The organism is Kribbella flavida DSM 17836, assembly GCF_000024345.1.
In the GTDB taxonomy this organism is placed as follows: Bacteria; Actinomycetota; Actinomycetes; order Propionibacteriales; family Kribbellaceae; genus Kribbella; species Kribbella flavida.
Genome location: NC_013729.1, coordinates 2,470,515 through 2,528,043, shown reverse-complemented (window position 1 = coordinate 2,528,043; position 57,529 = coordinate 2,470,515). Strand labels below are relative to the sequence as shown.

At 70.6% G+C, this 57,529-nt stretch carries 48 protein-coding genes (2 of these 48 only partly in view); 16 read left to right on the top strand and 32 right to left on the bottom strand.

Features of this window, described 5'->3' with window-relative positions:
• From KFLA_RS11955 to KFLA_RS11935, 5 genes are all read right to left on the bottom strand, one after another.
• Positions 1–656 carry the 5' portion of a 16S rRNA (uracil(1498)-N(3))-methyltransferase gene (locus KFLA_RS11955; RefSeq protein WP_012920046.1) on the bottom strand. The gene continues 82 nt to the left of window position 1, outside the view, so 656 of the gene's 738 nt are visible here — the first part of the coding sequence; it begins with the start codon at positions 654–656; the stop codon falls past the left edge of the window.
• Positions 657–670: 14 nt separating this feature from the next.
• A complete protein-coding gene (dnaJ, locus tag KFLA_RS11950; protein ID WP_012920045.1) occupies positions 671–1,807 on the bottom strand; it encodes a molecular chaperone DnaJ in 1,137 nt (378 codons plus the stop codon).
• A 28-nt stretch (positions 1,808–1,835) separates the two neighbouring features.
• Positions 1,836–2,855: a heat-inducible transcriptional repressor HrcA gene (hrcA, locus tag KFLA_RS11945; protein ID WP_012920044.1), complete on the bottom strand. Its 1,020-nt coding sequence runs from the start codon at positions 2,853–2,855 to the stop codon at positions 1,836–1,838.
• Between the two features lie 96 nt (positions 2,856–2,951).
• Positions 2,952–4,067, bottom strand: a complete 1,116-nt coding sequence (locus KFLA_RS11940; RefSeq protein ID WP_237706781.1) for a Gfo/Idh/MocA family protein — start codon at positions 4,065–4,067, stop codon at positions 2,952–2,954.
• A complete protein-coding gene (locus tag KFLA_RS11935; RefSeq protein ID WP_237706780.1) occupies positions 4,052–4,693 on the bottom strand; it encodes a ThuA domain-containing protein in 642 nt (213 codons plus the stop codon). The genes KFLA_RS11940 and KFLA_RS11935 overlap by 16 nt, the downstream gene beginning before the upstream one ends.
• A 222-nt stretch (positions 4,694–4,915) precedes the next feature.
• Here KFLA_RS11935 and KFLA_RS11930 point away from each other — a divergent pair, with 222 nt between their 5' ends.
• The 4 genes from KFLA_RS11930 (at position 4,916) to KFLA_RS11915 (ending at position 8,717) form a co-directional block, all read left to right on the top strand.
• The gene (locus tag KFLA_RS11930; protein ID WP_012920041.1) at positions 4,916–5,806 is read left to right on the top strand and encodes an MBL fold metallo-hydrolase; all 891 of its coding nucleotides are present in this window, start codon (positions 4,916–4,918) and stop codon (positions 5,804–5,806) included.
• Positions 5,807–5,882: 76 nt separating this feature from the next.
• A complete protein-coding gene (locus KFLA_RS11925; protein ID WP_012920040.1) occupies positions 5,883–7,406 on the top strand; it encodes an NCS1 family nucleobase:cation symporter-1 in 1,524 nt (507 codons plus the stop codon).
• Positions 7,407–7,442: 36 nt separating this feature from the next.
• Positions 7,443–7,838 carry a type II toxin-antitoxin system VapC family toxin gene (locus tag KFLA_RS11920; RefSeq protein ID WP_012920039.1) on the top strand — a complete coding sequence of 132 codons (396 nt, stop codon included), beginning with the start codon at positions 7,443–7,445 and terminating at the stop codon, positions 7,836–7,838.
• Between the two features lie 54 nt (positions 7,839–7,892).
• Positions 7,893–8,717, top strand: a complete 825-nt coding sequence (locus KFLA_RS11915) for a DUF3097 domain-containing protein (protein ID WP_012920038.1) — start codon at positions 7,893–7,895, stop codon at positions 8,715–8,717.
• A 16-nt stretch (positions 8,718–8,733) separates the two neighbouring features.
• Here KFLA_RS11915 and KFLA_RS11910 read toward each other — a convergent pair whose 3' ends face one another.
• Positions 8,734–11,304, bottom strand: coding sequence for a DUF3376 domain-containing protein (locus KFLA_RS11910; protein ID WP_012920037.1), 2,571 nt, complete (start codon positions 11,302–11,304; stop codon positions 8,734–8,736).
• Between the two features lie 129 nt (positions 11,305–11,433).
• Between KFLA_RS11910 and KFLA_RS11905 the strand changes: the two genes are divergently transcribed.
• Together KFLA_RS11905 and KFLA_RS11900 are read left to right on the top strand one after the other, a co-directional pair.
• Entirely contained in the window at positions 11,434–12,117 is a 684-nt protein-coding gene (locus KFLA_RS11905; RefSeq protein WP_012920036.1) for a hypothetical protein, read from the top strand.
• A complete protein-coding gene (locus KFLA_RS11900) occupies positions 12,110–12,943 on the top strand; it encodes a hypothetical protein (RefSeq protein WP_012920035.1) in 834 nt (277 codons plus the stop codon). Before KFLA_RS11905 ends, KFLA_RS11900 begins: the two co-directional genes overlap by 8 nt.
• 107 nt (positions 12,944–13,050) lie before the next feature.
• Here the strand turns inward: KFLA_RS11900 and KFLA_RS11895 are convergent, their stop codons facing one another.
• The 10 genes from KFLA_RS11895 to KFLA_RS11850 form a co-directional block, all read right to left on the bottom strand.
• Entirely contained in the window at positions 13,051–14,070 is a 1,020-nt protein-coding gene (locus KFLA_RS11895; RefSeq protein WP_012920034.1) for a LacI family DNA-binding transcriptional regulator, read from the bottom strand.
• Between the two features lie 140 nt (positions 14,071–14,210).
• Complete coding sequence (locus KFLA_RS11890; protein WP_237706779.1) at positions 14,211–15,527, bottom strand: ABC transporter substrate-binding protein; 1,317 nt, start codon at positions 15,525–15,527, stop codon at positions 14,211–14,213.
• A 242-nt stretch (positions 15,528–15,769) separates the two neighbouring features.
• The gene (gene hemW, locus KFLA_RS11885; RefSeq protein WP_012920032.1) at positions 15,770–16,975 is read right to left on the bottom strand and encodes a radical SAM family heme chaperone HemW; all 1,206 of its coding nucleotides are present in this window, start codon (positions 16,973–16,975) and stop codon (positions 15,770–15,772) included.
• Positions 16,976–17,249: 274 nt separating this feature from the next.
• Positions 17,250–19,295: a transglycosylase domain-containing protein gene (locus KFLA_RS11880; protein WP_237706778.1), complete on the bottom strand. Its 2,046-nt coding sequence runs from the start codon at positions 19,293–19,295 to the stop codon at positions 17,250–17,252.
• A gap of 218 nt (positions 19,296–19,513) precedes the next feature.
• On the bottom strand, positions 19,514–21,349 hold the full coding sequence (locus KFLA_RS11875) for an AMP-dependent synthetase/ligase (RefSeq protein WP_012920030.1): 1,836 nt from the start codon (positions 21,347–21,349) through the stop codon (positions 19,514–19,516).
• Between the two features lie 201 nt (positions 21,350–21,550).
• Positions 21,551–22,576 carry an aspartate-semialdehyde dehydrogenase gene (locus KFLA_RS11870; protein WP_012920029.1) on the bottom strand — a complete coding sequence of 342 codons (1,026 nt, stop codon included), beginning with the start codon at positions 22,574–22,576 and terminating at the stop codon, positions 21,551–21,553.
• Between the two features lie 103 nt (positions 22,577–22,679).
• Complete coding sequence (locus tag KFLA_RS11865) at positions 22,680–23,774, bottom strand: mandelate racemase/muconate lactonizing enzyme family protein (protein ID WP_012920028.1); 1,095 nt, start codon at positions 23,772–23,774, stop codon at positions 22,680–22,682.
• Between the two features lie 56 nt (positions 23,775–23,830).
• A complete protein-coding gene (locus tag KFLA_RS11860) occupies positions 23,831–24,691 on the bottom strand; it encodes a carbohydrate ABC transporter permease (protein WP_012920027.1) in 861 nt (286 codons plus the stop codon).
• Between the two features lie 2 nt (positions 24,692–24,693).
• Entirely contained in the window at positions 24,694–25,653 is a 960-nt protein-coding gene (locus tag KFLA_RS11855; protein WP_012920026.1) for a carbohydrate ABC transporter permease, read from the bottom strand.
• The gene (locus KFLA_RS11850; protein ID WP_012920025.1) at positions 25,653–27,014 is read right to left on the bottom strand and encodes an ABC transporter substrate-binding protein; all 1,362 of its coding nucleotides are present in this window, start codon (positions 27,012–27,014) and stop codon (positions 25,653–25,655) included. The genes KFLA_RS11855 and KFLA_RS11850 overlap by 1 nt, the downstream gene beginning before the upstream one ends.
• A gap of 264 nt (positions 27,015–27,278) precedes the next feature.
• Here KFLA_RS11850 and kduI point away from each other — a divergent pair, with 264 nt between their 5' ends.
• The 3 genes from kduI to KFLA_RS11835 all read left to right on the top strand — a co-directional run bounded on the left by kduI (position 27,279) and on the right by KFLA_RS11835 (position 29,746).
• Positions 27,279–28,118 (top strand): 5-dehydro-4-deoxy-D-glucuronate isomerase, encoded by an 840-nt coding sequence (gene kduI / locus KFLA_RS11845; RefSeq protein WP_012920024.1) that lies wholly within the window; start codon positions 27,279–27,281, stop codon positions 28,116–28,118.
• Entirely contained in the window at positions 28,115–28,897 is a 783-nt protein-coding gene (locus tag KFLA_RS11840) for an SDR family oxidoreductase (protein ID WP_012920023.1), read from the top strand. The genes kduI and KFLA_RS11840 overlap by 4 nt, the downstream gene beginning before the upstream one ends.
• Positions 28,898–28,990: 93 nt before the next feature.
• Positions 28,991–29,746, top strand: a complete 756-nt coding sequence (locus KFLA_RS11835; protein ID WP_012920022.1) for an IclR family transcriptional regulator — start codon at positions 28,991–28,993, stop codon at positions 29,744–29,746.
• Between the two features lie 19 nt (positions 29,747–29,765).
• Here KFLA_RS11835 and KFLA_RS11830 read toward each other — a convergent pair whose 3' ends face one another.
• Genes KFLA_RS11830 through lepA form a run of 4 tightly spaced genes read right to left on the bottom strand, consistent with a single transcriptional unit; the run spans position 29,766 to position 34,524 of the window.
• Positions 29,766–30,995, bottom strand: coding sequence for an MFS transporter (locus tag KFLA_RS11830; RefSeq protein WP_012920021.1), 1,230 nt, complete (start codon positions 30,993–30,995; stop codon positions 29,766–29,768).
• On the bottom strand, positions 30,992–31,675 hold the full coding sequence (locus KFLA_RS11825; RefSeq protein WP_012920020.1) for an MOSC domain-containing protein: 684 nt from the start codon (positions 31,673–31,675) through the stop codon (positions 30,992–30,994). Before KFLA_RS11825 ends, KFLA_RS11830 begins: the two co-directional genes overlap by 4 nt.
• A gap of 47 nt (positions 31,676–31,722) precedes the next feature.
• Positions 31,723–32,637: an aminoglycoside phosphotransferase family protein gene (locus tag KFLA_RS11820; RefSeq protein ID WP_012920019.1), complete on the bottom strand. Its 915-nt coding sequence runs from the start codon at positions 32,635–32,637 to the stop codon at positions 31,723–31,725.
• Positions 32,638–34,524 (bottom strand): translation elongation factor 4, encoded by a 1,887-nt coding sequence (gene lepA / locus KFLA_RS11815; RefSeq protein ID WP_012920018.1) that lies wholly within the window; start codon positions 34,522–34,524, stop codon positions 32,638–32,640.
• A gap of 150 nt (positions 34,525–34,674) precedes the next feature.
• Between lepA and KFLA_RS11810 the strand changes: the two genes are divergently transcribed.
• Genes KFLA_RS11810 through KFLA_RS11800 form a run of 3 tightly spaced genes read left to right on the top strand, consistent with a single transcriptional unit; the run spans position 34,675 to position 37,276 of the window.
• Positions 34,675–35,610: an aminoglycoside phosphotransferase family protein gene (locus tag KFLA_RS11810; protein ID WP_012920017.1), complete on the top strand. Its 936-nt coding sequence runs from the start codon at positions 34,675–34,677 to the stop codon at positions 35,608–35,610.
• A 44-nt stretch (positions 35,611–35,654) separates the two neighbouring features.
• A complete protein-coding gene (locus KFLA_RS11805) occupies positions 35,655–36,149 on the top strand; it encodes a SigE family RNA polymerase sigma factor (protein WP_237706777.1) in 495 nt (164 codons plus the stop codon).
• Positions 36,146–37,276: a hypothetical protein gene (locus KFLA_RS11800; RefSeq protein WP_012920015.1), complete on the top strand. Its 1,131-nt coding sequence runs from the start codon at positions 36,146–36,148 to the stop codon at positions 37,274–37,276. The genes KFLA_RS11805 and KFLA_RS11800 overlap by 4 nt, the downstream gene beginning before the upstream one ends.
• Here the strand turns inward: KFLA_RS11800 and KFLA_RS11795 are convergent.
• Positions 37,273–40,275 carry a S8 family serine peptidase gene (locus tag KFLA_RS11795; protein WP_012920014.1) on the bottom strand — a complete coding sequence of 1,001 codons (3,003 nt, stop codon included), beginning with the start codon at positions 40,273–40,275 and terminating at the stop codon, positions 37,273–37,275. The genes KFLA_RS11800 and KFLA_RS11795 overlap by 4 nt on opposite strands.
• Before the next feature lie 159 nt (positions 40,276–40,434).
• The gene (locus KFLA_RS11790; protein WP_012920013.1) at positions 40,435–42,132 is read right to left on the bottom strand and encodes an RICIN domain-containing protein; all 1,698 of its coding nucleotides are present in this window, start codon (positions 42,130–42,132) and stop codon (positions 40,435–40,437) included.
• Between the two features lie 154 nt (positions 42,133–42,286).
• On the opposite strand from KFLA_RS11790, the gene KFLA_RS11785 reads away from it, so the two are divergent.
• Entirely contained in the window at positions 42,287–43,324 is a 1,038-nt protein-coding gene (locus KFLA_RS11785) for a LacI family DNA-binding transcriptional regulator (RefSeq protein WP_012920012.1), read from the top strand.
• 133 nt (positions 43,325–43,457) lie between these two features.
• The gene (rpsT, locus tag KFLA_RS11780; RefSeq protein ID WP_012920011.1) at positions 43,458–43,718 is read left to right on the top strand and encodes a 30S ribosomal protein S20; all 261 of its coding nucleotides are present in this window, start codon (positions 43,458–43,460) and stop codon (positions 43,716–43,718) included.
• A gap of 535 nt (positions 43,719–44,253) precedes the next feature.
• Here rpsT and holA read toward each other — a convergent pair.
• The 3 genes from holA to KFLA_RS11765 all read right to left on the bottom strand — a co-directional run bounded on the left by holA (position 44,254) and on the right by KFLA_RS11765 (position 46,519).
• Positions 44,254–45,237 carry a DNA polymerase III subunit delta gene (gene holA / locus KFLA_RS11775; protein WP_012920010.1) on the bottom strand — a complete coding sequence of 328 codons (984 nt, stop codon included), beginning with the start codon at positions 45,235–45,237 and terminating at the stop codon, positions 44,254–44,256.
• Between the two features lie 105 nt (positions 45,238–45,342).
• Positions 45,343–45,663, bottom strand: a complete 321-nt coding sequence (locus KFLA_RS38285) for a hypothetical protein (protein ID WP_202797114.1) — start codon at positions 45,661–45,663, stop codon at positions 45,343–45,345.
• A 25-nt stretch (positions 45,664–45,688) separates the two neighbouring features.
• Entirely contained in the window at positions 45,689–46,519 is an 831-nt protein-coding gene (locus KFLA_RS11765; protein ID WP_041289280.1) for a helix-turn-helix domain-containing protein, read from the bottom strand.
• Positions 46,520–46,604: 85 nt separating this feature from the next.
• Between KFLA_RS11765 and KFLA_RS37905 the strand changes: the two genes are divergently transcribed.
• Positions 46,605–46,778 carry a hypothetical protein gene (locus KFLA_RS37905; RefSeq protein ID WP_012920009.1) on the top strand — a complete coding sequence of 58 codons (174 nt, stop codon included), beginning with the start codon at positions 46,605–46,607 and terminating at the stop codon, positions 46,776–46,778.
• A 248-nt stretch (positions 46,779–47,026) separates the two neighbouring features.
• Here KFLA_RS37905 and KFLA_RS11760 read toward each other — a convergent pair whose 3' ends face one another.
• The 3 genes from KFLA_RS11760 to KFLA_RS11750 form a co-directional block, all read right to left on the bottom strand.
• A complete protein-coding gene (locus KFLA_RS11760) occupies positions 47,027–49,309 on the bottom strand; it encodes a ComEC/Rec2 family competence protein (protein ID WP_237706776.1) in 2,283 nt (760 codons plus the stop codon).
• An 88-nt stretch (positions 49,310–49,397) separates the two neighbouring features.
• A complete protein-coding gene (locus KFLA_RS11755; RefSeq protein ID WP_237706775.1) occupies positions 49,398–50,189 on the bottom strand; it encodes a ComEA family DNA-binding protein in 792 nt (263 codons plus the stop codon).
• Positions 50,190–50,392: 203 nt separating this feature from the next.
• Positions 50,393–51,235 (bottom strand): DegV family protein, encoded by an 843-nt coding sequence (locus KFLA_RS11750; protein WP_012920006.1) that lies wholly within the window; start codon positions 51,233–51,235, stop codon positions 50,393–50,395.
• A 53-nt stretch (positions 51,236–51,288) separates the two neighbouring features.
• On the opposite strand from KFLA_RS11750, the gene KFLA_RS11745 reads away from it, so the two are divergent.
• Entirely contained in the window at positions 51,289–51,798 is a 510-nt protein-coding gene (locus KFLA_RS11745; RefSeq protein ID WP_012920005.1) for a pyridoxamine 5'-phosphate oxidase family protein, read from the top strand.
• 616 nt (positions 51,799–52,414) lie between these two features.
• Here KFLA_RS11745 and KFLA_RS11740 read toward each other — a convergent pair.
• From KFLA_RS11740 to leuS, 4 genes are all read right to left on the bottom strand, one after another.
• Complete coding sequence (locus KFLA_RS11740) at positions 52,415–54,895, bottom strand: ATP-binding protein (RefSeq protein WP_012920004.1); 2,481 nt, start codon at positions 54,893–54,895, stop codon at positions 52,415–52,417.
• Positions 54,896–55,081: 186 nt separating this feature from the next.
• Entirely contained in the window at positions 55,082–55,285 is a 204-nt protein-coding gene (locus tag KFLA_RS11735; protein WP_012920003.1) for a hypothetical protein, read from the bottom strand.
• A gap of 107 nt (positions 55,286–55,392) precedes the next feature.
• Positions 55,393–55,812: a YjbQ family protein gene (locus KFLA_RS11730; protein WP_012920002.1), complete on the bottom strand. Its 420-nt coding sequence runs from the start codon at positions 55,810–55,812 to the stop codon at positions 55,393–55,395.
• A 12-nt stretch (positions 55,813–55,824) separates the two neighbouring features.
• A protein-coding gene (gene leuS / locus KFLA_RS11725) for a leucine--tRNA ligase (RefSeq protein ID WP_012920001.1) crosses the window boundary here: on the bottom strand, positions 55,825–57,529 show its 3' portion. The gene runs 782 nt beyond the window's last position; the window shows 1,705 of its 2,487 coding nt (coding positions 783–2,487); the start codon falls outside the window, past its right edge; the stop codon is at positions 55,825–55,827.

Genomic DNA, 57,529 nt, shown 5'->3' with positions numbered 1-57,529 from the left:
AGGACGGGCTCGGCGCCGAGGCTGTCCAGCTCGGCCGGGGTGATGCCGCCCTCCGGGCCGACGACGACCACGAGATCGCCTGTCGCCGGTACGTCGAGGCCGGCCAGCGGGGCCTTCGCCTCCTCGTGCAGCACAGCGGCCAGTCCGGCGCCGGCGACCAGCGCCGCGACCTCCACCGTCGACGCGACCGGTGCGACCTCGCAGAACCAGCTGCGGCGGGACTGCTTGCTCGCCTCGAAGGCCCAGGCGCGCCACTTCGTGAGCGTCTTCTCGACCCGCTCGGGGTTCGCGCGGAACTGGCTGCGGTCCGCGTTCCACGGCACGATCAGGTCCGCGCCGATCTCGGTCAGCATCTCGACCGCGAGCTCGGCCCGCTCACCCTTCGGCAACGCCTGGACGACGACCAGCCGCGGCGCCGGCGGCGGCACCTCGGCCCGCCGGTCGACGGCCACCGTGACCCCGGACTTCGAGGCCGCGACCACGGCACCTTCGGCGAACGACCCGCGCCCGTCGGTCAGCCGCAGGCGCTCCCCCATCCCGATCCGGCGGACGACCGCCGCGTGCCGGCCCTCGGGTCCGTCCAGGGTCAGCTCGTCCCCGGCACCGGTCGCGGAACCGGCGCCGAGGTCGGCCAGGTGGAAGACGGGAAGTCCCATACCGGGTGACGGTTTCAGTGCGCGCCGAAGGCGTCGCGAAGCCGCCCGAAGACGCCCTTGTGCGCGGCCTGGACCTGGCCCTGCGGCCGCTCCTCACCGCGGACCTCGGCCAGCTGACGCAGCAGCGCCGCCTGCTCGTCGTCGAGCCGGGTCGGCGTCTCGACGATCACCTGCACGATCAGGTCACCCCGGCCGGCGTGCCGCAGCCGCGGCACACCCCGCGCGGTCAGCGTCATCGTCGTGCCGGACTGGGTGCCAGGCCGCACCTCCAGCGGTGTGGTCTCACCCTCCAGCGTCGGCAGGTTGATCGTCGTACCGAGCGCGGCCGCGGTCATCGGCAGCGTCACCGTGCAGTGCAGGTCGTCGCCGCTGCGGGTGAAGATCTCGTGCGGCTCGACCTCGATCTCGACGTACAGGTCGCCGGCCGGTCCGCCGCCGGGGCCGACCTCGCCCTGGCCGGACAGCTGCACCCGGGTGCCGCTGTCCACGCCGCCGGGGATCTTGACCGTGACGGTCCGTCGGGACCGGACCCGGCCGTCGCCGGAGCACTCGACGCACGGGTTCGGGATGGTGGTGCCGAAGCCGCGGCAGTTCGGGCACGGCCGCATCGTGCGGACCTCGCCGAGGAACGAGCGCTGCGTGTGCGTCACCTCGCCGCGACCGTGGCAGATCTCGCAGGTGACCGGCTCGGACCCGGCCGCCGCGCCGGAGCCGGAGCAGGTCGGGCAGAGCACCGCGGTGTCGACCTTGAGCTCGCGGGTGGTCCCGAAGGCCGCCTCGCTCAGGTCGATCCGCAGCGGGATCAGCGCGTCCTGGCCCCGCCGGGTCCGCGGCCGCGGCCCACGGGTCGCCCCGCCGGTCTGGCCGAAGAAGGCGTCCATGATGTCGGTGAAGGTGAACGCCTGGCCGAAGCCGGGGCCGCCGGCGCCGGCACTCGCGAACGGGTCGCCGCCGAGATCGTGCACCTGCTTCTTCTGCGGATCGCTGAGCACCTGGAACGCGCGGCCGATCTCCTGGAACTTCGCGTGCGCGTCCTCGGAGTCGTTCACGTCCGGGTGGTACTGGCGGGCCAGCTTGCGGTAGGCCTTCTTGATCTCGTCCTGGGAGGCGTCACGGCTGACGCCCAGGACGGCGTAGTAATCGGTGCTCATGCTCCAGACCAGAGGTAGGGGAAAGTCATCAGGAGTCGGCCAGGATCTGGCTGACGTACCGCGCGACGGCGCGGACCGCGCCCATCGTGCTCGGATAGTCCATGTGGGTCGGGCCGACGATGCCGAGCGTGGCCAGCGCCTCCGACTTGGAGCCGTACCCGGTCGCGACCACCGAGGTGGTGGCCAGTTCCTCGTACGGGTTCTCGTGCCCGATCCGGACCGTCAGGGTCTGCGGATGGGTCGCCTCGCCCAGCAGCTTGAGCAGGATCACGTGCTCCTCGAGCGCTTCCAGCACCGGCTTCACGTTGCGCTCGAAGTCGTCGCCGTACCGGGTGAGGTTGGCCGCGCCGCCGACCGCGATCCGCTGCTCGCCCTCGTCGGTGAAGGCCTCCAGCAGGGTCGTCACGATCGCCGTGACCAGCGCCCGGTCGGCCGGCTGGAAGGTGTCGGGCAGCCCGGCCAGCGCGCCGGCCGCCTCGGACAGCCGCTGACCGGTGAGCGCGGTGTTCAGCCGAGAGCGCAGGTCGGCGATCAGCTGCTCGTCGACGTCGTCCGGCGCCTCGACGATCCGCTGCTCTACCCGGCCGGTGCTCGTGATCAGCACCAGCAGCAGCCGCCGCGGCGTCATCGTGACCACCTCGACGTGCCGCACGCTGGAGCGGGTCAGTGTCGGGTACTGCACGATCGCGACCTGCCGGGTGATCTGGGCCAGCAGCCGCACCGTCCGGCGGACCACGTCGTCCAGGTCGACCGCGCCGCCGAGAAAGGACGAGATCGCCTTCTTCTCGGCCGGCGACAAGGTCTTGACCGTGCTCAGCTTGTCGACGAACAGCCGGTACCCGGCGTCGGTCGGGATCCGGCCGGCGCTGGTGTGCGGCTGGGTGATGTACCCCTCCTCCTCCAGCGCGGCCATGTCGTTACGCACCGTGGCCGGGGAGACACCGAGGTTGTGCCGGTCGACCAGCGTCTTCGAGCCGACCGGCTCGTGCGTCGCCACGTAGTCCTCGACGATGGCCCGGAGGACGTCCAGTTTGCGTTCGTCCAGCACGCGCACCACCCTCTCTCAGCATCGGCCCAGCATCTCTCGACTGGCACTCAGACAGCCCGAGTGCCAGTCTACCGAGCCGTAGCGACAGATGGCTCGTCAGGCTGTTTCGGGGGAGGCTCCCAACGGTACTGCGGCCGGCCGGTCGACCGTACTCGCGACGTCCACCGGCTGGTCCTGGGCGGCCGCTTCGAGCAGCGACTCCAGGACGTCGAGCACGTGGTACGCCAGCGCTCCGTCGGCCCGGTGCGGCTCACCGGTGCGGATGGCGCGGGCCATGTCGGCGACACCGACCCCGCGGCCTGCCCCGGCGTACCCGCCGGCCACCGGGAGCGGGGTCCAGTCCCGCTGGGTGGCGGTGGCGAGCTCGACGGTGCCGTCGAAGTGGTTGGGGTCGGGCACCGACAGGCTGCCTTCGGTGCCGTGGATCTCGATCCGGGGCAGCCGCGCGGCCCACACGTCGAACGACATCAGCACGGTCGTCAGCGCGCCCGAGGCGTGCTCGAGAATGCCGGTGACATGGGTCGGCACGTCCACCGCGAACGTCGTGCCGGCCCGGGGCCCGGTGTGCACCTTGCGCTGCTCCTGCGAGCGCCCGGCGCGCCCGGTGACCCGGCGAACCGGGCCGAGCAGCGTGACCAGACTGGTCACGTAGTACGGGCCCATGTCGAGCAGCGGTCCGCCGCCGGCCTGGTAGTAGAACTCCGGCGCCGGGTGCCACAGCTCGTGGCCGGGCGTGACGAACGCCGCAGTCGCCGCCGTGGGTACGCCGATGTCGCCGCGGTCGATCGCCGCCCGGGCGGTCTGCGTGCCGGTGCCGAGCACGGTGTCGGGCGCACAGCCGATGCGCAGGTTGTTGGCGGCGGCGAGCTTGAGCAGCGGCTCCGCCTCGGCCCGGTCGACGGCCAGCGGCTTCTCGCCGTACGTGTGCTTGCCGGCCTGCAGGGCGGCCTGGTGCACGGGTGCGTGGGCGGCCGGGATGGTCAGGTTGAGCACGATGTCGACGTCCGGGTCGGCCATCAGGTCGTCCGATGACAACGCCCGGACTCCGGGGTACGCGGCAGCCACGGTCTGAGCCCGCGAGACGTCCAGGTCGGCCACGGCGACCACCTCGACGCCGGGCAGCTGGGCCAGGTGCTCGAGGTAGGTGCCGCTGATCACGCCGGTGCCGACGACACCGACCCGGGACACCGCGTCGCTCACTTGGCGGCCCACAGCAGTCCCCGCTCGACGATGGTCCGGACCTCCGGTACGGCGAGGTCGGCCAGGCTGTGCCCGGGGGTGCAGACGAAGACGCGGCCTTCGCCCCAGGTGCGGGTCCAGACCGCGGGCATGGTGGCGCCCTCGATCCACGGGAAGTCCGGGTGGGCCTTGAACGTGGTGGTCGCCAGCACGGTGTTGGTCGGGTCGGCGTGCACGTAGTACTGCTCGGTGTGCAGGTCGAACGACTCGAGGCCCGCGACGATCGGGTGGTCGGCCACGACGTCGATCCGGTGGTCGACGAACCCGCCCGGGTGGGAGACGAACTGGCCTCCGGTCATGAACTGGTAGTCGGAGCTGTTCCGGAACGAGTCGACGATGCCGCCGTGCCAGCCGGCCAGACCGGTGCCGTTGCGGACCGCGGTCTCCAGTCCCTTGAGCTCCTCGGCGGTGATCTCGCCCATGCTGATGCACTGCAGCACCAGGTCGGTGCCGTCCAGGTCGAGGTAGCTGGAGGTGCTTCCGGAGACCGTGACCTCGAAGCCGTTGTCCCGCAGGAACGGGACGAACAGGTCGGTCGCCTCGACCGGGAGATGGCCTTCCCAGCCGCCCCGCACCACCAGTGCTCGTCGTGTCGTCACGCCGCCCGCCCTTCTCCGCTGGCCAAGAGGTCCGATCTGTCGGAGCCGCCTACGCGACCCTAGGTGGCGCTCGAAGTCCCTACAACCCCCGTTCCGGTGAATGGATATCGGTTGCCGCCACCGGCCACGCCGGAGGGTTCGCCGGATGGGTGTCGAGCGGTCGCAGGTGCGGCAGGGTGACGTGCTGACGCGCTGAGCAGGGGCGCCGGTTAGGGTCGGAACATGAGCGAGTGGACCGAGCTGGGTGATCGATGCTGGGTCCGCCGGTATCGCGAGTGGGACGTGAACGTCGGACTCGTGGTCGGCAGTGAGGGTGCGCTGGTGGTCGACACCAGGGCCTCCACCGCGCAGGCCACCGAACTGCTGGCCGAGATCCGCGAGCTGACCGACGCGCCGGTCCGCTGGGTGGTCAACACCCACGCCCACTTCGACCACACCTTCGGCAACGGGGTCTTCACCGAGGCCGCCCGCTACGCGCACGAGAACGCCGCGGCCGCGCTCGCCGAGCGAGGACCCGCGCTGCAGCAGCACTACCGCGCCGCCCCGGGCCCCGACCCGGCGTACCCGGACATCCCGGCCGAGGTGCTGGCCGAGGTGGCCGCGACCGGGCTCGTCGCGATCGACCACACGTTCGCGGTGGCCAAGGTGATCGGCCTGGGCGATCGGCGGGTCGAGCTGCTGCACCTGGGCAACGCGCACACCGACGGGGACGTCGTGGTCGTCGTCCCGGACGCGGACGTGTACTTCGTCGGCGACCTGGTCGAGCAGTCCGCTCCCCCGTCGTTCGGCGACGACTCGTACCCGCTGGAGTGGCCCGAGACGCTCGACCGGGTGATCGGCCTGCTCGGCACGGAGTCCAAGGTGGTGCCGGGGCACGGCGCGGTCGTCGACGCGGACTTCGTGCGCGACCAGGCCGGCGATCTCGGCACGGTGGCGAACACCATCTCCGGGTTGCACCACGCCGGCACCTCGCTCGAGAACGCGCTGCGGCACACCGACGACTGGCCCTGGCCGATCGACCACCTGGAGCAGGCCGTACGCCGCGGCTACGCCGTCCTGGGCGCCCCGCGGCGCCCGACGCTACCGCTACTGGGACCGGGCGCGGACCACTGATCGTGGTTATCCGTTGACACGGTGAGTGCGCATCCCGCAGGTTGTTGCGAAGCATCGACCGGATGGGGTGGCGAGGATGACGAGCACGGAACAGACCTACCACCCGGACGGACGCGTCGAGCTGACCGATCCCGAGGCGGTGGCGACCAGCCGGTACGGCAACGCCGAGCTGGCCCCGACGCGGCTGGCCGAACGGCGCTGGACGACGTACAACTACGCGGCGCTGTGGATGGGGATGGCGCACAACATCCCCAGCTACCTGCTCGCGTCGGGACTGGTCACGCTCGGGATGAACTGGTTGCAGGCCTTCCTGACCATCACCCTGGGCAACCTGATCGTGCTGGTGCCGCTGCTGCTGAACAGTCACGCGGGCACGAAGTACGGCATCCCGTTCCCGGTCTTCGCGCGGGCCTTCTACGGCGTGCGCGGGGCGAACTTCCCGGCGCTGCTGCGGGCCTTCGTGGCCTGCGGCTGGTTCGGCATCCAGACCTGGATCGGCGGCCAGGCGATCCACGTCATCGTCGGTGAGCTGGCCGGCGCGGGCTGGCGGGACGCGACGGCGATCGCCGGGCACCCGTGGACGCTGTGGCTCAGCTTCGCGGTCTTCTGGGCGCTGCAGATGTGGCTGATCTGGCGCGGCATCGAAGGGCTGCGGCGGTTCGAGAACTGGGCCGCGCCGCTGGTCACGGTCGCGTTCCTGGCGCTGATGATCGCGATCCTGGTCAAGGCCGGCGGGCCGGGGCCGATCTTGTCGCAGCCGTCGACGCTCGGCTGGGACGCCGACTTCTGGAAGATCTTCGCGCCGTCGCTGATGGGCATGATCGCGTTCTGGGCCACGCTGTCGCTGAACATGCCCGACTTCACCCGGTTCGGGCAGGGCCAGCGCCAGCAGGTGCTCGGCCAGATCATCGGGCTGCCGACCACGATGTCGTTCATCGCACTGGTCTCGATCGTCACCACCTCCGGCACCGTGGTCGTCTACGGCTCGGCGATCTGGGACCCGGTCGAGCTGACCCGCCGGTTCGAGAACCCGCTGGTGGTCACGATCGGCCTGGTGATGGCGATTCTGGCGACGATGTCGTGCAACGTCGCGGCGAACGTCGTCAGCCCGTCGTACGACTTCGCCAACGCCCTGCCGCGCTGGCTGAACTTCCGCACCGCCGGCCTGCTCACCGGCGTGATCGGCGTGCTGATCCAGCCCTGGCGGCTGATCTCGGACCCGGACATCTACATCTTCGCCTGGCTGTCCTTCTACGGCGGTCTGCTCGCCTCGGTCGCCGGCGTCCTGATCGCCGGGTACTGGTTCGTCGACCGCACCAACCTCTTCCTCGCCGACCTCTACCTGGTCAACGGCCGCTACTGGTACTCCGCCGGCTGGAACTGGCGAGCCGTCGTCGCCACCCTCGTCGGCTCGGTCCTCGCCGTCGGCGGCGCGTACGGCGGCCCGTTCCCCACCGAGGGCCTGATTCCTTTCCTGCAGCCGCTCTACGACTACTCCTGGGTCGTCGGCCTGCTCGCCGGCTTCCTCGGCTACGTGGGCCTCACCGTCGCCTTCCCCCACCGCACCGACAAAGCCGTGCACGCGGCCCCGACGTTCTGACCGGATTGAGTTGGCCGACGACTTCGATCCCCCGTCGTGAGCCGGCACCGCCCGTACGGCCGGTTGTTGCTCGACACGCACGTGCTGCTCTGGTGGCTGGCCGACGGGCCCGAGCTGTCGGGCGAGCTGAAGGACCGGATCGACACCGAGCTCGAGGTGTACGTCAGCGCCGCGACCGTCTGGGAGCTGTCGATCAAGGCCGCGGCCGGCAAGGTGACCGTCCCGGAGGACTTCTCGGAGGTCGTGCTGGACGGCGGCGTGGGTGAGTTGCCGATCCGGTTGGTGCACGCTCAGGAGGCCGGCGCGCTTCCGCTTCTCCACCGTGACCCGTTCGACCGGATGCTGGTCGCCCAGGCGCGGATCGAAGGTCTCACCCTGGTGACCCGCGACAGTGCGATCCACGCGTACGACGTACCGGTGCTCGCGGCCTGAGGCTGCTGGGCGGGTCGCCTGCGGCGGCAGCGGGTTGCGGCATACGGTTTGGGGATGGCTGACAGGTATGGGAACGACGTGCTGGCCGGGGACTGGCGGAAGCCGAAGAACGGGCGGACCGTCGACATCGAGCTGGAAAAGGGCATGGTCGTCGAGGAGCCGAGCTCGGGCTTCGTCGGGGCGGTGGTGCGCTGGGAGCACGGCGTCGTCGACCTGGAGGACCGGTTCGGCAAGGTCCGGACCTACCCGATGGGGCCGGGATTCTGGGTGGACGGCAAGCCGGTGAGCCTGGTCGCGCCGAAGAAGAGCGGGCCGGCCAAGAAGACCCGGACCGCGTCGGGCTCGGTGGCCGTCGACAACGTCCGGGCCCGGGTGGCGCGGGCCAGCCGGATCTACGTCGAGGGCCGGCACGACGCCGAGCTGGTCGAGCGGGTCTGGGGCGACGACCTGCGGATCGAGGGCGTCGTGGTCGAGTACCTGGAAGGCGTCGACGACCTGCCGGGCATCGTGAACCGGTTCCGGCCCGGACCGGGCCGACGGCTCGGTGTCCTGGTCGACCACCTGGTCGAGGGCTCGAAGGAGTCGCGCATCGCGGCCCAGGTGACCAATCCGCACGTGCTGGTCGTCGGTCACCCGTTCATCGACATCTGGGAGGCGGTCAAGCCGTCCTCGGTCGGCATCGCCGAGTGGCCGCGCATCCCGCCCGGCGAGGAGTGGAAGAAGGGTGTCCTGCGCACCTTCGGCTGGCCCGCCACCGACCAGGCCGACGTCGCCGCCGCCTGGAAGCACATCCTGTCGAAGGTGAACAGCTTCGCCGACCTCGAGCCGGCCCTGCTCGGCCGGGTCGAGGAGCTCATCGACTTCGTGACGATGGACTAGGTCGGGGAGACCCGACCTACATTTCCGGGAGGCGTTGCTCGATCCACGAGCGGATGCGGCGGCGGGCTCGCCGGACGTACCAGGAGACGACGAACAGCGCCGCCGCCACGGTCAGCACGATCCCGGCCAGCAGCGCCGCCACGATCCGCACCCCGGCCACGTCGACCACGCCCGCGACCACGAGCAGCAGCACGCCGACGCCGGCCGCGGCCAGCGGCAGCCGCTGCTGGAACAGCAACGGCCGGCGCGCCACCCCGAGGTCGGCGTCCCGCACCAGCCGACCCCACAACGTCTCCCGGGCCGGCTCGGTGAACCACCGGACCGTGCGCAGCAACCACGATCCCGGCTGGTTCTTCCGGGCCGCCGCGGCCTTCACCCAGTCGCCGACCTGCGGGCTCACCCCGCCGGACACGTCGATCATCCGGTCGGCCAGACCCTTCGTCGTGGCCCGACCTTCCTTCGAGGTGTTCAGCTCGTCCCGCATCGTCGTCAGCGCGCTGAGCCCGGCGTCGACCGGGAAGTCGTCGGCGAGCTTCTGCACCTGCTGCGCGACCTGCTCGACGGTCCAGTCCTCCGCGGCCAGCACCTGCCGCTGGGTCTCGCGGATCCAGGCCGCGTCGGCGCCGAGCATCGCGCCGAGGTGGGCGACGCAGTGCAGCCGGCCCATCAGCCAGTCCCACCGGCGCCACTCGGCCGCGCCGAACGCACCGAAGTGCCCGACCTGCGTGCCGTACAGGATCCGGTCCTTCAGGTCGTACGCGATCGAGCCTTCGGGCAGGTCGTCCAGCAGGGTCAGCGGGATGTCCGGTCCGAGCCGGAGGAACTGGAACGGCGCGCTGCGCTGCTGCGGCGTGCGCGCCGAGGTGCAGCGCGAGACGATCTCCACCTCCAGCGCGGTTTCCACCATCACCGGCCCGAGCGACGTGATCAGTCCGGCGAACTCGTCGCCGAGCGCGCGCTGGATCTGCAACGTCTCGAAGATGTCGCTCAGCCCGACCGCGACCGCCTCGGCTCCACCGGCCGGCCGCAGGTCGAGGTCCGCCTCGGCCAAGTGGTCCGCCAGCGCGTCCCGGACCGCCTGCACCTTCTGCAGCGCGTCGCTCGCCGCCTTCAGCCACTGCTCCAGCTCGGTCCGGTCCACGGGCTCCGCGGTGTCGATCTGCGTGCGCAACGACCGCAGGACCAGCCGTACGACGCGCTCGGCCGCCCCCGTCCCCCAGGGCCAGCACGGATTGCCTTCGGAGTCGTAGCGCAGTGGCGCCGTCGACCCGTCGGGCCCCGGAACCCACGGGTGGTGGTCGGACGCGAGGACCTCGTCCACCTCCTGCTCCGACAGCGCCGTGGCCGCGTCGAGCACGGTCGACTGGTCGTGCGAGGCGATCGTGACCGCCTCCCAGACACCACCGGCCGCCCGGCCCCGCGAGTACGCCGGCTGCAGCAGCTTGGCGGCCTCGTGCAGCGCGCCCCGGTCCTCGGGGTGCCGCACGCACCGGTCGAACAGCCGCTGGGTGTCGGACCAGGACGCGTCCGCCTCCAGCAGCAGGCGTTCCAGCTGCTCGACGTCGGAGCGGAAGTCGACCTCGCGCGGGAACTGCACCGCCGACAGCGCCGCCACCCGCCAGTTCGGCTCTGTTGCTTCGGGCAACCGAGTTTCGGCCAGCCCGATGCCCGCCGACGGCACGACGTACAGCACGTACCGGCTGGCCTTGCCGACCACCGGGCGCCGGGCGACCACGTCGAGCACCGGCCCGAACGGCGCGTTGTCGAGCACGCCGCCGTCGACCAGCCAGGCTCCCGAGTCCGCCTGGTGCGGTCCGGGCTGCATGCGTGGTGGCGCGGCGGCCAGCTTCGGCGTCTCCAGCACCGGCCCGAACGCGACCGGGAACGACGCGGAGGCCCGCGCCGCCCGCGCCAGCAACCGGGTGTCGGCGAGGCCGTTGGTCTGGCTCAGCGAGAACGCGCGCGTCGCCCCGTCGTACACGGCGCTCTGCTCGCTGGTGAAGCAGAACAGGTACCGATGATCCGGTACGACGAACCGCTGCCCGGCCGCGTCCTTGGCCTCGAACTGCTGGACGCCGAGGCCGGAGGCGGTCACGAACAACGTCACCGGCTCGGCGGCCGAGGCCGTGCCGGCCCCCGCGACGCCTTCGAGCAGCGCGTTCAGCTCGGTCAGGAAGTAGTTGCCGTCGAGCACCGACGTGGACGGCTTGCCGACGGCCGGGACCAGCCTGCCGACCTCCAGCGACCCCAGCCCGACCCACTTCTGCCGCAGCCACGGTCCGTGATCGCCGCCTGGGTCGAGCGTCGAGCCGTGCGAGACGGCGGTCGCGAGCAGGGACCCGTTCAGCCCGCCCGCGCTGGTGCCGGCGATCACGTCGACGACGACCCGCCGGACCTCGCCGTCGCGGTGGCACAGCTCGTGCCAGCGACGCGCCAGCTGCTCGTCGTACGGTTGCGCGGCCGGCGCGTCGCGGCCTGCCGAGGCACGGCGGATCAGGTCGAGCTCGTGTGTGACACCGCCCATCCAGACCGCCAGGCTGACGCCTCCGTTGAGCACCAGCGCGATCCGGATCTCGTGGTCGGACATGGTTCCCCCCTCGTTCCTGTCAGGGATACCACGACGGTGACCCGCTGCGACAGACGGTGAACGAAGCGGCGGCGAACTGTTGCCGTCGGGCGGCACGCAGAGTCATCCTGAGGGGTGGGGGTGGTGGGGATGTCCTGGTGGAAAGCATCCGCGCTCGTGGTGGCTCTCAGCCTGACCGGCTGTGGCGGCGGCGACTCCGGCGGCGGTGACGAGGCCGGCGGGGAGAGCACCGTCAGCACCTCGGCACCCACGACCGCCGACCCTACCGACGACCCCACCGAGGACCCCGGTGAACCGTCGCCCGAGCCCACCGATCCCGAGCAACCCCAGACGGCGCAGTCGAAGCCCGCGATCAAGAACGCCAAGCTGCCGGTCGGCGGGGTGCCCGAGTTCGACGACAAGGGCAGGGCCTGTTTCGCTCCGGCCTGGGGCGGCTCGGAGTTGCCGGCCGGTGTCACCATCACCGCGGTCGACTTTGCCCTCAGCAACTCCAGCGTGCTGGAGCTCGGTTCTCACTCGTGCCCACAGGGCCCGGCGTGTGGTCCCGGCAGCCCGTTCGGCGGTGCCGACAGCTGCTATCTCGCGCTGACGAAAGTGGGCAACGGCTCTACTGTGCTGACCGTCCGCGGCGACATCACCTGCGAGTCCGAGGCGGACTGCGACAAGGTCAGGGCCGAGCACCTGAAGGGCGGCAGTCTCACCATCACCGTCGACGACCAGGTGATCGTCCCGCCGGAGGAAACCCCGAGCGTGGAGACTCCGGCCGAGTCGCCCAGTGAGGAAGCCCCGAGTCCGTCCAGCTCGGATGGCTGACCAGCGGGCCCAGGTCGAGCGCTGGGTCAGCTTCGCGGCCGGCATCGTCGCGCCGGTCACGCTGATCAGCGCGCTGCTGTTCTACTTCGGCTACGTGTCCGCGCGCTCCCAGTACGAGTACTTCGGGATCGACGTCGACACGATCGGCCTGAGCACCCAGGACTACGTGATGCGTAGTCCGCAGCCGCTGCTGGTCCCGCTGCTCGTGCTCACCCTGATCGCCGTCGCCGGACTGCTGCTGCACAACGCGATCCAGCCCACCGCCACCGCCGTACGCCGTACTCGGGTCGTTGCCGTCGCGCTGTTGCTGGTCGGCGTGGTCGCGCTGTTCCTCTACCCGGCGATCGGCCACGTCCCGTACTACCCGCTCGTCGTCCCGCTGCTGATCGGCCTGGCCGCGGCCGCGCTCGGCTATCTCTCCTACCTGTCCGCCCATCTTGCCGACCAGCGACCGCCGGTGATCCTGATCGTGCTGCTCGGCGTGGTCACCACGACCTGCGCGTTCTGGGCGACCGCCACCACCGCGCAGTACTCCGGCCGCGGGCTGGCCAAGTCCGACGCGCAGAACCTCGGCCAGTTCCCGGTCGTCATTCTCGACACCAAGGAACGCCTCCAGCTGCGCTCCCCCGGCCTGGAGGAGACCGCGCTGCGGGCCGGCGCCGGCCAGACCTTCAACTACCGCTACCGCGGCCTGCGCCTGCTGGTCGTCGGCGAGAACCGCCTGTTCCTGGTCCCCGAACGCTGGACCCCGTCGAACACCACGCTGGTGGTGTCCCTCGACTCCTCGATCCGAGTCCAGTTCCAATTCCAGAACGACCCCCCGTAATCCTCCCCACCATGTGAGGGGAGAACCCGCCAAGTGCTGGGTCCACCCGGCCGAATTCCGCCGGTGAACCCAGCATTTGGCGGGATATCCCCGGAAATGGTGGGGGGTCAGGCGGAGCCGCGGATGATCAGCTCGGTCGCGTAGATCTCCGGGCTGGTCAGGTCGGCGCCCCCGATCTTGGCCAGCAGCAGCTCGGCCAGCCGGGCGCCGAGCCGCTCCACCGGCTGGCGGATCGTGGTCAGCTGCGGCGTGGTCGTGGTCGCGACCACCGAGTCGTCGAACCCGATCACCGCGACCTCGTCCGGCACCCGCCGGCCGCGCTCCGACAGCACCCGCAGGGTCGCGGTCGCCATCAGGTCGTTGGCCACGAAGATGCCGTCCAGCTCCGGGTGCTCGTCGAGCAGCCGGATCGCGGCCTGCTCGCCGCCCTCGGCGGTGAAGTCGCCGTAGGCAACGGCCTGCGGCAAGCCGGCCTCCTCGGCGACCTGCTGGTAGCCGGTCAGCCGGTCGATGCCCGCGGTCATGTCGAGCGGGCCCGCGATCGTGCCGAGCTTGCGCCGCCCCTTGGACAGCAGGTACTCGACCGCGGTCCGGGCGCCGGCGACGTTGTCGACGTCGACGCTGGCCACCGGCACCTCGACCCCGAGCGGCCGGGCGCTGAAGACGATCGGCAGCGGCAGCTGGGCGAGCTCCTGCAGCACGTTGTCGCGGCCGTGGTGGCTGACGATGATCGCGCCGTCGACGTGACCGCCACGCAAGTACCGCAGCAGCCGCTGGTCGTCGCCCTCGGCCGGCTCGATCAGCAGCACCAGCTGTGACGACGTCGGGGCGAGCGTCATGCTCACGCCCCGCAGGATGCCGGCGAAGAACGGGTCGGAGAAGACCCGGCTGTCCGGCTCCGGCACCACCAGCGCGACCGAGTCGGTACGGCGCGTCACCAGCGCCCGGGCGGCCCGGTTCGGCACATAGCCCAGTTGGCCGATCGCCCGCTCGACCGCGGCCACCGTGTCCGGCAGCACCTTCGGGGACCCGTTCACCACCCGGGACACGGTCGCCCGTGACACCCCGGCCAGCGCGGCCACCTGCTCCAAGGTCGGAGTCCCACCGCCGTGACCCTCGAATGCCATGGGACCTCCCCTACGCGACATGACCTCCACACGGTAGTACGTCGACACCCTCCGCCGCGCACATTTCCCGCCGCGACGAGCCGGAACGGCGGCCGACAGGCTCGGGGTAGGGTTACGCGGCGGGTGAGGCGTTCTGGTGCCTAGTTACCGACGCGGGTGTTGGCGGCCTTGTCGGCTTCGCGCAGCGCCTGCTTCCAGGCGGCCGACGACGACTGCTTGCCCTCGTCCACCCGGGCCAGCGCCTCGGTGAAGACCTGGTTGATCTCACCGTCGCGCGGACCCTTGTGCTGCTTGAGGATCACGTTGTTCGCCCGGTTGACGAAGATCTTGCCGACCGGCGCGTTGTTGAAGTACGGGTTCACCTGCGCGGTGACCTGCTCGGACTCGTAGGCGTCGACGGTCGACGGGAACGAACCGACCTTCTTGAACACCTTGATCTGCTGCTCCGGTGCGGTCAGCCAGGCGGCCAGCTTCGCGGCCTCCGCGGGCTGCGTCGACTGGGTCGGCACGGTCAGGTAGGAGCCGCCCCAGTTCCCCCCACCGCCGGGGAAGACGTCGGCGACGTCCCACTTGCCCTTGCCGAACGTGCCCGCGTTGTCGGCGATCACCCCGAGCAGCCAGCCCGGGCAGGCCATCGTCGCGAACGCGTCGGTGCGGAACGCCTTGGTCCAGGCGTCGCTCCAGGCCGGCAGCTTGGCCGACAGCCCGTCCTCGGTGGCGGCGACGATCTGGTCCCAGGTCCGCTTCAGCAACTCGTTCTCGTCGCCCAGGTAGCGGTCCTGGTTGGAGTAGTAGGCCTGGATCAGCTGGTTGCGCATCGCCTCCCAGGTCAGCACCGCGGAGTCGAACCAGGCCGAGTTCGGCATCTTCGCCTTGAACCGGCGGCCGGCGGCGAAGTACGACGTCCAGTCCGGGAACAGCTTGGCGACCTCCGCGCGGTCGGTCGGCAGGCCCGCCCTGGCGAACAGGTCGCGGCGGTAGCAGATCGCCTCCGGCCCGATGTCGGTGCCGTAGCCGATGATCCTGCCGTCCGAGGTGGTCGCGCTGGCGACCTTCCAGTCCAGCCAGCGCGACTTCAGCTCGTCCGCGCCGTGGTCGCGCAGGTCGACGAACTTGTCCGCCTTGGCCAGGTACTTGTAGATCCAGCTGACCTCCATCGCCTCGATGTCGGCCATCCCGGACCCGGACGCCAGGTTCGTCTCCAGGTTCTTGATGTGCTCGTCGACGGTGGCGGCCCGGCGTTCGGTGATCTTCACGTTCGGGTGCGCCGCCTCGTACTCGCGGTAGAGGTCGCTGTAGCCGAACTCGTTGAAGGTGGCGATGGTGAGTTCCACCGGCCGCCCGTCGCCGGCGTCCACGGACGCGTCACCGGCCGGGTCGTCGGCGCCGGCGCACGCGCTGACCAGCAGAGTGAGGCTGCAGGCAAGGGCGACGGCTGCGGTGCGATAGCGGGCCATGGGCCGCATGTGACTTGCTCCCTGTGCATGGGGACGGGTTGAGAGCGCTCTCCGGTTGTCCGGAAGTGTCCCCGAGTTTCGAGCGTGCCTGCCGAGTGTGTCAAGGACCACACCGTCACGCTGAGATACAGAGTCAGCTTGCTCAGGACATACCCCTGCGGTTCGTCACGGTGTGCACCACATCGATGACGGACGGCTCGGTTACCTGCGAGTTTGCCGGATTTGTCCGAACCGGAACGGTTTCAGGGAAGCAGGTCACGAACCACGGCGTCGGCCAGCAGACGACCACGCCGCGTGAGCACCAACCGCCCGTCCCGCTCGTCCACCAGACCGTCCAGCCCCGGTACGGCGGACCGCCCGGCGGCGTCCAGGACATCCAGCGGCAGCCCCGCGCGCAGCCGGATCTCCAGCAGCACGCGCTCCACCCGCCGGGTCTCCTCGTCGAGGATCTCCCGCGCGTACGCCGGGCTCTCCCCCGCGGCCATCCGGTCGGCGTACGCGCTCGGGTGCTTGACGTTCCACCAGCGCACGCCGCCGACGTGGCTGTGCGCGCCCGGGCCGACGCCCCACCAGGTGTCGCCGCGCCAGTAGAGCTCGTTGTGGCGGCAGCGCGCGTCCTCGGTCCTGGCCCAGTTGGAGACCTCGTACCAGGACAGGCCAGCGCGGGTCAGCAGGTCGTCCGCCAGCACGTACTTGTCGGCGAGGTCGTCGTCGTCCGGCATCGGCAGCTCCCCACGACGAACCCGCCGGGCCAACTGGGTGCCGTCCTCGACGATCAACGCGTAGGCGCTGACGTGGTCCGGCGCGGCGGACAAGGCCGACTCCAGCGACGTCCGCCAGTCCTCGAGCGTCTCCCCCGGCGTGCCGTAGATCAGGTCGAGGTTCACGTGCTCGAAGCCCGCCGCCGTCGCCTCCTTGACCGCCTCCAGCGCCCGGCCCGGGGTGTGCCGGCGGTCGAGGATCTGCAGCACGTGCGAGGAGGCGCTCTGCATGCCGAAGCTGACCCGGGTGAACCCGGCCTCCAGCAACTCCTCGAGGTACCGCTGGTCCACCGACTCCGGGTTCGCCTCGGTCGTCACCTCGGCGTCCGCCGCCAGCCCGAACTCGTCCCGCACCGCCGCCAGCATCCGCCCGAGATCCCGCGCCGGCAGCAACGTCGGCGTACCGCCACCGAAAAAGACGGTGTCCACCGGCCGCTCCAGCCCCGGCAACACCCGCCGAGCCAGCCGGACCTCCTGCACCGCCGTCTCGGCGTACGACGCCTGCGACGCTCCCCCACCGAGCTCCGTGGCCGTGTAGGTGTTGAAGTCGCAGTACCCGCAGCGGAACGCGCAGTACGGCACATGCAGGTAGAACCCGAACGGCCGCGCCCCCGCCTCAGCCACCGCAGCGACCGGCAGCGCCCCGTCCCGGGGCGCGACCTCTCCCTCAGGCAATGTCGACGGCACGTCTCCATGCTACGGAGTCGCACGGAAGCGCCGCCGAAGCCCGGCCTCCGTCTTGACCACTCGGTGCGCTCCTGGCCGGAGATCTTCGATCCTCGGGCTTTCGACGAGAAGCTGCGTACGGCGCTGCGGGCGTTTGCCGGCGGCGAGCGGACGCTGGAGTCAGCCCCGCGGCTTCCGCCCGATCCGGTGATCCTTGGGCGGCGGGCGCGAGGAGGGCGGTCGCGGAATTACCGTCGGCAGCTGCGCGCACCTCCGGAGGCACTGCGGCTCGGACCTAGCGGCTTGCGTCGTTGCCGGCTGGGGGTTCGGTGTTCTCGCCCCCGAGGATCTTGGCTGGCGGGGGTGTGAAGCGGCGCAGCGGCAGGCCTCGCATGGCTCGTTCCATCGCGGTCTTCCACAGCGGGCCGGCCGTGCCGGAGCCCGTCGGGTCGGCGATGTCGCGGCCGCCGAGGGTGTGGCCGTACATCAGGTCGGTGTACGGCAGGTTCGCGTCGGCGACCACGGACGCCGCGGCGAGATTCGGCGCGTAGCCGGCGTACCAGACCGCGCGGTTGTCCTGGATGGTCCCGGTCTTGCCGGCCAGATCCCACCGGCCGAAGGTGAGCCGGCCCCCAGTACCGCCGGGTTCCATCACGGCGCTGAGCACCCTGTTCACACCGTCGGCGACCTGTGGCGCGATCACCTGACGGCACCTCGGGGACGTGGTGCTGATCGGTCGACCGGACTTGTCCCGGACCGAGGTGACCAGCACCGGCATGCAGTACTTGCCGCGGGCCGCGAAGGTTGCGTACGCGTTCGACAGCATCAACGGCGTCACGTAGCCGACGCCGAGGGTGAACGACACCACCTGGTCGAGAGCCCCCAGACTCTGGGCGTTGTACAGGCCCAGCTTCGCGGCCATGGTGGCCGGCGCGCACAGCCCGGTCCGCTGCGACAACTGAAGGAAGTAGGTGTTCGTCGACGCCCGGGCCGCTTCCACCATGGTCAGGTCGCCGCTCGTGGTCGAGTTCCGCGGGCGGTAGTCCGGATCCTTGGTATACCCCTTGCACGTCCGGAATGGCTGACCACTGAGGTCGATCTGCGCCGGCGAGTTGATCCGGTAGTCGATCGGGTAACCCTTCGCGATCGCCGCTGCGATCGTGAACGCCTTCATCGTCGACCCGTTCTGGAACCCGCCGTAGCCACCGGCGTACGACTTCTCGACGTTGTAGTTGTACGCCGTCTGGTACCTGCCGTTGCCGTACGGTCTGCTCTGGGCCATCCCCTTGACCACTCCGGTGCCCGGCTCGATCACGGTGATCGCAGCGACGGCGGTGTCGCGGGGGCTGGTGTACTCGTTGATCGACGCCTGCGCGGCCGCCTGGATCCTCGGATCCAGTGACGTCGTCACCGACAGGCCGCCGGTCTTCAGGTAGTGTTCCCGCTCCTTCGGCGTCGCGCCCAGCGCCGGGTTCTGGAGCAGCTTCGACACGACGTACGCACAGTAGAACGGGTAGCGCGCCCCCGCGCAGCCGTTGGGCACCTTTCGGACCTTCTTCGGATCGAAGACCGGGGTCCGGATCGCGTCGTCTGCCTGCTCGGCGGTGATCACCCCGAGCTCCTCCATCCGGCGCAGGACGACGTCGCGCCGGTCCTTGGCCCGCTTGGCGTCGTTCGTCGGGTCGTAGCCGGTCGGGTTCTTCACCAGGCCGGCCAGCAGCGCGGCCTGCGGCAGGGTGAGCTTCGCGGCGGTCGTGCGGAAGTAGTGCTGGGCGGCGGCCTCCACACCGTATGTGCCGTCGCCGAAGTTCGCGAGGTTCAGGTACCGCTCCAGGATCTGGTCCTTGGACAGTTCCTTCTCGAGCGCGATCGCGTACCGCAGCTCGGTCAGCTTGCGCTGGTACGTCACCGCCGTCGCCGCCGCGCGTTGCTCCGCCGTCGCGGCCTTCTCGACCAGGCTCATCTTCACGTACTGCTGGCTGATGCTCGACCCACCCTGCTGCACCGACCCCTCGGTCTGGTTCCGGATCAGCGCCCGCACAGTGCCCTTCGCGTCGAGCGCGCCGTGCTCGTAGAACCGCGCGTCCTCGATCGCCACGATCGCCTGCCGCATCACCCGACTGACCCGGTTCAGCGGAACCGGCACGCGGTTCTGCGCGAACAGCGTGGCGATCAGACTCCCGTCGGCCGCGAAGATCCGGCTCCGCACCTGCAACGGCTCGGTCGTCAGCTCCTGCGGCAAGCTCTCGACCGCGTCGGACACCTTCTGCGTCCCGACGCCGACCAGCCCTGTCAGGGGAATCACCAGCCCCGCTGCCAGTGCACCCGACAGTACGCTCAAACCGATGAACCTGTTCACGGCCTGAACGAGGTTGCGACCGCCCCTGCCGGCTGCGTCCACCTTTTCAGGGTACGTCCGGTCGCGGGCGTGGACCGAAGATCGTAAGCAACCTGTGAGGAAAGACTTCGGTTGCCTCCGGCAAGCTCGGCGGGCGCTGAGCGCTGCCGCCGGCAAGCCACCGGGGGGACCTTGCGACCCATCCGCCCGCCGAGCGCCGGTCAGTCGTACATCTTGTCCAGCAGATCGCCGTACTGCGTCTCGACGTACTTGCGCTTGAGCTTCAGGCTCGGCGTCATCTCGCCGCCCTCGACGGTGAGGTCCCGGTCGAGGATGGTGAACTTCTTGATCGTCTCCCACCGGTTCAGCCCGGCGTTGAGCTCGTCGACGTAGCCCTGGACCATCTCCCGGGCCGCGTCGGAGGTGACGATCTCCGCGTACGGCTTGCCGCCCAGGCCGTTGGCCTCGGCCCAGCCCTGGATCGCGTCCGGGTCGAGCGTGACCAGCGCGGTGACGAAGTTGCGCTGGTGACCGTGGACCAGGAACTGGCTGGCGTACGGGCAGATCATCTTGAACCGGCCCTCGATCACCTGCGGGGCGACGTACTTGCCGCCGGAGGTCTTGAACAGGTCCTTCTTGCGGTCGGTGATGAAGAGGAACTCGTCCTCGAAGTGGCCGATGTCGCCGGTGTGGAACCAGCCGTCGGCGTCGATCACCTCGGCGGTCTGCTCGGGCAGGTTGTGGTAGCCGCTCATCACGCCGGGGCCCTTGATCAGGATCTCCCCGTCCTCGGCGATCTTGAACTCCGCGGCGGGGAAGACCGGTCCGACGCTGCCGAGGCGATAGTTGTCGAGCCGGTTCAAGGTCGAGCCGGCCGCGGTCTCGGACAGGCCGTAGCCCTCCAGGATCAGCAGCCCGGCGGCGTGGAACCATTCGGCCAGCCGCTTGTCGAGGGCCGCGGAGCCGGAGACGAAGAAGCGGATCCGGCCGCCGAACCGGGCGCGGATCTTCGACAGCACCAGCTTGTCCGCGAGCCGGTACTTCGCAGCCAGCGCGCCGGTCGGCTCCTTGCCCTGCTGGCGCAGCTTGGACACTTCGTGGCCGACGCCGAAGGCCCAGTGGAACAGCTTCGCCTTGACGCCGCCCTCGGCCTCCATCATCGTGACGATCCGGCCGTGCGCCTTCTCGAAGACGCGCGGCGCGGCGGCCATGAAGGTCGGCTGGACGACGGCGGCGTTCTCGACGATCTTGTCGACCCGGCCGTCGATCGCGGTGGCGAACCCGATCTGGAACTGGACCGCGAGCAGCACCTGGCCGAACACGTGCGACAGCGGCAGCCACAGGTACTGCAGGTCGTCCGGGCTGAGCACCCGGATCCCTTCCACCGCGGCACCCTCGTAGGTCCACACCGAGTGCGGCAGCCGGACGCCCTTGGGGCGGCCGGTGGTGCCGGAGGTGTAGACCAGCGTGCACAGGTGCTCGGGCTTGATCTGCGCGATCCGCTCGTCGATCGCCTCGGGATGGTCGGCGAGGTGCCGGGCGCCGAGTTCGTCGAGGGTGGCGAGGCTGATCACCCAGTCGCCGTCCTGCTGCTCGGGCTCGCCGTCGATCAGCACGATCTTGCGCAGCGACGGGATCTCGGACCGGTGCTCGCGCAGCTTGGCGACCTGGCTGGCGTCCTCGGCGAAGACGACCTGCACCTCGGCGTCGGCGACGATGTACGCCACGTCGGCGGACATCGTGGTCGGGTAGATCGTGGTCGTGGCGGCCGCGGCGACGACGGCCGCGAGGTAGCACTGGACCCACTCGAGCCGGGTGTTCGCGGCGACCGCGACCCGCTGCTCGGGCTCGACGCCGAGCGCGATCAGGCCGGCGCCGCGACGGCGTACCAGCTCGTCGGTCTGCTGCCAGGTGACCGACGTCCAGCCACCGCCGGACGGGTAGCGGAAGGCTTCCCGGTTCGGAGTGGCCGCGACACGGTCGAGGAACATCTGAGCGAGGTGTTCCTTGCGGGAACTGAGCAACGCGAGTTGCGGACCGTCGGCAACGGGCTTCATGGCTGGCCTCCCAGGGGTCAGTAACCGGAGAGTAATAGAGAGCACGCGTGGTGGCCATGGGCCTGGCTCATCCGAGCGCACCATCTCGATCACGTTTCCGCAACATGCCGGCACGGCCCGTGGCCCTGCTCTTACTGTCCGTTCCCGACAGCCTGCCCGGGATCGCTGCCACCTGCAACGGTCACCCCGGGCGCGCGGTCGTCAGCGCTGAGCGAGCAGCTCCGCGATCTGGACCGCGTTCAGGGCGGCACCCTTGCGCAGGTTGTCGTTGGAGACGAAGAGCACCAGGCCCCGGCCGCCGGGCACCGACTGGTCCTGCCGGATCCGGCCCACGTACGACGGGTCCTGGCCGGCCGCGGCGAGCGGCGTCGGCAGCTCGGCCAGCTCGACACCGGGCGCGGCCGCGAGCAGCTCGGTGGCCCGCTCGGGCGTGATCGGCTCGGCGAACTCGGCGTGGATGCTCAGCGAGTGACCGGTGAAGACCGGGACCCGGACGCAGGTACCGGCGACCAGCAGGTCGGGCAAGTGCAGGATCTTGCGGCTCTCGTTGCGGAGCTTCTGCTCCTCGTCGGTCTCGCCGGTGCCGTCGGCAACGATCGACCCGGCCAGCGGCAGCACGTTGAAGGCGATCGGCCCGGCGTATACCTGCGGCTGCGGCAGCGTGATGCCCTGAGCGCCCCGGGCCAGCCGACCGGCGCCGTCGACCAGGGCGTGGGCCTGGTCCTCGAGCTCGCGCACGCCGGCGCCGCCGGACCCGGACACGGCCTGGTACGTCGACACCACCAGCCGGGTCAGCGTCGCCTCGCGGTGCAGCGGCGCGAGCACCGGCATCGCGGCCATCGTGGTGCAGTTCGGGTTGGCGACGATGCCCTTCGGCAGCACGTCGAGATCGCCCGGGTTGACCTCGGCGACGACCAGCGGGACCTCGGGGTCCATCCGCCAGCCCGACGAGTTGTCCACCACGACGGCACCGGCCGCCGCGACCTTCGGCGCGAGCTCCTTGGAGGCCGTCTTGCCGTTGGAGAACAGCGCCAGGTCCAGCCCGGCGAAGTCCGCCGTCGCCGAGTCCTCGACCGTGATCTTGTCGTCGCCGAACGGCAGCTGCGTGCCCGCCGACCGGGCGGACGCGAAGTACCGAATCTCGTCGACCGGGAAGTCCCGCTCGACCAGCAGTTCCCGCATCACGCCGCCGACCTGACCTGTGGCTCCGAACACTCCTACTCGCATGCCGCGAGCCTACTGTCCGTCCAGCAGGCGGCCGACCGAGTTCCAGCATGCGGCGGCCCGGGATCCCCTGGGCGGAGGGAACCCCGGGCCTGAGCGGGGGACGTCAGCGACCGGTGAGCTCGTCGAGCGGGATGCCGAATCCGGGACGGTCCGGCACGGTCAGCTCGCCGTCGCGCCACTGGTAGGCGCTGGTGTCGGCGCCCAGGGTCTGACCGGGGACTCCCTCGACGGTGTCGACCCGGCCGAGGCCGGCCGCCAGCTGCGCGGCGTACAGAGTCTTCAGCGGCAGGCCCCAAGCGTGCGGGGACGCGTACGCGCCCAGCTCGGCGACCTTCGGCATGACCGCTCGCCAGCTGGTCAGGCCGAAGGACACGACGTCCATCAGCAGGACGTCGATGTCACCGTTGGCGGTGATCTTCAGCAGGGTGTCGAGCTCCGGATTGCTCTCGCCCTCGGCGATCAGCGTGGCCGATCCGGTTTCGGTGAGATGCGCACGAAGCCGGGCGAGGTCGGCCGCGTCGTCGAGGAACGGCTCCTCCACCCAGTACAGGCCGACCTCGGCGACGGCCTGCAGGTAGGCGATGAAGCCGTCGCAGTCGTAGCCGTCGTTGGCGTCGACCAGGATGCGGTGGTCCGGATAGGCCTCCCGGACCGCACGGGTGACCTCGATGTCCCTGGCATCGCCCGCGGCGCGTGCCATCCAGCGGTTGCCGCGGCCGATCTTCAGCTTGAACGCGCGGTACCCCGCCGCGTCGTCGGCCGCGCAGTCGGCCAGCACCGCCGGTACGCCGCGCGGGTCGTCGTCCGGGTCCAGGTCGGCGAAGTAGATCGCGCCGTCGTAGCAGCTGATCGTCCGCTGCCCCCGCGCGCCCAGGATCGCGTACACCGGCTGGTCCTCGATCTGCCCGACGAGATCGTGCAGGGCGAAGTCGAGCCCGGCGACCGCCTGGTCCCGTACGCCGGTCGCGGGGTCGATCAGGTCGAGCACGGACCGCCCGACGACCTGGTCCTCGGCGGGCAGGGCACCGGCGACCAGCCCCCAGCCCGCCTTGCCCGTGTCGGTCCGCAGAATCACGATTTCCGCGTCGCCACCGCTGCCGTGACTGCCCAGCCGGGCGTTGCGGCCCACGGTCCGCGGGTACCGGCTGGTGATCGCCGACCTCTCGACGGCGGTGACGAAATGGCGGTCCAAGGACATGGGGACTCCCGTTCGGTGGTGAGGTGTGCGGTCGGACGGCACGAACCCTGACAGGGTCAGCCCTTCAGTCCGGATCGGGCGACGCCGGCGATCACGTAGCGCTGGACCAGCGCGAACGCGATCAGCACCGGGACGCTGGCCAGCGCTGCTCCGGCCATGATCGCGGGATAGTCGGTGGCGTACGCGCCCTTCAGCGTCGCGAGGCCGGCCGGCAGGGTGAGGTTCTCGGGGTTGAAGAGCACGTAGAGCGGCCAGAGGAAGTCGTTCCAGCTGCCCAGCAGGCTGAGGATCGCCAGCGTGGCCAGCGGCGCCTTCGCCAGCGGCAGCACGATCCGGACGAAGATCTGGAACCGGTTGGCGCCGTCGATCAGCCCGGCTTCCTCCAGTTCGACCGGGATGGAGACGAAGAACTGCCGCAGGAAGAAGACGCCGAACGCACTGGCCGCGCCGGGCACGATCAGCGCCCACTTGCTGTCCAGCCAGCCCAGGCTCTCGACGATCAGGTAGTTGGGCATCAGGAAGACGAAGCCGGGCACGAACAGGGTCGCCACTATCAGCGCGAAGATCGTGTTCTTGCCCCGGAACCGCATCCGGGCCAGCGGGTACGCCGCGGCCGCCGCGGTCACCAGGACCAGCACGGTGTGCGCCACCGCGACGACGACGCTGTTGAACAGCCAGCGCAGGACCGGCGCCTGGGCGTCGGCGAACAGCGAGGTGTAGCCCTCGGTCGAGAACTCCGCCGGGATCCACTGCGGCGGCAGCGCGGTCGCACCCTCGGTGGTCTTGAACGACGTCGACAGCATCCACAGCAGCGGGGCGATGAAGATCACCGAGAGGATCAGCAGCAGGGCGTAGAGCAGCAGGTTCGCCGCCACCCCCTGGCCCGGCCGCCGACCGGCGGTCACGATCGTGGCCATCGTCAATCCCCTTCTTTGCTGCGGAAGAACACGAAGTTGGCCGCGCTGATGACGATCAGCAGCAGGGCGAGCAGGTAGCTCATCGCCGCGGCGCTGCCGATCCGGAACTGCTCGAGCCCGACCTGGGCGATGAACATGATCGCTGTCCGGGTCTCGTTGGACGGGTTGCCGGCGGTCAGCAGGTAGGACTGCCCGAACATGTTCGCCGAGGCGAGGATCGTCATCGTGACGACGAAGAGCAGCACAGGCCGCAGCCCCGGCAGGGTGACGTGGACGAACTCGCGCCAGCGGCTCGCGCCGTCGACCTTCGCCGCGTCGTACAGCGCGGTGTCGATGCCCTGCAGACCGGCCAGGTAGACGACCGAGTTGAAGCCCATCGTCCACCAGACGGTGACGCCGACCAGGGAGATCCAGACCCACGGCAGCGCGGTGAGCCACGGAATCGCCTCGTCCAGCCCGACCTTGGACAGGTAGTAGTTGACCAGGCCGACGTTCGAGCTGAGCAGGAACTGCCACAGCAGTCCGATCACGCTGACGCCGAGCACGTACGGCGCGAAGTAGATCGCACGGAAGGCCGTCCGGCCGCGGAAGTTCCGGTTCAGCAGCATGGCCAGGCCGAGCGGCAGTACCACCAGCAGCGGGACCGAGAAGAGCACGAACTTGCCGGTGGCAAGCATGCTCTCCCAGAAGTGCTCGGCGAGCAGGTTGTCGGGGTCGAACAGGTTGAGGTAGTTCGTCAGTCCGACCCACGGCCGGGTGGGCAGGAAGAAGTCCCAGTTGTGCAGGCTGATCCACAGCCCGTACACCGCCGGCGCGAGCACGAAGACCCCGAAGACCAGCAGGAACGGCGCCAGGAAGAGGTACGGCGTCAGCAGGCCCGGGCGTACGCCGCTCCGTCCCACCACCCCCACGCTGCCGGGAGCGCGGCGCGAGCGCTCGGCGACCACAGTGTCGGTGGCCATCACCGGCTCCCTTCGTACTTCTGCCGATTCTCCTGGAGCAGCTCGCTCGCCTGCGCGACGGCATCCTCCATCGCCCGCTCGGGCGTGCTGTTCTGCAGCAGGACGTCGGAGACGGCCGGGTACAGGATCGTGAGCTGGACGTCGGCGATGCCGGGGATCAGGGGGTAGAACTTGATGAAGTCGACACCGCGCGCAACCTTTGCCTGCGGCACCAGCTTCTGGAAGTCGCCGGACTGCTGCACCGACCGGCGCGCCGGGATCGGCCCGGCCTCGGCCCAGCCGGCCGCGTTGCGGGTCAGCCAGCTGATGAAGGCCACCGACGCGGCCACCCGGTCGGGGTCGAAGTCCTTCTGCCGGGCGATCACGAACTGGTGCGAACCGGAGAAGGCTGCGCGCTGCGAGCCGATCCTGGGCAGCGGCGCCACGCCCCAGTCGAGGTTCTTCACCTTCGACAGATCGTTGATCAAGGCCCCTGGTCCACCCCAGAGGAAGGCGTTCTTGTCGTTCTTGAAGGCGACGTTCGCGTCGCCGCCGCTGGCGTTGCGCGGACTGAACCCCTGCTCCAGCAGCGACACCTGCCACTCGAGCGCGGCCGTCGCCGCCGCCGAGGTGAAGTACGCCGTCGTGCCGTCGGCGTCGTAGTGCGTTCCACCGTGCTGCCAGAGCAGGGAGTCGAACGGCCGGCCGACACCCTGCGGGTCGACGGACGCCAGCCAGTGACCCGCGATGCCCTTGCTGCGCAGCGTTTCGAGCGCCGCCAGGTACGCCGCGGCGTCCTGCGGTGGCTGGTCGGGGTCGAGCCCGGCCTTCGCCAGCACCCTGCGGTTGTAGAACAGGCTGTCCGGCCAGATGTCCAGCGGGATCGAGTAGCGGCGGTCCTGGTACACGCCGGACTGCCAGACCGTTGCCGGATACTCCTGCTCGCTCAGGCCGACCGCGTCGACCAGGCTGTCGACCGGCATGATCACCCCGCGGGCGGCGTTGGTCGCGACCTGGAAGTTGTGCATCAGCGCGAAGTCCGGCGCCAGACCGCTCGCCACCGACGCCGGGAACTTCTGGTAGAAGTTCGACCACGGGATGGCGTACATCTCGATCGTCACGGCCGGGTTCAGCTCCTGGAACCGGGCCAGCAGCTTGCGCATGAACGGCCCGTCACCGCCGGTCAGCCCGTTCCAGAACCGCAGCGTCACCGGCGGACCGTCGTACGCACCGGTCGCCGGCGGCAGGTCGGCCGCCGCCGACCGCAGCACGGAGCCGCCACAGCCGGTCGCCAGGCCCCCGAGCCCGGCGCCGACGCCGGCCGCGCCGAGACCGCGCAACAGCGATCTTCGCGACAGCACGTTGCCTGTTGGAAACGACACGTCAGTGCCTCCAGTTCACCTGGCGGAGGGATGGGGTGCTGCTCGCGATGCCGGATTCGGCGTCGGGACCGCGCTCGATGACGAGGACGCTAGAACAGCGTGGTAGAGCGGTCAAGGTTTCCACCGATGCTTGTTCTGCAAGGCGACACAAAGTTCCAGTGGGCAGAACATTGAGCTGCCCTTGTTCTGCCTTTAATTACGGCGGATCTCGAGCAGAGTGTGGGCAGGTTTGACAGCAAGTTCCGTCCAGTAGAACCTTGATCTGTGATTACGACGCAGCCGCCCCTCCACGTCCGGCACGCCACCCACCCCGCGCAGATCCTGGGTTTCGACACCGCCGCGCTCCGCGAGCACTACCTCGTCGAGGACCTGTTCACCCCGGACACGGTCACCGCCGTGCTCACCCACCACGACCGGATCGTGCTGGCCGGCGCCCGTCCGGCGTCCGGCCCGCTCGCCCTCGGCACCTGGCCGGAGCTGCGCAGCGAGTACTTCCTCGAGCGCCGTGAGGCCGGCATCGTGAACGTCGGCGCCCCCGGCAGGATCACCGTCGACGGCGCCGAGTTCGAGCTGACCACCGGCGCCTGCCTGTACGCCGGACGCGGGGCGCGGGAGGTCGTCTTCGAGGGTGCCGACGCCGCGTTCTACCTGTTCAGCGCGCCGGCGCACACCGACTACCCGACCACGCTCGTCGAGCCCGGCCAGGGCAACCGGCTCGAGCTCGGCGACCAGCAGACCGCGAACCGCCGCATCATCGACCAGTACATCCACGCGGACGGCGTACAGAGCTGCCAGATCGTGCTCGGCGTCACCACCCTGCACTCGGGCAGCACCTGGAACACCATGCCCGCGCACACCCACGACCGCCGGACCGAGTGCTACCTGTACTTCGGCCTGCCGGAGTCGGAGCGGGTCGTGCACCTGCTGGGCGAGCCCGAGCAGACCCGGCACCTGCTGGTCGCCGACCGCCAGGCGGTGATCTCGCCGAGCTGGTCGATCCACTCCGGCGCCGGTACCTCGGCGTACAGCTTCGTCTGGGCGATGGCCGGTGAGAACCAGGCCTTCAGCGACATGGACGGCGTCGACGTGCAGGACCTGCGATGACGGGCAGCCCCGACGGCCTGCTCCCGGCGGCCTTCTCCCTGCGAGGACGGACCGCGCTGGTCACCGGAGCGCGCCGCGGGATCGGCGCCGCCATCGCCGTCGGGTACGCCGCGGCCGGGGCCGACCTGGTCCTGCTCGCCCGGGACGCGGCGCTGGACGACACCCTGGAGGCGATCAAGCAGAACGGCGGCGGCGCGGCGACCGTCGTCACCGCCGACTTCGCCGACCCGGCCGCGGTCGAGCAGGTCGCGACCGCCCTGGTCCGGGACCACCGGATCGACATCCTGGTCAACAACGCCGGCACCATCCGGCGCGCGCCGGCCGCGGAGACCGCGACCGCCGACTGGCAGCACGTGATCGACGTGAACCTGAACTCCACCTGGGCCGTCACCCGGCCGGTCGGCGCGGAGATGGTCCGGCGCGGCGCGGGCAAGATCGTCACGATCGCCTCGCTGCTGAGCTTCCAGGGCGGCATCACCGTGCCTGCCTACACCGCCAGCAAGCACGCGGTCGCGGGCCTGACCCGGGCGCTGGCCAACGAGTGGGGACCGGCCGGGGTCCAGGTGAACGCGATCGCGCCCGGCTACATCAGCACCGACAACACCACCGACCTGCGCGCCGACACGGACCGGGAAGCGGCCATCCGGGACCGGATCCCGGCCGGGCGCTGGGGCCGGCCCGACGACCTGGTCGGCGCCGCGGTCTTTCTCGCCTCGGCGGCCGCCGACTACGTCAACGGGCACGTGCTCGCCGTCGACGGAGGCTGGCTCGCGCGCTGACCGGTACGCCAGGCGCGGCTCCCGGCGTACGGCGTACCGGGGGGTGCCACAGAGGGTGCGGACGACCAGCACAGAGGTGACAGGATGAGCGACATGAGTTCCCCTTCGGCCATCGACAAGACGCTGATGGTGCTCGACGCGGTGCTCGAGCACTCCCGGTTCACCGACGTGGTGACGGCCACCGGCCTGGCCAAGTCGACCGTGCACCGGATCATGGCGTCGCTGGTCGAGCACGAGTTCGTCGCGCAGGCCGAGGACGGGTCCTACCACCCGGGCCCGAAGGCGCTGCGGCTCGCCGGGCACGCGCTGACGAACGTCGACCTGGCCACCGTGGCCCGACCGGTGCTGGCCGACCTCGTCGCGCAGACCCGGTGCACGGTGCACGTCGGGCTGCTGAACGGGGACGAGGCGATCTACATCGCCCGGCTCGACGGCCCCAAGCCGTACCGGATGCCGTCCCGCGTCGGCAAGGCCTTCTGGTTGCACTGCACCGGCATCGGCAAGGCACTGCTGGCCGAGAAGGACGACGAGGCGCTCGACGCGCTGATCACCCGGACCGGTCTGCCCGCGCGCACCCCGCTGACCCACACCACCGCGGCCGCGCTGAAGGCGGACCTGGCCCAGGTCCGGTCCCGTGGCTACGCGCTCGACGACGAGGAGAACGAGCCCGGCATCCGGTGCGTCGCCGCCGTCATCCACGACCACACCGCGAGCGCGATCGCCGCGGTCAGCATCTCGACGCTGTCGCTGGAGCAGTCGATCGCGCAGGTCGCGCTGATGGCGCCGGCGGCGATGGAGGCCGCCCGCAAGATCTCCGCCGCGCTCGGCTACCTCGAACCGACGACCTGAGGCGTGTCCGGAGACAGCCCTAGACCTGCGGCGCCGCAGGCTGGGCGGCCGGGACTGGGCGGCGGGCCGCGGCCCAGCGGACGACCGGGACGAACAACACCCCGACCAGCGCGAACCACCCGCCGAGAATGATCCAGCCCGGGACGCCGAGACCGAGCGGCAGCAGCGCCAGCACGGTCGGCGCGACCATCGTGCTGATCGACATGCTCGTGTTCCAGACCCCCTGGTACTGGCCCTGGGCCGCGTCCGACGCGAGGTCGAAGCCGAGCAGGAACGACCCGGACGACTGCAGCAACTCGCCGATCACCTGCACCAGCGCGCCGACCGCCAGCAGCGCCACCGCGACGACGGCTCCGCCACCCGAGGCGCCCGCGAACAACACCATCGATGCCATCAGCAACAATCCGGCCGTCCGGGTGGCGCGGGCGGCCGAGAGCGGGTCCTGGATGCCGCGGCTGGACCTGACCTGGAACAGCGCGACCACGACGGTGTTGATGATCAGCAGCAGGGCGACGGTCCAGCGCGGCGCCTCGGTGTGCTCGACCACCCAGAGCGGGATCGCGACGTCCAGCACGGCGTAGTGGATCGACATCGCCGCGTTCAGCGCCGCGACGGCGAGGTAGCCGCGGTCGCGCAGCGCGATCCAGACCGGCCCGTCGCCGGACCTGGGCTGCGGCGCGACCCGCGGCACGGCCAGCACGAACAACGCCGACGTGCAGGTGAGAACCGTGTCCAGCACGAACATCACCTGGTACGCCGTACGAGTGTCGTAGTGCAGCGCCAGCGCACCGATCCCGGCGCCGGCCATGACGCCGATGTTCGTGACCGCCCGCAGGTACGCCCGGGCGGCGACCCGCTCCGAGCCCTGGGTGACGGCGGCGATCAGCGCGGCCCGGACGGCGCCGGTGCCGCGGTCGAGCACGGTGACGATCACCGCGACGACGAGGAACTGCCAGAACGAGTCGACGAGCAGGTAGAGCAGCGACAGCAACGCGACCGTGCAGCTGAGCAGGACGAAGAGCCCGCGCGGCCCTCGACGGTCGGCGAGGTGGCCGAGCGGGACGGCCGACAGCAGACCGAACAACCCGGCGACGGTCAGCCCGACGCCGACCTCGGCGACCGAGAGACCGACGATGCGGGTGAAGTAGAGCACGCTGACCGTCATCAGCAGCCCGCTGCCGATCCGGCTGAGCAGGGTGGCCAGGGCCAGCGCCCGCAACGGGCCCGGCGCCGGGATCACGCCCTTCACCGGCCGGAACTGCCCGGGTCCTGGCCCTCGGCGGACGGCGAGACCTGGGTGCGGCCGGCGACCCGGCGCGCGGTCTCCCGGAGCTCGTTCATCAGGTCGACGCCGGAGTCCAGCATCGTCTGCATCTTGGGCCCGTCCTGCGCCGCGAACATCACCCCGGCGGTGACCTCGTGGTCCGGCCGGCTCACCACCGTGATGGGGTCGCCCGCTCCGATCGCACCCGGCTTCAGCACCTTGCAGTACACCCCGGGCCGCCCTGCCTCGTGGAACCGCTTCACCCAGCGCGCAATCCCCATCCGGTACTGGAACGTGATGCAGGGGATTCGTGGCGCCCGCACCATCAGCTCGACGGCGTCGTCGCCGTCGCCGATCCGCCACACCTCACCGATCAGAGCCCCGGTGAGATCGACGCCGGCGGTCCGCAGGTTCTCGCCGAACAGTCCGGTCGGGATCTCCCGGCCCAGCTGCTCGCTCCACCACAGCGCGTCCTCCTCGGCGTACGCGTAGACCGCCTGGTCCGGTCCGCCGTGGTTCGCGGTGTCACACTGCCGGTCCCCGCGCAGCCCCAGCTCCCCCACCGGAACCCGCCCGGCCTGCGGCCGCTTGTCGATCGCCGTCCAGCCCGACTCCTTGGGCCCCGGGATCAGCTCCTTCACCACGTTCACCGTCAGCACCCGCATGCCAGCATCCTCCCCCGGCACGCGCGCGGACTCCACTGAGTTTCGCCCTAGTCCTGGATCGCCTTGACGACGGCGATGTTGCGGGTCAGCCAGTCCTGCGGCAGGGACTCGTCGGTGCCGGCTTCCTTGAGCGTCCACAGCACGTTGAGCATCTGCCGGACGATCACCCAGTCGCGAGCCCGGTCCTCGTCCAGACCGGCGGCGTCGATCGCGGTGTAGAAGCGGGACCGGACCCGGAACCGGATGTCGCCGGAGGCAACGACCTCGGGCCAGCGGTTCCACAGCAGCGGCGCGATCTCGTAGTGCGGGTCGCCGGACAGCGGCTTCGGGTCGATCACCAGCCAGGGTTCGCGCTCACCGGCGAGCACGTTGTCGTAGTGCAGGTCGGTGTGGATCAGCCGGCCGTCGCAGGCGGGGTCGGCGACGAAGTCCTGCGCCAGCGAGATCGCCTGCTCGACGTACCGGTGCGGGACCGGGGCGGAGGCGGGCAGGGCGCGAAAGTCCTCGATCCAGCGCTTCAGCTCCCCCGACAGGGTCCGGTACTGCGGTCCGGCGGCGACGTTGAGCCGCGGCAGCACGGACCCGACGATCTCGCAGGCCTCCCGGTCGTCGACACCGGTCAGGTCCCGCGGTTCCAGGCGCTCGAGCAGCATCGCGAACCGGCGCGGGTCGGCCCGGAGCAGCTTGACCACGCCGTTGCCGTCCCAGGCCCGCAGCGCGAGGTGCTCGGTCTCGGCCTCCCAGTGCGGGAACTGCACCTTCAGCACCGCCCGCTGCCCGTCCGCCGTCCGCACCGGCAGCACGATCGCGCAGTTCCCGTACGCCGTACCGCCGTCGACCGCCAACTCCCACTCGGCCAGCAGCTCCTGGGTCAGCCGGGGCAGGCGGTCCAGCCAGGCGCGCCAGTCCGGGCCCCGGGTGCCGACGACCAGGAAGCCGGCCGGGATCTCGACCGCCGGCACCTACTTCTTGGCCTTCTCGGACGGCTCGTTGGTCTTCAGCGCGGCGATGAAGGCCTCCTGCGGGACCTCGACCCGGCCGACCATCTTCATCCGCTTCTTGCCTTCCTTCTGCTTCTCCAGCAGCTTGCGCTTGCGGGTGATGTCACCGCCGTAGCACTTGGCGAGCACGTCCTTGCGGATCGCCCGGATCGACTCCCGGGCGATGATCCGGGACCCGATCGCGGCCTGGATCGGCACCTCGAACTGCTGCCGCGGGATCAGTTCCTTCAGCTTGCCGGCCAGCGCGACGCCGTAGGCGTAGGCGTTGTCGCGGTGCACGATCGCGGAGAACGCGTCGACGGTCTCGCCCTGCAGCAGGATGTCGACCTTGACCAGCGCCGCGGCCTGCTCGCCGGTCGGCTCGTAGTCCAGCGAGGCGTAGCCCTTGGTCTTGCTCTTCAGCTGGTCGAAGAAGTCGAAGACGATCTCGGCCAACGGCAGCGTGTAGCGCAGCTCGACCCGGTCCTCGGACAGGTACTCCATGCCCTGCAGGTTGCCCCGCTTGGTCTGGCACAGGTCCATGATCACGCCGATGAAGTCCTTGGGACTGAGGATCGTCGCGCGGACCACCGGCTCGTAGATGTCGGCGATCTTGCCGTCGGGGAACTCGCTCGGGTTGGTGACGACGTGCTCCTTGCCGTCCTCCATCTCGACCCGGTAGACGACGTTCGGCGCGGTCGAGATCAGGTCCAGGTCGAACTCGCGCTCGAGCCGCTCGCGCACGATCTCCATGTGCAGCAGGCCGAGGAAGCCGCAGCGGAAGCCGAACCCGAGCGCGCCGGAGCTCTCCGGCTCGTACTGCAGCGCCGCGTCGTTGAGCTGCAGCCGCTCGAGCGCGTCCCGCAGTGTCGGGTAGTCGTCGCCGTCGATCGGGAACAGCCCGGAGTACACCATCGGCTGCGGGTGCTTGTAGCCGCCGAGCGCCTCGGACGCGCCGCGGATCGACGAGGTGACGGTGTCACCCACCCGGGACTGGCGGACGTCCTTCACGCCGGTGATCAGGTAGCCGACCTCGCCGACCCCGATGCTCGGCGACTTCATCGGCTCCGGCGAGATGACACCGACCTCGAGCATCTCGTGCACGGCGCCGGTGGACATCATCTTGATCTTGTCGCGGTGGGTCAGCTCGCCGTCGACCACCCGGACGTAGGTCACCACGCCGCGGTAGGTGTCGTACACCGAGTCGAAGATCAGCGCCCGCGGCGGGGCGTCCTTGACGCCCTTCGGCGGCTCCACCTGCGCGACGATCTCGCTGAGCAGGTCCTCGACGCCCTCGCCGGTCTTCGCCGAGACCCGCAGCACGTCGGACTCCTTGCAGCCGATGATGTGCGCCAGCTCGGCGGCGTACTTCTCCGGCATCGCGCCCGGCAGGTCGATCTTGTTCAGCACCGGGATGATGTGCAGGTCGGCGTTCAGCGCCAGGTAGAGGTTGGCCAGCGTCTGGGCCTCGATGCCCTGGGCCGCGTCGACCAGCAGGACGGCACCCTCGCACGCCTCCAGCGACCGCGACACCTCGTAGGTGAAGTCCACGTGGCCGGGGGTGTCGATCATGTTCAGGATGTACGTCGTGCCCTCGGGCGCGAGCAGGCCGCCGGGGGTGTCCGGCTTCGGCGCGAACGGCAGCCGGACCGCCTGCGACTTGATCGTGATGCCGCGCTCGCGCTCGATGTCCATCCGGTCGAGGTACTGCGCCCGCATCGAGCGGTCGTCGACTACCCCGGTGATCTGCAGCATCCGGTCGGCCAGCGTCGACTTGCCGTGGTCGATGTGGGCGATGATGCAGAAGTTCCGGATCAGCGTCGGGTCGGTTCGACCCGGCTGCGGCACGGTCGTGGGGCCAACGGGCACGGAGGGATCCAGTTCGTCTCAGGGGTGGTGCGGTGATCACTTCATCATCCCATGACGCGCCAGCCGTTTCCGCATCCGCGGTTCCCGGCCCCCGGTGCGGCCCGGAAAATGCCCTGCCGCCCGAGCGGCCGGGACCTAGGCTGTCGAGGTATGGCACACGCAGTGGGCGTCCGGTTGCCCTACGAGAAGGTCCCGCCGGCGGTCCGCGGCTGGGTGGAGCGCGTGCTCGGTTCCCAGGTCGTCTCGGCCACTACCCAGCAGGGCGGCTTCTCCCCCGGCGTCGCCGCCCGGCTGGTCACCGCGTCCGGCCGCCGTGCCTTCGTCAAGGCCGTCGGCGCCGAGCTCAACCCGGACACCCCGCAGTTGTTCCGCAACGAGATCGCCGCCATGACCGCGATCACGCCGTTGCCGCACGCCCCGGTTGTCTACGACACCTACGACGACGGCCGGTGGGTCGCGCTGCTGCTCGAAGACATCGACGGGTATCTGCCGCCGCACCCGTGGCGTCCCGCGGACGTCGACCGCGTTTTGGGCGCGCTGGCGCAGCTGTCCGACGCGCTGGACCCCTCGCCGTGGCCGGAGGCGCCGGTCGCCGCCGTACGCAGTGAGGCGTTCCTGAGCCGGTGGGACCTGGTGATCGCCGACGGCCTCGCCGTACCGGACTGGGTCGCCGGGCGCGAGGCGGAGCTGGCCGCGCTGGCCCGGACCGGGGTCGCGGCGCTGGCGGAGGGCAAGGCGCTGTCGCACTGGGACCTGCGAGCCGACAACATCCTGGTCACCGAGCAGCGGGTGGTGTTCGTGGACTGGGCGCACGCCGCCCTCGCGCCACGCTGGGCCGACACGGTGATCCTGTACGCCGACATGTACGACTCCGTGGCGCTGCCGGAGCTTCCGGACGACCTGGGCATCACCGGTTTCATCGCCGCGATCGCAGGCGGGCAATGGTGGGGCAGCGCCCAGCCGGCCCCGCCAGGACTGCCCACTGCGCGATTGGCAGCGTCAGAGCGCCCTCATCCATCTCGACTGGCTCCGCGACCGACTCGGTTGATGCAGCGTTCCGCCCTGCCAGGCGTCTTCTGGGTGTGACGAATCCAATGGTGAGCATCGGGCGACCAGCTGGCGCCGTACCGGTGCCTGACGACGCGCCGGCCGCGGTGTCGAGGCTGTACCGGCAGCACTGGCTGGGGCTGGTGCGGCTGGCCGTCCTGGTGGTCGACGACCGGCAGTCGGCGGAGGACCTGGTGCAGGAGGCCTTCGCCGAGCTGTACCGGCGCTGGCCGCTGGACGACGCCGACAAGGCGCTCGGCTACCTGCGGACGACCGTGCTCAACCGAAGCCGGTCCGTCCTGCGCAGACGCCGGGTGGCCCGCCTCTACACCCCTCCGGCCCTGCGGCCGGAAATCTCGGCGGAGAGCGAGGTCGTGCTCAGTGAGGACCGCCTCGAGGTGCAACAGGCGCTGCGCAAGCTGCCCACCCGCACCCGCGAGGTCCTGGTCCTGCGCTACTACCTCGACCTGCCGCACGCCGAGATCGCCCAGATCCTCGGGATCAGCGAGTCGACCGCACGCTCCACCGCGTCGCGAGGGCTCGGGATCCTGACCGAGCAGCTGAAGGAATCCCGATGACCGACACCGAGACCCGCCTCCGCGACTACCTGCACGCCCGGGCTGCCTCTGTGGCCGACGACGCCGAGCCCCCGGGCCTGGACGAGTCCGCGACTCCGAAGCGACACCTCTGGCCGGTCCTGATGGCAGCCGCGGCGATCGGCGCCGTCCTGGTTCTGGTGGTGCCGCTGGTGGCGCGTGTGTCCGGTCCCGACCGTGTACTGGCCGAGCGGCCCGGTACGGGCCTCGGCGTGCCCTTCGTCCTGGGGACAGATGCACTGACCCTGCACGACGGCGAGACCTCGGTGCCGCTCGACGTCGGTCTCCCGTCCTTCCGGGACACCGCACGGGTGGACGGCGGCTGGCTGATCCAGACTCAAGCGCAAGGGACGCGATCTTTTCGACTCGGCCTGCTGCGCACCGACGGCAGCGTCAAGCCGTTCGGCCCGGCTGACACGCTCGGTTTCCGGCTGTCGCCCGACCGCCGTCACGTGGTGACGGCGGTACCGGCAGACCGGGGCAAGACCAGGCTGGTGATCCTCGACGTCGCGACCGGCGCAGAGACCGACAGCATGGTCGCGCCGATGGGGCTCATCACTCCGACCGGCTGGAACCATCAGGGCGTCTGGCTCATCGAGGAGTACTCGTCGAGCGTCAAGCCCCAGCTGTGGCGGCCCGGCACCGATCGGCTCGTCGAGCTCGACGTCCCGGAGTACGCCGCCCACCTGATCGTTCAGCCGGGGACGGAGCGCGTCCTTGCGGTCACCAGGAAGGGTGGCGCGACCTGTCTGCGGGCCGGAACCCCGCGGGACGGCGGTCTGGCCGTCGATCGCGAGCAGTGCGGGGCGGTGAAGACGCAGGTCTACGCCGCCCTCTCGCTCGACGGCGCCACGATGGTCAACCTCGATCAGAGGCTCGCTGTCGACGTGGCGACGGGCCGGAGGATCACGCTCGAACTGCCCGGCGACCGCCACCTGTCCTTGCCGCGGTTCGAGGACGCCACCCACCTCCTCGTGGTGGCCACCGATCTCAGTTCCGGCGGCTCGGCGCCGCCGGAGACCGTCTTCCGCTGCGACGTGACCACCGGTGCCTGCCGGTCGGTGTACAACGTGCCGGCAGGCACCAGGATCGGTCTCGGTCTGTCCTAGCTGTCCACCCGGACCACCGTCGAGCCGGAGCCGTCCGCGCCGTCGGTGTACGACAACAGGCCCAGGTAGCGAGTGCCGGTGGTCAGGCCGGTCCAGGTCGCGGTGACAGAAGTCTGTCCCGCGGCCTGGACGCTCTGCGAGGCCGGTGTCGCCGTCAGGTTGCCGGCCGCGGTGGTCAGCTCCCAGTGGTGCAGCTTGACGGCCTGCTCGTTCGCACCTGCGTACAAGTCGACGTAGACGTCGTACGAACCGGCTGCCGGGGCCGGCAGGTTGACCTCTTCCTCGGCGGTGCCGCCGGTGCTGCTGCCCAGCAGAGTCGTCGTACCGGCGCGGTAGACGTACACGTCGAGGTCGGTGCCTGCCGGGTAGTCCGCGTCGAAGGTGGAGAACCGGGCGTACTTGGTCCCGGCCGGCACCGTGACGGTGCTCTTGGCGACGTGGTCGTTGGCCGCCGGGTTGGTGTTCGGGAACGAGACGCCACCCGGGTTCTTCAGCGCCGCCTCGTTCGTGCCGGCGGCGGTCAGGCCGACGGCGGAGGTCTGCAGCGTGCCGGTGTAGCCGGCGGTGATCGGCACCTGGACGGAGCCGGCCACACCGGTCCCGTTGACCTGCGGCGGAGCCTTCACGGTGAGCGGCCGCACCGCGAGCGTGCTGCTGACCACGTGCTTGGCGGAGCGCAGGTGGAGCTTGCCGAACGAGTACTGCTCCAGCGGCGCCCCGTTGTGCTCGATCGTCACCTTGTACTTCGCGCTCGCGCCCGGCAGCAGCACCAGCACCTTCGGCGTCACCGACACCTTGAAGCCGGTCAGGCCCTCGACCTTCGGGAAGTAGGCCTCGGGCAGCTTGCCGACGTTGCGCACGGTCCGCGTGACGGTCTGCTTGCCGGCCAGGTCCCCGATCGCGATGGTCGGGTAGTTCAGGTCGCTCGGGTCGATCTTGCCCTGCGCGCACAGCTCGTGCGTCGCCGGCACCTGACCGGAGCCGCAGACGAACCGCGCCCAGTCGTCGTACGACGAGTCGTAGACCAGGCCCGGGTTCATCGCCTTCTTCGGCTGCATCAGGCCGGAGCCGTAGCCGAACGGCGTACCCGGCGAGCCGGAGTCGTTCTGGATCGGGTTGCCGGCGGTGTCCAGCGTGGTCGCGGTGGTCAGCAGCGCCGACTTGATCGCCATCGGGGACCAGCTCGGGTTACGGCCCTTGATCACCGCGGCGGCGCCGGCGATGTGCGGCGCGGCCATCGACGTACCGCTCATGAACGCGTACTGCCCTCCGGCCGCACTGAACGCGCTGGTGGCGGCGAGCACGTTCGTGCCCGGGGCCATCACGTCCGGCTTGAGCAGGTCACCGTTGCCGGCCAGGGCCGGACCGCGGCTGGAGCTGGCGGCCACCTTCGGCGCGTTCACCCGGACGGTCTGGGCGGCGCCGATCTGGGCGGTCGGGTTCGGGGTGCTCTCGACGTACGCCTTGACCTCGGGCCCGGCCACGTGGTCCAGGTGCACGGTCGGCACCGAGTGCAGGTCGGAGTCCAGCGTGCTGGCCGTCGGGTTGACCAGGATGACGCCGACACCACCGGCGTTCTTGACCTGCAGGCTCTTGTCGACCCGGGCGCTGACGCCGCGGTCGCAGACGACGATCTTGCCGGTCACCTTGGCCGGGTCGAGCGTGCCCGGCATGCAGAGCACCAGGTTAGTCGGGTTGGCGCCGGCCAGTCCGGCGTCCTTGGCGAGGATCACCGGCGAGCTCGGCGTACCGGCGCCGATGCCCGCGCCGGTGAACGACTTGCCGTTGCCGAGGGTGACCGTGGTCTGCACCTCGCGGTCGTGCGTGCCGTTGGCAACGGTCGTCACCCACGGGTAGTTCTTGCCGACCGTGCTGACGCCCGGCCCGGTGTTGCCCGCGCTGGTGGAGACGAAGACGCCGGCCTTCGCGGCCCGCAGAAAGGCCAGCCCGGTCGCGTTCACGAAGGTCGAGCCGCTGCCGGAGATCGAGTAGTTGATCACGTCGACGCCGTCGGCGACCGCCGCGTCGATGCCGGCCACGATGTCCGCGTCGGTGCCGCTGCCGCCACCGGTCGCGTCGACGGCCCAGAGGACCTTGTAGATCGCCAGCCGGGCCTGCGGGGCGATGCCCGAGCCCTTGCCGTAGTCGCGGCCGAGCACGGACATGTCGACGCCGTGGTTGCCGGCCGCCGTACTCGCGGTGTGGGTGCCGTGGCCGCCGTAGTCGCGCGGCGAGGTGAACTCCTCCGCGATCGGGCGGGTGCCGATGCCGGCGTTGAAGTAGCGGGCGCCGATCACCTTGTTGTTGCAGGCGACGGGGGCCTCGGTGCCGACCTGGCAGGTGCCCTTCCACTTCTTCGCGATCAGCGCGTCGGACGCCTTGGTGGTCTTGAGCGGCGCGAAGCTGGCCCGCTCGGGCACGTAGCCGGAGTCGAGCACGCCGACGATGACGCCGTCTCCCGCCTTCTCGACGCCGCCGGCCTGCTGCCAGGCGCCGCCCCGACCGGACAGCCCGAGGTACCGCGGGGTGTCGACGGTGTCCTGGTGCTGCAGCTCGCTCGGCTCGACGCTCTTCACACCGGAGGCCTTGGCCAGCTTGACCGCCTCGTCGTGCGACATCCGCGCCGAGAAACCGGCGTACGTGTAGTTGTAGTCGTACAGCTTCCGGACGGCCGGGACCTGGTTGAGCACGGCGGCCCGCTCGCGGCCGAGGTGCTGGACGTAGGAGACGACCTGCGTCGCGTCGCGGACCAGCTTGCCGCCGGGCAGCGCCCGGGTGGCGGGCAGGCCGGCGATGTCACCGTCGTACTCGGCGACCGGGGAGTCGTCCAGTTGCACGATGTACGCGCCGGTCGAGGACTCCTTGACCGGCGGCCCGGCGACGGTGGACGTGGTCGGGGTGGAAGCGGTCGCGTGGGTGACGACCGTGGCCACCAGCGCACTGGCGCTGAGGGTGGCGACGGCGAGCACCGTGAGGCGCCCGCGGGCAGAAGCTGGCACGGAGTTCCTCCAGAGCTGGACGGAGCGGTGGAGTGCTGGGACCTACAGGGCCCCGCGGCGCCGGTGGTGACCGACGGCACAGGGCCCTGAGTATGCCGCTGCCCCGGCCCGGCTGTCACGTCCTTCTTGTGGCCGGCCGGTCGAGCTGAGGCAGCAGGGTCAGATCAGCGTCGCTTTCCAGATCTGGTGCTGGCGGTTGTCGCAGGCCTTGACGGTGACTGGGCCCGGATGGGCTGCGGAGCCGTGAGCAGTGAGGCAGCGCCCGCCGGCCCGGAGCTGGTAGTAGCCGAGACCGGCGTTCACCAGCGTCCAGGTCTGGCCGACGCTCGTGTCGCAGGCCTCAGACCGCCCGTTGGTCGACAGACACGTGTTCCCGCTGCCCCGTACGGCGTAGGCACCAGCGCTCGCCTTGTCCACCTGCCAACGCGGCGCCTCGTCGCAGGCCGCCTGGAACACCCGACCGGTACCGCCCGGAGCACTCAGGCACAGGGCGGTTGCTGCGCTGGTCAGGGACGAGATGGCACCGTCACGGACTCCCGCGTCGTCGCCGGTCCCGGTGCTGGGTCCGGAGTCGAAGTACGCCTTGCACTCACCGTCGGCAGCCCAGGCGCTGGCGATCTCGAGCACCCGCCGGCCGTTCTCGGACGGGACGAGCGGCGAGCTGTAGTTGGGGCAGAAGTTGTTGTACGGGCTCGGCACCTCGACCGGCGCCGCGATCTCGTACCACGGGCCGGCGCCGTTCTCGGTGTTCCCGAAGATCGTCTGGCCGTTGCCGTCGGCAACACTACCGTCGGCGTTGTGCAGGATCTGGCCGATCAGCAGCAACTTGCCGTCTCGCTGACCCTCGTTGGCGCTCCAGGCGACGGTCGGCGTGTGGGTGAAGTATTTCCCGTCAGCGGTCCGCGGCTGGATCCCGCGCTGCTTCGGGTCACCCCAGTTCCACCCGTCCCGGGAGGTCCGGTAGAACACCGCGCAGTCGTACTGGCCGCCGAGCGCGCAGATCTCGTAGGTCAGGAAGTAGGTCCCGTTCGGGAGCTTGCGCACGACCGGCATGCCCGGGCGGTGCCGCGGGTCGTCGCTGGTCACGGTCGCCCGGCGATCGGTCCAGTGGATGCCGTCGGAGGATCGGACCTCCATCAGCTTCTGGTTCTGCGCCGCGTCCGTCTCGTCGGCGTAGTGACAGACGAGCCGACCGTCGGCCGCGATCGAGAACTCCGGCTCCCACAGGCCGCGATCGTTCACCGCGTCGGCACAGCTGGACAGGTACGACCAGGTCCGGCCGAGGTCGTTGCTGCGCCAGATCCGCAGCGACATCGGGCGATCCGAGGCCCCGACCGAGCCCGCCCACAGCAGGGTCCCGGCCGGCAGTTGGCCGACCGCCTGCGGCAGTTCGTACAAAGTGGCGCAGCACAGGCCCTGGCCGTCGGCCGCTTCGGGGTCGGCGACGGCACCGACCTGACGGAAGGCCGCACCGGCGTCGGTGCTCTCGTAGATAGCGCCGAGGCCGTCACCGTTGCCGACGAACGTGACCACGCTGGCCAGGATCCGGCCGTTGGCGGCGCCGTTGTGCTGCAGCCGCAAGGCGCGCGGGTACAAGCCGGCCCCGTCCCGGAGCAAGGTGCCGCCGGCCCCGTCGGCTTGTGCGCCGACCGCGTTGGCTGCGCTGGCCGCGTCGGCCGCGCTGGCCGCGTCGGCCGCGTCAGCCGCCTCGGCCGCGTCAGCCGCCTCGGCCGCGTCGGCCGCGCCGGGTGCGGCCGCTGCGGTCGGCGTACCGGCCACGAGACAGGCGATGGTGGCGACGGCTACGAGCGTTCTACGCAGCGCCGGCCGGGAGACGCGTCTCGGCTGTTTCGGCATGGAGAAGTTCCTTTCTCTGGGCGGGAGAAGGACGACGACGGCCTACTCCGCGGTGGCCGGTTTGCATCGTTGCAAGCATCTTCACTAGCGAATTGCATCGATGCAAGAGCAACTTTGCGGTAATTTCGCCCTACCGCCGAACCAGGAGGGACCGATGACCAGGGCCACCTTGCGTGACGTCGCCGAACGCGCCGGGGTGTCGATCCGGACAGTCTCGAACGTCGTCAACGGCTACGCGGCGGTGTCCGGGGCGATGCGCGCCCGGGTCGAGGTGGCGCTGGCCGAGCTCGACTACCGCCCCAACCTGGTCGCCCGCAACCTGAAGCAGGGACGGACCGGCCTGATCGCGCTCGCCGTTCCCGAGCTCGACGTCCCGTACTTCGCGGAACTGGCTCGGGCGGTCATCACCTCCGCGCGCCAACGCGGGTTCGCGGTGATGATCGAGCAGACCGACGGGGAGCCCGATCGCGAGCTCGAACTGCTCGACCGCGGCTCCCGGACCGCGCTCTTCGACGGTCTGCTGTTCAGCCCGATCGCCGTCACCGCCGAGCAACTGCGGGACCGCAGCAACCAAGTCCCGCTGGTCCTGCTGGGCGAGCACCTCGCCGCGCCGTCGTACCACCACGTGGCCATCGACAACGTCGCCGCCGCGCGGGAGGCCACCGAGCACCTGATCGCCCTCGGTCGTCGGCGGATCGCGGCGATCGGCGACCAGCCGTACGACACCGGCGAGACCGCCCAGCTGCGCACCGCGGGGTACCGGCAGGCCCTGCGCCGGGCCGGCCTGGAGTACGACGAACGCCTGGTGGTCCCCACCGAACGCTTCCACCGCCGCCTCGGCGCCCAGGCGATGACTCAGCTGCTCGCACTGCCCGAGCCGCCCGACGCCGTCTTCTGCTACAACGACCTGCTCGCGCTGGGGGCCATCCACGCGCTGCACCGGGCCGGCGTCCGGATCCCGGAGGACGTCGCGGTGGTGGGCTTCGACGACATCGAGGAGGGGCAGTTCAGCACGCCGACCCTCAGCACGATCGCCCCCGACAAGATCCGGATCGCGGAGCTCGCCGTCGACCGCCTGCTCGACGCCATCGCGGGCCGGCCCGCCGGCCTCTGCTCGACCACCGCGCCATACCGCCTGACCCGCAGAGAAAGCACCACCCCCGCCCAGCCGGCACCCCAGGCCGTCGGCTGACGCCCTCGGCCGGATTGGTGGAGACCGGCGGATGTTGGTAATCTGTTTCTTCGCGCGTGTACGCCGGTCGTTCCGTCCTGCACACCGCACCTTTCCTGTACTGACCGCAAACTCCTGATCGAGGCTCTGCTCCGTGGCGAACATCAAGTCCCAGATCAAGCGCAACCGCCAGAACGAGGCTGCCCGGCTTCGCAACAAGTCGGTGAAGTCGACCCTCAAGACGGCTGTTCGCCGCTTCCGCGAGGCCGCCGACGCCGGCGACTCCGCGAAGGCGCAGGAGCAGGCTCGCGTTGCCGCTCGCCTGCTCGACAAGGCCGCCAGCAAGGGCGTCATCCACGCCAACCAGGCCGCCAACCGGAAGTCGTCCATCTTCAAGAAGGCTGCTTCCCTCTGATTCGCACCCGACGATCGGCCCTCCGTTCCCGGACCGGGCCGATCGTTTTCGCGTGCCCGAAGCCTGCCTTTCGCACGCCGGAGCCTGCCCTCTGCGTGCCCGAATCCTGCCTCTCGCGTGCCCGGAACGGGCCTGAGCGCGGCCTAGGCCAGGCCTGAGCCCAGCCTGTCTGCGCTTCTTCTGCGCCTGGTTGCAGCTCCGGCGCGTCCCTCGCTCGGCGAGGTATCCGGGAATGTGGGACGGCCGTACCCGCAGCGAGCCGGCAGCCGTTCTTCAGCCGTCGGCGTCCACCAGAACGGCGGCCGTCATCCGCCGCACCGTCGCCGCCCGCGGGCACTCTGCGATCTCGCCGCTCCCGGGCACTCCGCGCTAGCGACAGCCGGCTCCTCTCCGCCCGCAGCCGCCGACTCCGCTCCCCCGCGCGCCGCCCGTTCGGCTCCGCCCGCGCCCTGCCGACTCCGCTCCGCCGCACGCTGCCGGCGAAAGCGCGAGCGTTCCGGCGACCCATCGCAGGAGTCGGGCGACGGAGTACGGCTCAGCGGCGGCCGTGGGCTCGGCTGACGGTGATGACCATCCGCTCCAGCGCGTAGCCGGCGTCGCCCGACGCGCCCTTCACGTCGGCATCAGCCTGCGCGACCGCCTTGATCGCCGTCGCCAACCCGCCCGGGGTCCACCCCCGCGCCTGCTGCCGCAAGGTCTTCAGCTTCCACGGCGGTACGCCGACCTCGCGCGCCAGATCCGCCTCGCGCATCCCACTCGGCGCACTCGTGTACTTCGCCAGACCCCGCAGCCCACCGGCCATCGCGCTCGTCACCAGCACCGCCGCGACCCCGCAGTCGAGCGCCCACCGCAGCTGCTCCAGCGCTGGCTCGGTCCGGCCGGCGATCGCCGCGTCCGCCACCGCGAAGCTCGTCACCTCGGCCCGCCCGCCGAAGTACTGCCCGATCAGCTCGGGCGTGATCGGCTGCCCGTCCGAGTCGGACACCAACTGCGAGCACGCTCCCGAGAGCGCCCGCAAATCGTGCCCGACCGCGTCGACCAGCGCCGCCGCGCCCCGCTCGTCGATGCCACCGCCCAGCAGCCGGATCTCCCCCATCACGAACTGCGGCAGCTCCCAGGTCTTCGGCGCCGTCGCGACCACCTCGGTGACCGAGGCCTTGCGCAACTTGTCGAGCACCGCCTTGCCCTTCTGTCCGCCGGAGTGCACCAGGACCACCAGCACGTCCTCGGCCGGCGTACCGGCGTACTCGAGCAGGTACGGCACCATCTCGGCCGGCAGGTTCTCCAGCAGGCGCAGCACCAGCACCCGCTCCGTCGCGAACAACGACGGCCCGGTCAGCTCCGCGAACACCCCGGCGTCCAGCTCGCCCGCCCCGACGTCGGTCACCTCGACGTCGGTCTTGCCCTTCGACACCGCCGCGATCGCCGACCGCACGGCCCGATCCGCCAAAAACGTCTCCGAGCCGGTGACGAGCAGCACGTCCCCCAGCTTCGGCGCAGAATTCTTCCGAGCAGCCATAACCCCGCCAGCATCCCACGCCCCACCGACAACCAGCACACCCACCGCTCCCCGGCCCCCCGAACAACAAACAGGACCACCGAACAAGCCAAACCCTGCCCACACTCACAACGCGCGGATCGCGTCCCCGAACTCCGATACCAAGGCCTCTCCCGGATACCGCGCCCGCAACTCCTGGTGGAGCTCTCCCGCGACCATCTGCAGATGCACCACGCTCTGCCTCCCGTTCTTGAGCCCACTCCGACCGAGCGCCACCGCCTGCTCCAGGTCACCCTCGCGCCCTGCCACGAAGGCGAGCGTCAAACGACACTCCGCGATCCGCATCGGACTCAGCTCGGTGCCGTCCGGCGCGAGGTTGTCGTCGATGACCGCTTGCGCCCGGGCTCTGGCGAGGTCGTTCTCGCCGGCCAGTCGATGCACGTCCATCGCGTAGTAGTCCCACTTCGCCGGATCAACCTTGAAGTGGTTGTCCGGCCGGTCCGGGTACGGCAGCCGCCCGAGGAACTCGCGACCGGTTTCCAGCAGCGTGTCCAGCCCTGACTCCCCCCAGCCGAGCCCTGGCCTTCGCCTCCTGGGCGATGAGCTGCACGTGCACCGACGACGACTTCGCCACGGCTTGGCCTTTCTCCGCCGCCTCAGCAGCCTGCCGGAACCTGCCTTGGGTCAACGCGAACCACGCAACCATCTCCTGAGCCCACCCAGCGATCTCAGGATGACCGGCCTCCAACCCGAGTTGCAGTGCTGCTGACCGAGTCGACTCGGCCGCGGTCCGCATGCCCAGGTCGTACTCGACGCACCCCGCGAGCAGCGCAAGCCATCCACCGGCGACCAGGAGGTCCTCATGAGCTTTCAATCCGACCGGACGACGCAGAAGCGCCGCGACGTGCTGCGACCAGCTGTGCGCTTCGTCCCGCAACTCAAGGGCATCGCGGCGGTTGTACTGGCAACACAGCTTTTCGATGGTCGCTTGCAAGGACTCGATGGTCCGCGCGGTCGTGTCACTCGCCTGCATCCGCTGAACCAACTCAGCCGTCTGCCACGGCGTCCGGTCCAACCTGCTCACCGCATCACCTCGCGCCGCCGCCAGCAGCTCCCCCTTGGCCCGCAACGCCTCGTCGCAAAGCCGGGCCAGCTCCTCGGTCGGCCCCTTCCGACCGTTTTCCACGTTGCTCAGATACCCACGGCTGTAATGCGTAGCCCGCGCCAACTCCGCGAGCGACCACCCCCGATGCCCGCGATACTCCCGCAACCGCTGCCCGAAGCTCACGTTGTCCAGTGTCACCCATGCCTTTGTATCCCTGCATCCTCATCCCGCGGGATACAGGGGAAAGCTCCAACTGACGAACCGTACTCATGACACTCGACTCATGAAAGCCATCGGGAGCGAGCTGAAGGAAGGCGACTGGGTCGTCTGGGAGGACTACGGCGTAGGACTGGTTTCACACATCGTCGGCGAGTGGATGTGGATCTGCTGGAGCACAGTCGGCCATCTGCATCACCATCGGTCCTTCGCCAGGCATGTGCAGAAGCTCAATCCCTGACCGGCGGGGCGCGCGTGTGCAGCTTCGGACCGCACGCGTCCCGCCTTCCAAAGCCATGCCCCAGCGATGGCGGCTGTTCTTCACAGTGCGAGAAGACTCAGCGCGGCTCAGAATCTGCCGAATGAGCCCGTAGGCGTGCCGCGTGACCTGAACCATCCAGTCGTGCGGGAGCGCGGATACCCGGTGCTGCCCCAGGCGCCGGACGCAGCGCCCTCACCTCCCTTCCTCATCTCCTTCCCCGGCCGCGCTCAAGGAGTGCGGCCCTTGGTGGTGGTGGTCAGGCGGTTGTTCGGGGTGGTGACGGCGATGGCGCCGGTGGTGTCGGTGCGGGTGATGGTGGTGCCTTGGCGGGTGAGGAGGTCGAGGGTTCTGGGGGCGGGATGGCCGTAGTCGTTGTCGGGGCCGGCGGAGATGAGGGCCAGGCGGGGTTGAGTGGCGGCCAGGAAAGTGGGGTCCTGGCGGGCGGAGCCGTGGTGGGGGACTTTGAGGATGTCGGCGCGGAGGTCGGGGTGGGTGGCGAGCAGGGCTCGTTGGGCTTCGGGTTCCAGGTCGCCGGTGAGCAGGATGCGGACGCCGGAGGTCTCGGCCAGGAGGGTGATGCTGGCGTTGTTCTCGGGTGAGCCCTCGTCGGAGGTCGGGGACGGGGCGCCGGAGGTGGGGAGAGCTGGGACCCGGGCGGGCCAGAGGGTGGTCCAGGTGATGGGGCCTAGCGTGCGGCGTTCCCGGTAGGTGACGGGGCGGATGGGGATGTGGTGGGCGGCGGCCAGGGCTTGCACTCGGCGGTGTTCGGCTGGTGGGGAGTAGTACGGGGTGACCTCGATGGCGTCGACCTGGCGGTTGTGCAGTACGCCGGCCAGGCCGCCGGCGTGGTCGGCGTGGAAGTGGCTGAGGACGAGGACCGGGACGTGGTGGATGCCCAGTTCGCGCAGGCAGCGGTCCATCGGCGTCGGGTCGGGGCCGGTGTCGACGACCACCGCCGAGCTGGGGCCGGCGCGGAGAACGAGACCGTCGCCTTGACCTACGTCGCAGGCGACGAGGATCCAGTTGTCCGGCGGCCAGCCGAGGCGTGGGGTGGGGCGGAGGACGACGAAGACCAGGACGGCGACGGCCAGGAGCATGGCTAGCGGGCGGGCGAGCAGTCGGTGCAGGCCGAAGGTGAGGGCCAGGCAGAGCAAGGTGAGGAGGCCTACGCCGACGACGGTGGCGGGCCAGGGGCTGACGGCGCCGGGCAGGTCCGCGCCGGTTTCGGCGACGAGGATGATCCAGCGGGCCGGCCAGCTCGCCAGCCAACCGGCGAGACGGGCCAGATCCGAACTCAGCAAGGCGATTCCAGCGGCACCGAAGCCGAGGATCGTCGCGGGGCCCACGGCTGGACCGGCCAACAGGTTGGCTGCGACGGCGACGAGGGAGACCTGACCGGACAGCCAGGCGACGATCGGCGTACAGGCGAGTTGGGCGGCCAGCGGGCAGGCGATGGCTTCCGCGAGGCGGATCGGCATCCACGTGGCGAGCACGTCTCGCCAACCGGGGCCCAGGAGCACGATGCCGGCCGTGGCCAGGACGGAGAGTGCGAACCCGGCTGAGCGGGCCAACGACGTGTCGAGCAGCAGCAGGACGATCACCGCGACGGACAGGCTGCGGACGGCACGACGGCGGGAGCCGCCGGCGGTCATGGCAGCGAGCGCGACCAAGCCCATGGCGGCGGCGCGCAGGACGCTGGGCTGGGGGCGCGCCAGGGTTACGAAGACGACGACCATGGCGAGGCCGACGACGGTCAGTCCTCGGGCGCGGACGCCGCAGAGCCGGGCCAGTGGGAGGACGAAGGCGAGCAGCAGTGTGAGGTTCGTGCCGGAGACAGCCGAGAGATGGGTCAGCCCGGTGAGTTCAAAGTCGTGCACCAACTCGGGTGGGAGGGCTGACTCGTCGCCCATCACCAGGGCGGGCACGAGGCCACGGACGTCCGATGGCTCCCCTTCCACCGAGGCTCGCAGGCCGGCGCGGACGTGTTCGGCGGCCAGGAGCCACCAGGGCGGTTCGGTGAGGACCTTCGGGGTCGAGCGGGCGGAGAGCATCGCGGCGATGTCGGAGCCGCGGTCGGCAGGGCTCAAGCGGCCGGTCGTCTCGATGCGCTGACCGAGGCGGACGTGCTGCCACCGGGCGGAGCCAATCACCAGGACCGGTGTCCGCAGGCGGGTGGTGGAGCCTCGGGCGGTGACCTGCTCGACCGTCGCGTTCAGTACGACGTACGGCGGGCGGCGGCTGCCGGAGCTCTGGCGGACGGCGGGGTCACTGGTGATTTTGAGCTGGAGCTTGGCGGTGGAGTTGGCGGCGGCGAGGGCTGGGATCGGACCTGCGGTGAGCTGCTGAAGCTGGAAGGCGGAGGCGGCCGCCATGCCGGTGACCATCGTGGTGATGGCCACCAGCATGAGCAGGAGGCGTGATCGGCGGCGCAGGGCGATGCCGAGCAGGACGACCGAGATCGCTGCGGCGAGTCCCGCGGTGGTCAGGGCGAGCTGAGTCGAGAAAGCCATCAGCACGATGGCCGTGAGCCAGCCGGCAGCCGCGGGCAGTAGGAGGCGAAGATCGAGCGGTGGGCCGGCTGAGTCCTCCGGTGCGGGGTCAGATGCGGACATGGGGTTTCAGGTCCTCGTACTTCTTGGTGCCGACGCCGGGGACCTCCTGGAGCTGGTCGATGGTGGTGAACCGCCCGTGCTCGGTGCGGTAGTCGAGAATGCGCTGGGCCAGGACCGGACCGACGCCGGGCAGCGCGTCGAGCTGGTCGAGCGTGGCGGTGTTGAGGTCGACGGAGGTCGGCGTGCTGCGGCCTGGCGTCGGGTTCGGACCGGGCGGCGGGAGGTTGGGCAGGCCGACGAGGATCTGCTCGCCGTCGGTGACCGGGCGGGCGAGATTGAGCGTGGTCAGGTCGGCGCCGGGCAACGCGCCACCGGCTGCGGCCAAGGCGTCGGCGACGCGGGCGCCCGGGCGGGTGTGGATCAGGCCGGGGCGGCGGACCTTGCCGGCGACGTGGACGACGACGGTCGTGGGCGGGGTGGCGGTCGAGGCGGCGGGCGGATCGGTGGGCGAGGTCGGGGCGGCCACCGGGGAGCCGGTGACCAGGGCTGGGGACGGGCGGTTGTCGGGCACGGGCTCGGGCTGGGAGCGCAGCACCGAGCAGCCGGCCCAAAGCAGGCCGATGGTGAGGACCAGGGCAACCACGGCGAGGTGCCGTGGGGTCAGGCTCCAGCGGGTGCCTTGCAGGCGCTCGGGGAGCTTGGTGTCGGGGATCCAGCCGCCTCGCACTTCGTCCTCCCGTTCGTCGGCCGGTCCCCGCCCGGACGCGGCGCGCAGCCGGGCCAGGGCAGCCTGGCGGTCGGCCGGGTCCGGCGCGGGAGGTCGGCGTGATGGCTTCACACAGGGAAAGTACGAGCGAAAAGCCGGTCGGCCGCGGGCAATCGACGACCTGTGGAGAACCGTGCGCAGTCAGCGCAGGGTGGCCACGACGGCCGGTGGAGAACCGCGCGCAATCAGCGCGGTAGCAACGACGACGGCCGGTGGAGAACCGCGCGCAATCAGCGCGGTAGCAACGACGACGGCCGGTGGAGAACCGCGCGAAGTCAGCGCGGAGCGATGACGACGGCGAGCATGCCGGGACCGACGTGGGCGCCGATGACTGCTCCGACCTCGCGCAGCACGATGGCTTCGGCCTGGGGCAGGCGGTCGGCAAGGCCGTCGGCGAGCGTGTGCGCCTTGTCGAGGTTGGCCAGGTGATGGACGGCGACCTGGACCGGCCCGGCGCCGGCACGCTGGACGGCGATGTCGGCGAGGCGAGCGATCGCCCGGCTCGACGTACGGACCTTCTCCAGCGGGACGATGCGGCCGCCGCTGATGGTGAGCAGCGGCTTGACGGCCAACGCCGTGCCGAGCAGGGCCTGCGCGGCGCCGATCCGGCCGCCGCGGCGCAGGTACTCCAGGGTGTCCACGTAGAAGTACGCCGACGTCGCCGCCATCCGGGCCCGGGCGGCGGCCTCGACCTCGGCCTGCGACGCGCCGGCGGCGGCAGCGACCGCGGCAGCGAGCACTGGGAAGCCCAGGCCCATCCCGAGGGAGCGCGAGTCGACCACCCGCACCGGAACCGGCGACTCCTTCGCGCCGATCATCGCCGCCTCGACCGTGCCCGACATGTCCCCGGACAGGTGGATCGACACGATCGACTCCGCCCCGGCCGCGGCACACCGCGCGTAGGTGTCGGCGAACGACTGCGGCGCCGGCCGGCTGGTCGAGACCGGGGTGAAAGTTTTCAGCGCCTCGGCGACCACGTCCGCGCTGGTGTCGCCGTCGTCGTACGACGTGCCGCCGATCACCACCTGCAGCGGTACGACGGTCAGCGGTTGCCGGAGCACCTCGTGCGCCGACAACCCCGCCGTGGAGTCGGTGACGACGTGCACGCGGGCTGACATGCAGCGAGGTTACCGGACAGTTTTCGTCGGCGCCTGGTGCCAGACTGCGAAGAATGAGGGAGACCAGCGAAGAGATCGCGGAGCTGCAGCGGCTGCTGGACGCGGCGTACGGGCGTTCCACCGAGCATCTCCGCAGCATCGTCACCGAGCAGCGCAGGCTGGACGCACAGGAGCTGACCCAGGTCCTGACCGGCATGTGCACGCTCAACCTGGCCACGGTCACCGCCACCGGCGAGCCCCGGATCAGCGCGGTCGACGGCCACTTCCTGCACGCACGCTGGGTGTTCAGCACCTCCGGCAGCGCGGCGAAGGCGCGGCACCTGCGGGCCAGACCGGCCGCCAGCGTGTCGTACGTCGACGGCGAGCGGATCGGGGTGTTCAGCCACGGGCGGGTGGAGTTCCTGACCGATCAGCACCCGGACTTCCAGGAGATCGAGGACCACCTGGTCGCGCACTACGGCAGTTCGCCGTCCAGCTGGGGCGACGACATCGTGTACTGCCGGCTCCAGCCGCACTGGATGGTCGGCTACGCGTTCGACAAGTCCGCCGTCCTTCCCGGCTGACGGACCGCAAGCAGAAGCGAGGTGGCGGCCAACCCCTCCAGTGGCTGCCACCTCGCCGTGAGCTGACTCCCCCTGGTTGTCAGCTCGGTGAGCTACTGCTTGCCCCGGGGAGCCCCAGCGGTCGACCCCACCGGTGGGTGACCAAACCCACCGGCTTTCCCGTGTCGACCGGGCCGGCACTCGTCCCCTGTGTCGTGTGCCTGACCACTGCTGGAGCCCCACCCCGGGTCCGGTGCCCTGACGGCGCACGGCACCCGGTATCGCGTAGGACAGACCCGCACGCCGCAGCACGCCGGAGTTCACGACAGCTGAGCGGCGCCCCCACCGGTCCCTGCCGGACAACCTCCGCGTCGCCTCCACCCGGCCCGTGATCTGCCTCGGCGCTCCGGTGGTCCGCGCTTGCCTCGTCACGGTGACCACCTCCTGCCTCGGACAGCCGGCCCGGCCGTCGATCTCTGTCTCGTGGAACCTGCCCTACGACGTACATCCTGGTCGCGGCGGCCATGTCAGGACGAGGCAGAAAACCCGGCAGTTGCCCGGCAGCTTCGATGCAGCCGAAAGGAGCACCCGGCACGAGCACCCGGAGTAGAAGCCGGGACGAGCCCGCAGGAGCGGCTCAGGAAAGCGCAGTCAGTACGTCGTCCGCCAGCCGCCGGACCGCATCGGCCGGGTCGGGCTCAGGCCAACCGGCAGCTTCCGACGCACTCGCGCAGGACTCCTGCAGCACCGCCCAGGCAGTCGGCAGCATCGGCGGGTCCATGGTCCGCTGCCAGGCCAGCAACTGGCCGCACAGCCGGTCAGCCGCCTCGGAGTGTCCGTCGGCGTGCAGCACGGCCACCGCCTCGGGCAGCACGTCCAGGAGGTACACCACTCGTCCCTCGACCTGCAGCCGGCTCACAGCGTCTCTGATCGACGTCCGAGCCACCGTGAGGTCCCCGGCGCGCCGAGCCAACCTGCTGCGGTACAGCATGACGAGGTAGTCGAAGTAGCCCCGGTGTCCCCGGATGTCCGCGTCCGCCTCATCCAGCAGCGCCTGCGCCTGCTCGAAGCGGCCCTCCTGGTACTCCACCATCGCCAGGCATCCCGCGACCTTCGTCCGCTCGGGGTCGTCGGACGCCTGGCTGTCCCGGGCCAGCTCGGCCCAGCGCCGGGCATCCGCCAGGTTGCCGAGCTCCAGCTCGACCCGGCTCAGTGCCAGGTACGCGATGTCGTCCGGGTAGACCTCCGGATTGACCAGCGCGGCCTCCCAGGCCAGCAGCAGCTCCTTGGCCTCCGGCAACCGCCCCCACCGGGCCAGAGCAAGACCACAGATCGCCTGCACGGTCGCTGACCGCTGGACGTTCCCGTGCTCCCGCGCGTCGGCCACCAGGGGCGGGATCTCCGCCAGGCTAGCGGTGTCGAGCAGCAGAGACCCGGACGACACCCAGCCACCCCGAGCCATCAGTCCCATCTCGGACTCCGGCGCGATCAGCGTGCGCGCTTCGCCGTAGTACCGCCGGGCGGCCCGCACGTCACCGGTCAGGTTCGACAGTCGGCCCGCGATGGCCAGCAACCTGCCGCTGGTCCCCTGGTCCGTCACGTTCTCGGCGCACTCGACGGCCCAGCGGATGCCGCTCTGCGCGACGCTCGCCTGGTACTGCCAGGCGACCCGGAAGCCGAGCACGATCTGCGCGGCCGTGTCCCACTGCTTCAGCTCGGTCGCACGCTCCAGCGCCACCTCGAAGGTCGCCGAGTTCGCGTTGGCCGCCCGGTACCGCTGCTGGTCGGTGCCCTGCGACGCCAGCCCGGCGTAGGCGTGCTCGCGGATCGTCTCGAGCATCTTGTACCGCGCGCCGTACAGCGCCTCGAACTCCAGCACCGGCTGCAGCAGCGACTTGTCCACCAGCTCGGCCAGCAGCATCGGCACGTCCAGCGGGTCGATCGGCGGCCCGGTGCACACGCCGACGACGGCGTCGAGGGTGAAGGGCGAGCCGAGCATGGACGCGCGGTACAGCAACTGCCGGGCGGCGTCGGACAGCGCGTCGACGCTCCAGGCGATGGTGTCGGCCAGCGTGCGCTGGTGCGGCGCGCCGAACCGTCGCGGCCCCGACAGCAGCCGGAACCGGTCGTCCAGCGCGGCCAGGATCGTTTCCACCGACAGTGATCCGGCCCGGGCCGCTGCGAGCTCCAGCGCCAGCGGCAAACCGTCCAGCCGCTGGCAGAGCCGTGCGACCGTGGCGGCGTTGGCCGGGGTCAGCTGGAAGTCCGAACGCACCCGCGCCGCCCGCCGGACGAACATCTCCACCGCCGGGCTGGCCGCGATCTCGGCGAAGTCCCGGTCGTTCGCCGGTACGCCGAGCACTTCGACCCGGCGGACCACCTCGTCGGGCAGTCCGAGCGGGATGCGCGACGTCACCAGGACACCGACGCTGGGAAAGCTGCGGACCATCCGGTTCGCCACCGTCGCGACGCCGTCGAGCACGTGCTCGGCGTTGTCCTCCACGATCACCAGGTCGCCCGGTTTCCGCCCGGACAGCACGTCGTCCAGGTCGGACGTGCCCGGCGCGGTCCCGAACGCGTCCAGGATCGCCGACGGTACGGCGGCGTCCCGCTGCACGGTGGTCAGGTCGACGACAACGACCGTGGTGTCCGCGCCGGAGAACCGGTCGGCGGCGGCCAGCGCGAGCTCGGTCTTGCCGACGCCTCCCGGCCCGACCAGCGTCACCAGCCGGTTCTGCCGCAGCAGGTCGGCCAGCTCCAGCAACTCCTTGTCCCGCCCGACCAGTCCGTCGGGAATCGGCCGCGTTCCCAGCCAGCGCATCCCGGTCGAGGCCGGCGCGCCGACGGCGATCACCGGGCGGATCGAGCCGTGCCCGGCCGCGGCGAGGAACCTGCCCGCGTCACCGTCGCGCAGTCCGAGACCTTCGGCCAGCAGCCGGACCGAGTCCTTGCGGGGCTTGGCGACCCGGCCGGCCTCCAACTCGCGAATGGTCCGGACGCTGAGCCCGGCCGCCTCGGCCAGCTCCTCCTGGGAAAGCCCTGCCTGAACCCTCAAGTCGAGCAGGAGATCGGCGAACCCGCCGCTTCGTCCCGCCTCCCGGCCCTCCGCGTCCGACAAAGCCCGTCACCCCCTCTGAGCCTCACACCGCCACAGCACAACATAGCGTGACAACGCCCCCGGAAACCGGACGCGCGGGGTGACCGGACTCACAGCGGCCGCCGGCGTGAATATCGGACGGAATTCCGCAGCGATTGAAGGTTGAAATTCAAAGGTGTGGTCACGACCCCGGTGAAATGCGGTGGGTCAGGCGCTGACCCGGACCTCGCCGGCATTCTGCTCGGCGTACAGGGAAAGCACGCCGGACCAGTCCTCGATCCGGGCGGCGGTGTCGGCGCGGCCGCGGTCGGCGTTCAGCAGGCTGCCGGCGCAGATGCCTCGGGTCGCGCGCACGATGAGTTCGGTACCGACGCCGCGCCAGTGCTCGCGCAGGGAATCGAGGGCCGCCATGCCGCTATTCAATCCAGGTCGTGTTTCGCCGGCGTAACACCTCCGGCAACATCGCGATAAGTCACCGAGAAACTCCGGACCGAGCGACGACGGTGATTTGTTGACCGTCAGCTCGGCAGCCAGGAAAGCCGGACCTGACGGTCCGGATTGTCGACGTTGGTGTCGACCAGACAGATCGACTGCCAGGTGCCGAGCATCATCCGCCCGTTCAGCACCGGGATCGACGCGTACGGCGGAATCAGCGCCGGCAGCACGTGGTCCCGTCCGTGACCGGGGCTACCGTGCCGGTGCTGCCACCGGAAGTCGCGCGGCAGCAGCTGCTCGAGCACGGCCAGCAGGTCGGTGTCGCTGCCCGCGCCGGTCTCCAGGATCGCGATCCCGGCCGTGGCGTGCGGCACGAACACGTGCAGCAGTCCGTCCCCCTGGGCCTGGTGGGCCTCGGCGGAGACGAACTGCTCGCACCTGCTGGTCAGGTCGAAGACGACCTCGCTGCTGCCGGTCCCTACGTCGATCAGTTCGGAGCGCATGACCGCAGCGTGTCAGGCCGGGACGATGTTCACCAACTTCGGCGCGCGGACGATCACCTTGCGGACGCCGCGACCGTCCAGCGCCTTCTGCACCGCCTCGGACGCCAGCGCCAGCTGCTCCAGGTCGGCTTCGGAAATGTCCGGGGCGACCTCCAGCCGCTCCTTCACCTTGCCCGCGATCTGGACGACACAGGTCACCGACTCCTCGACCAGCAGCGCCGGGTCGACCTTCGGCCAGCCGGCCTTGGCGACGGTCGGCGCGTGGCCCAGCTGCTCCCACATGTCTTCGGCCGTGTACGGCGCGACCAGGCTCAGCAGGATCGCGACCGTCTCGACCGCCTCGCGCACCGCCGGGTCGGCCGCGCCCGGGCCGGAGTCGATCGCCTTGCGGGTCGCGTTCACCAGCTCCATCACCCGGGCCACCATCACGTTGAACCGGTACGACTCGATCAGCTCGGTCGCGTCGGCCACCGTGCGGTGGGTGATCTTGCGCAGCGCCAGGTCACCCGCGGCCGGGTCGGCCCCGACCGGCGCCTCGACCGAACCGCTCAGCCGCCAGGCGCGCTGCAGGAACCGCAGCGAACCGCCCGGGGACAGGTCGGCCCAGTCGATGTCGTCGTCCGGCGGACCGGCGAAGACCATCGTCAGCCGGATCGCGTCGACGCCGAACTCGTCCAGCTGGTCGCCCAGGTTCACCCCGTTGCCCAGCGACTTGCTCATCGCCTTGCCCTCGTTGATCACCTGGCCCTGGTTCAGCAGCCGGGTGAAGGGCTCGACGGCGTTCAGCAGGCCCATGTCGTGCAGCGCCTTGGTGAAGAACCGCGCGTACAGCAGGTGCAGGACCGCGTGCTCCTTGCCGCCGACGTACTGGTACGCCGGCATCCAGCGGTTCACGGCCTCGGGGTCGAAGGCGCCCTCGGTGTAGTCCGGCGAGCAGTAGCGCAGGAAGTACCAGGACGAGTCGACGAAGGTGTCCATCGTGTCGGTGTCGCGCTCGGCGGCACCGCCGCACTTCGGGCACGCGACCTCGACCCAGTCGCGGACCGACGCCAGCGGCGAGACACCCCGGGGAGCGAGAGCCGCGCCGCGCAGGTCGGGCAGTTCCACCGGCAACTGGTCGTCCGGCACCGGGACCTCGCCGCACGAGGGACAGTGGATGATCGGGATCGGCGCACCCCAGTACCGCTGCCGGCTCAGCAGCCAGTCGCGCAGCCGGTAGTTGATCGTGCGCTCGCCCAGTCCCTTGTCCTGCAGCCAGTCGATGATCCTGGCCTTGGCCTCGGCGACCGGCAGGCCGTTCAGGTCGACCTCGTCGTTGGCGCTGTTGATCGCCGGGCCGTCACCGGTGTAGGCCTTGCCGTCGAAGCCCTCCTCCGGCTGCACGGTCCGCACGATCGGCAGCCCGAACTTCTCGGCGAACTCCCAGTCGCGGCTGTCCTGCGCCGGCACCGCCATGATCGCGCCGGTGCCGTAGTCGGCCAGCACGTAGTCCGCGGCCCAGATCGGGATCCGCTCGCCGGTCACCGGGTTGGTCGCGTACGAGCCCAGGAAGACGCCGGTCTTGTCCCGCTCGGTGCTCAGCCGCTCGATCTCGGTGGTGGCCTTGACCGCCTTCAGGTACTCGTCGAACGCCGCCCGCTGGTCCGGCGTGACCAGCTCCTCGGCCAGCTTGGAGTCCGGCGCGACCACCATGAAGGTGGCACCGAACAGCGTGTCC

Coding starts and splice junctions, on each gene's coding strand:
- KFLA_RS11930 (WP_012920041.1), top strand. CDS start 4,916: ATGAGCGAGTGGACCGAGCTGGGTGATCGATGCTGGGTCCGCCGGTAT.
- KFLA_RS11785 (WP_012920012.1), top strand. CDS start 42,287: ATGACCAGGGCCACCTTGCGTGACGTCGCCGAACGCGCCGGGGTGTCG.
- dnaJ (WP_012920045.1), bottom strand. CDS start 1,807: ATGAGCACCGATTACTACGCCGTCCTGGGCGTCAGCCGTGACGCCTCC.
- KFLA_RS11895 (WP_012920034.1), bottom strand. CDS start 14,070: ATGGCATTCGAGGGTCACGGCGGTGGGACTCCGACCTTGGAGCAGGTG.
- KFLA_RS11925 (WP_012920040.1), top strand. CDS start 5,883: ATGACGAGCACGGAACAGACCTACCACCCGGACGGACGCGTCGAGCTG.
- KFLA_RS11810 (WP_012920017.1), top strand. CDS start 34,675: ATGGCACACGCAGTGGGCGTCCGGTTGCCCTACGAGAAGGTCCCGCCG.
- KFLA_RS11840 (WP_012920023.1), top strand. CDS start 28,115: ATGACGGGCAGCCCCGACGGCCTGCTCCCGGCGGCCTTCTCCCTGCGA.
- KFLA_RS37905 (WP_012920009.1), top strand. CDS start 46,605: ATGAAAGCCATCGGGAGCGAGCTGAAGGAAGGCGACTGGGTCGTCTGG.
- KFLA_RS38285 (WP_202797114.1), bottom strand. CDS start 45,663: ATGGACGTGCATCGACTGGCCGGCGAGAACGACCTCGCCAGAGCCCGG.
- KFLA_RS11865 (WP_012920028.1), bottom strand. CDS start 23,774: ATGTCCTTGGACCGCCATTTCGTCACCGCCGTCGAGAGGTCGGCGATC.
- KFLA_RS11825 (WP_012920020.1), bottom strand. CDS start 31,675: ATGCGGGTGCTGACGGTGAACGTGGTGAAGGAGCTGATCCCGGGGCCC.
- KFLA_RS11750 (WP_012920006.1), bottom strand. CDS start 51,235: ATGTCAGCCCGCGTGCACGTCGTCACCGACTCCACGGCGGGGTTGTCG.
- KFLA_RS11900 (WP_012920035.1), top strand. CDS start 12,110: ATGGCTGACCAGCGGGCCCAGGTCGAGCGCTGGGTCAGCTTCGCGGCC.
- KFLA_RS11745 (WP_012920005.1), top strand. CDS start 51,289: ATGAGGGAGACCAGCGAAGAGATCGCGGAGCTGCAGCGGCTGCTGGAC.
- KFLA_RS11800 (WP_012920015.1), top strand. CDS start 36,146: ATGACCGACACCGAGACCCGCCTCCGCGACTACCTGCACGCCCGGGCT.
- KFLA_RS11835 (WP_012920022.1), top strand. CDS start 28,991: ATGAGTTCCCCTTCGGCCATCGACAAGACGCTGATGGTGCTCGACGCG.
- KFLA_RS11870 (WP_012920029.1), bottom strand. CDS start 22,576: ATGCGAGTAGGAGTGTTCGGAGCCACAGGTCAGGTCGGCGGCGTGATG.
- KFLA_RS11790 (WP_012920013.1), bottom strand. CDS start 42,132: ATGCCGAAACAGCCGAGACGCGTCTCCCGGCCGGCGCTGCGTAGAACG.
- KFLA_RS11860 (WP_012920027.1), bottom strand. CDS start 24,691: ATGGCCACGATCGTGACCGCCGGTCGGCGGCCGGGCCAGGGGGTGGCG.
- KFLA_RS11890 (WP_237706779.1), bottom strand. CDS start 15,527: ATGGCCCGCTATCGCACCGCAGCCGTCGCCCTTGCCTGCAGCCTCACT.
- KFLA_RS11910 (WP_012920037.1), bottom strand. CDS start 11,304: ATGTCCGACCACGAGATCCGGATCGCGCTGGTGCTCAACGGAGGCGTC.
- KFLA_RS11905 (WP_012920036.1), top strand. CDS start 11,434: ATGTCCTGGTGGAAAGCATCCGCGCTCGTGGTGGCTCTCAGCCTGACC.
- KFLA_RS11760 (WP_237706776.1), bottom strand. CDS start 49,309: ATGGCTTTCTCGACTCAGCTCGCCCTGACCACCGCGGGACTCGCCGCA.
- KFLA_RS11735 (WP_012920003.1), bottom strand. CDS start 55,285: ATGGCGGCCCTCGATTCCCTGCGCGAGCACTGGCGCGGCGTCGGTACC.
- holA (WP_012920010.1), bottom strand. CDS start 45,237: ATGGCTGCTCGGAAGAATTCTGCGCCGAAGCTGGGGGACGTGCTGCTC.
- KFLA_RS11730 (WP_012920002.1), bottom strand. CDS start 55,812: ATGCGCTCCGAACTGATCGACGTAGGGACCGGCAGCAGCGAGGTCGTC.
- KFLA_RS11915 (WP_012920038.1), top strand. CDS start 7,893: ATGGCTGACAGGTATGGGAACGACGTGCTGGCCGGGGACTGGCGGAAG.
- KFLA_RS11875 (WP_012920030.1), bottom strand. CDS start 21,349: ATGAAGCCCGTTGCCGACGGTCCGCAACTCGCGTTGCTCAGTTCCCGC.
- KFLA_RS11855 (WP_012920026.1), bottom strand. CDS start 25,653: ATGGCCACCGACACTGTGGTCGCCGAGCGCTCGCGCCGCGCTCCCGGC.